This window comes from Planococcus sp. ISL-110 (assembly GCF_018613575.1).
Classification (GTDB): domain Bacteria; phylum Bacillota; class Bacilli; order Bacillales_A; family Planococcaceae; genus Planococcus.
This window is the reverse complement of sequence record NZ_JAGGPX010000006.1, coordinates 1-57,671: the sequence shown is the minus strand read 5'-3', so window position 1 is coordinate 57,671 and position 57,671 is coordinate 1. Positions and strand designations below refer to the sequence as shown.

51 protein-coding genes (1 of these 51 running past the window's edge) are annotated in these 57,671 nt (G+C 45.5%); 18 read left to right on the top strand and 33 right to left on the bottom strand.

What is annotated here, in order from left to right:
- From J7I83_RS03290 to J7I83_RS03280, 4 genes are all read left to right on the top strand, one after another.
- Nucleotides 1-1,127, top strand: partial view of a protein adenylyltransferase SelO gene (locus J7I83_RS03290; protein WP_215099257.1) — the 3' portion only. 337 nt of this gene lie to the left of the window's left edge; only the last 1,127 of its 1,464 coding nucleotides appear in the window; its start codon lies off the left edge, out of view; it ends in the stop codon at nt 1,125-1,127.
- A 42-nt stretch (nt 1,128-1,169) separates the two neighbouring features.
- Nucleotides 1,170-1,379, top strand: coding sequence for a transposase (locus J7I83_RS18185; RefSeq protein ID WP_483313427.1), 210 nt, complete (start codon nt 1,170-1,172; stop codon nt 1,377-1,379).
- Nucleotides 1,376-1,561 carry a hypothetical protein gene (locus J7I83_RS17710; protein WP_251047423.1) on the top strand — a complete coding sequence of 62 codons (186 nt, stop codon included), beginning with the start codon at nt 1,376-1,378 and terminating at the stop codon, nt 1,559-1,561. Before J7I83_RS18185 ends, J7I83_RS17710 begins: the two co-directional genes overlap by 4 nt.
- A gap of 346 nt (nt 1,562-1,907) precedes the next feature.
- Nucleotides 1,908-2,795, top strand: coding sequence for a fructose bisphosphate aldolase (locus J7I83_RS03280; protein WP_215099256.1), 888 nt, complete (start codon nt 1,908-1,910; stop codon nt 2,793-2,795).
- A 61-nt stretch (nt 2,796-2,856) separates the two neighbouring features.
- Here J7I83_RS03280 and J7I83_RS03275 read toward each other — a convergent pair whose 3' ends face one another.
- A complete protein-coding gene (locus tag J7I83_RS03275; RefSeq protein ID WP_285228667.1) occupies nt 2,857-4,419 on the bottom strand; it encodes a class I adenylate-forming enzyme family protein in 1,563 nt (520 codons plus the stop codon).
- A gap of 330 nt (nt 4,420-4,749) precedes the next feature.
- Nucleotides 4,750-5,961: an aminotransferase-like domain-containing protein gene (locus tag J7I83_RS03270; RefSeq protein ID WP_215099254.1), complete on the bottom strand. Its 1,212-nt coding sequence runs from the start codon at nt 5,959-5,961 to the stop codon at nt 4,750-4,752.
- Between the two features lie 207 nt (nt 5,962-6,168).
- On the opposite strand from J7I83_RS03270, the gene J7I83_RS03265 reads away from it, so the two are divergent.
- A complete protein-coding gene (locus J7I83_RS03265; RefSeq protein ID WP_215099253.1) occupies nt 6,169-6,669 on the top strand; it encodes a BsuPI-related putative proteinase inhibitor in 501 nt (166 codons plus the stop codon).
- A gap of 86 nt (nt 6,670-6,755) precedes the next feature.
- On the opposite strand, the gene J7I83_RS03260 is transcribed toward J7I83_RS03265, so the two are convergent.
- From J7I83_RS03260 to J7I83_RS03250, 3 genes are all read right to left on the bottom strand, one after another.
- A complete protein-coding gene (locus J7I83_RS03260) occupies nt 6,756-9,494 on the bottom strand; it encodes a M14 family metallopeptidase (protein ID WP_215099252.1) in 2,739 nt (912 codons plus the stop codon).
- Nucleotides 9,495-9,964: 470 nt separating this feature from the next.
- Nucleotides 9,965-10,642: a protein kinase family protein gene (locus J7I83_RS03255; RefSeq protein WP_215099251.1), complete on the bottom strand. Its 678-nt coding sequence runs from the start codon at nt 10,640-10,642 to the stop codon at nt 9,965-9,967.
- A gap of 621 nt (nt 10,643-11,263) precedes the next feature.
- The gene (locus J7I83_RS03250; RefSeq protein WP_215099250.1) at nt 11,264-12,877 is read right to left on the bottom strand and encodes a glycoside hydrolase family 13 protein; all 1,614 of its coding nucleotides are present in this window, start codon (nt 12,875-12,877) and stop codon (nt 11,264-11,266) included.
- A 628-nt stretch (nt 12,878-13,505) separates the two neighbouring features.
- On the opposite strand from J7I83_RS03250, the gene J7I83_RS03245 reads away from it, so the two are divergent.
- Both J7I83_RS03245 and mug read left to right on the top strand, forming a co-directional pair.
- The gene (locus J7I83_RS03245; protein ID WP_215099249.1) at nt 13,506-13,718 is read left to right on the top strand and encodes a TM2 domain-containing protein; all 213 of its coding nucleotides are present in this window, start codon (nt 13,506-13,508) and stop codon (nt 13,716-13,718) included.
- Between the two features lie 39 nt (nt 13,719-13,757).
- Nucleotides 13,758-14,267: a G/U mismatch-specific DNA glycosylase gene (gene mug, locus J7I83_RS03240; RefSeq protein ID WP_215099356.1), complete on the top strand. Its 510-nt coding sequence runs from the start codon at nt 13,758-13,760 to the stop codon at nt 14,265-14,267.
- 47 nt (nt 14,268-14,314) lie between these two features.
- Here mug and J7I83_RS03235 read toward each other — a convergent pair whose 3' ends face one another.
- The 4 genes from J7I83_RS03235 to J7I83_RS03220 form a co-directional block, all read right to left on the bottom strand.
- The gene (locus tag J7I83_RS03235; protein WP_215099248.1) at nt 14,315-14,848 is read right to left on the bottom strand and encodes a DUF1697 domain-containing protein; all 534 of its coding nucleotides are present in this window, start codon (nt 14,846-14,848) and stop codon (nt 14,315-14,317) included.
- A gap of 33 nt (nt 14,849-14,881) precedes the next feature.
- Nucleotides 14,882-15,847 carry an Abi family protein gene (locus J7I83_RS03230; protein WP_215099247.1) on the bottom strand — a complete coding sequence of 322 codons (966 nt, stop codon included), beginning with the start codon at nt 15,845-15,847 and terminating at the stop codon, nt 14,882-14,884.
- 153 nt (nt 15,848-16,000) lie between these two features.
- A complete protein-coding gene (gdhA, locus tag J7I83_RS03225) occupies nt 16,001-17,383 on the bottom strand; it encodes an NADP-specific glutamate dehydrogenase (protein ID WP_215099246.1) in 1,383 nt (460 codons plus the stop codon).
- A 513-nt stretch (nt 17,384-17,896) separates the two neighbouring features.
- Nucleotides 17,897-18,397, bottom strand: coding sequence for a pyridoxamine 5'-phosphate oxidase family protein (locus J7I83_RS03220; RefSeq protein WP_251047421.1), 501 nt, complete (start codon nt 18,395-18,397; stop codon nt 17,897-17,899).
- 178 nt (nt 18,398-18,575) lie between these two features.
- On the opposite strand from J7I83_RS03220, the gene J7I83_RS03215 reads away from it, so the two are divergent.
- From J7I83_RS03215 to J7I83_RS03195, 5 genes are all read left to right on the top strand, one after another.
- Entirely contained in the window at nt 18,576-19,325 is a 750-nt protein-coding gene (locus J7I83_RS03215; RefSeq protein ID WP_215099245.1) for an SDR family NAD(P)-dependent oxidoreductase, read from the top strand.
- A gap of 302 nt (nt 19,326-19,627) precedes the next feature.
- Complete coding sequence (locus tag J7I83_RS03210; protein ID WP_215099244.1) at nt 19,628-20,959, top strand: sigma 54-interacting transcriptional regulator; 1,332 nt, start codon at nt 19,628-19,630, stop codon at nt 20,957-20,959.
- Nucleotides 20,956-22,320, top strand: a complete 1,365-nt coding sequence (locus J7I83_RS03205) for a YjiH family protein (RefSeq protein WP_215099243.1) — start codon at nt 20,956-20,958, stop codon at nt 22,318-22,320. Before J7I83_RS03210 ends, J7I83_RS03205 begins: the two co-directional genes overlap by 4 nt.
- Before the next feature lie 849 nt (nt 22,321-23,169).
- The gene (locus tag J7I83_RS03200) at nt 23,170-23,592 is read left to right on the top strand and encodes a DUF2975 domain-containing protein (RefSeq protein ID WP_251047420.1); all 423 of its coding nucleotides are present in this window, start codon (nt 23,170-23,172) and stop codon (nt 23,590-23,592) included.
- Nucleotides 23,593-23,602: 10 nt separating this feature from the next.
- A complete protein-coding gene (locus J7I83_RS03195; protein WP_215099241.1) occupies nt 23,603-23,824 on the top strand; it encodes a helix-turn-helix domain-containing protein in 222 nt (73 codons plus the stop codon).
- Nucleotides 23,825-23,976: 152 nt separating this feature from the next.
- On the opposite strand, the gene J7I83_RS03190 is transcribed toward J7I83_RS03195, so the two are convergent.
- From J7I83_RS03190 to J7I83_RS18180, 16 genes are all read right to left on the bottom strand, one after another.
- Nucleotides 23,977-25,287: a 2-hydroxycarboxylate transporter family protein gene (locus J7I83_RS03190; RefSeq protein WP_251047419.1), complete on the bottom strand. Its 1,311-nt coding sequence runs from the start codon at nt 25,285-25,287 to the stop codon at nt 23,977-23,979.
- Between the two features lie 204 nt (nt 25,288-25,491).
- Entirely contained in the window at nt 25,492-26,208 is a 717-nt protein-coding gene (locus J7I83_RS03185; protein ID WP_215099240.1) for a response regulator, read from the bottom strand.
- Nucleotides 26,205-27,836 (bottom strand): DcuS/MalK family sensor histidine kinase, encoded by a 1,632-nt coding sequence (gene dcuS / locus J7I83_RS03180; RefSeq protein WP_251047418.1) that lies wholly within the window; start codon nt 27,834-27,836, stop codon nt 26,205-26,207. The genes J7I83_RS03185 and dcuS overlap by 4 nt, the downstream gene beginning before the upstream one ends.
- Nucleotides 27,837-28,091: 255 nt before the next feature.
- The gene (locus tag J7I83_RS03175) at nt 28,092-29,090 is read right to left on the bottom strand and encodes an SPFH domain-containing protein (RefSeq protein WP_215099239.1); all 999 of its coding nucleotides are present in this window, start codon (nt 29,088-29,090) and stop codon (nt 28,092-28,094) included.
- Nucleotides 29,091-29,122: 32 nt separating this feature from the next.
- Nucleotides 29,123-29,905 carry a TPM domain-containing protein gene (locus J7I83_RS03170; RefSeq protein ID WP_215099238.1) on the bottom strand — a complete coding sequence of 261 codons (783 nt, stop codon included), beginning with the start codon at nt 29,903-29,905 and terminating at the stop codon, nt 29,123-29,125.
- Nucleotides 29,902-30,930, bottom strand: coding sequence for a TFIIB-type zinc ribbon-containing protein (locus tag J7I83_RS03165; protein ID WP_215099237.1), 1,029 nt, complete (start codon nt 30,928-30,930; stop codon nt 29,902-29,904). Before J7I83_RS03165 ends, J7I83_RS03170 begins: the two co-directional genes overlap by 4 nt.
- Before the next feature lie 48 nt (nt 30,931-30,978).
- Complete coding sequence (locus tag J7I83_RS03160; RefSeq protein WP_215099236.1) at nt 30,979-31,695, bottom strand: PspA/IM30 family protein; 717 nt, start codon at nt 31,693-31,695, stop codon at nt 30,979-30,981.
- 298 nt (nt 31,696-31,993) lie between these two features.
- Nucleotides 31,994-33,208: an acyl-CoA dehydrogenase family protein gene (locus tag J7I83_RS03155; protein WP_215099235.1), complete on the bottom strand. Its 1,215-nt coding sequence runs from the start codon at nt 33,206-33,208 to the stop codon at nt 31,994-31,996.
- A gap of 272 nt (nt 33,209-33,480) precedes the next feature.
- Nucleotides 33,481-34,314 (bottom strand): EAL domain-containing protein, encoded by an 834-nt coding sequence (locus tag J7I83_RS03150; protein ID WP_251047416.1) that lies wholly within the window; start codon nt 34,312-34,314, stop codon nt 33,481-33,483.
- Between the two features lie 220 nt (nt 34,315-34,534).
- Nucleotides 34,535-35,236, bottom strand: coding sequence for a LutC/YkgG family protein (locus J7I83_RS03145; protein ID WP_215099234.1), 702 nt, complete (start codon nt 35,234-35,236; stop codon nt 34,535-34,537).
- Entirely contained in the window at nt 35,229-36,665 is a 1,437-nt protein-coding gene (locus J7I83_RS03140) for a LutB/LldF family L-lactate oxidation iron-sulfur protein (RefSeq protein ID WP_215099233.1), read from the bottom strand. Before J7I83_RS03140 ends, J7I83_RS03145 begins: the two co-directional genes overlap by 8 nt.
- Before the next feature lie 2 nt (nt 36,666-36,667).
- Nucleotides 36,668-37,399 (bottom strand): (Fe-S)-binding protein, encoded by a 732-nt coding sequence (locus J7I83_RS03135; RefSeq protein WP_215099232.1) that lies wholly within the window; start codon nt 37,397-37,399, stop codon nt 36,668-36,670.
- Between the two features lie 121 nt (nt 37,400-37,520).
- Entirely contained in the window at nt 37,521-38,228 is a 708-nt protein-coding gene (locus J7I83_RS03130; RefSeq protein ID WP_215099231.1) for a FadR/GntR family transcriptional regulator, read from the bottom strand.
- A gap of 76 nt (nt 38,229-38,304) precedes the next feature.
- Entirely contained in the window at nt 38,305-39,891 is a 1,587-nt protein-coding gene (locus J7I83_RS03125) for an L-lactate permease (RefSeq protein ID WP_215099230.1), read from the bottom strand.
- A gap of 239 nt (nt 39,892-40,130) precedes the next feature.
- Nucleotides 40,131-40,808, bottom strand: a complete 678-nt coding sequence (locus J7I83_RS03120; protein WP_483313420.1) for a YitT family protein — start codon at nt 40,806-40,808, stop codon at nt 40,131-40,133.
- Nucleotides 40,805-40,975 carry a YitT family protein gene (locus tag J7I83_RS18180; RefSeq protein ID WP_483313419.1) on the bottom strand — a complete coding sequence of 57 codons (171 nt, stop codon included), beginning with the start codon at nt 40,973-40,975 and terminating at the stop codon, nt 40,805-40,807. The genes J7I83_RS03120 and J7I83_RS18180 overlap by 4 nt, the downstream gene beginning before the upstream one ends.
- A 334-nt stretch (nt 40,976-41,309) precedes the next feature.
- Between J7I83_RS18180 and J7I83_RS03115 the strand changes: the two genes are divergently transcribed.
- The 3 genes from J7I83_RS03115 to J7I83_RS03105 all read left to right on the top strand — a co-directional run bounded on the left by J7I83_RS03115 (nt 41,310) and on the right by J7I83_RS03105 (nt 43,442).
- On the top strand, nt 41,310-42,476 hold the full coding sequence (locus tag J7I83_RS03115; RefSeq protein ID WP_215099229.1) for a hypothetical protein: 1,167 nt from the start codon (nt 41,310-41,312) through the stop codon (nt 42,474-42,476).
- 305 nt (nt 42,477-42,781) lie between these two features.
- Entirely contained in the window at nt 42,782-43,048 is a 267-nt protein-coding gene (locus tag J7I83_RS03110; RefSeq protein WP_215099228.1) for a hypothetical protein, read from the top strand.
- 4 nt (nt 43,049-43,052) lie between these two features.
- Nucleotides 43,053-43,442 carry a hypothetical protein gene (locus J7I83_RS03105; RefSeq protein ID WP_215099227.1) on the top strand — a complete coding sequence of 130 codons (390 nt, stop codon included), beginning with the start codon at nt 43,053-43,055 and terminating at the stop codon, nt 43,440-43,442.
- Between the two features lie 154 nt (nt 43,443-43,596).
- Here the strand turns inward: J7I83_RS03105 and J7I83_RS03100 are convergent, their stop codons facing one another.
- The 8 genes from J7I83_RS03100 to J7I83_RS03065 all read right to left on the bottom strand — a co-directional run bounded on the left by J7I83_RS03100 (nt 43,597) and on the right by J7I83_RS03065 (nt 53,238).
- Nucleotides 43,597-44,658, bottom strand: coding sequence for an aldose epimerase family protein (locus tag J7I83_RS03100; protein WP_215099226.1), 1,062 nt, complete (start codon nt 44,656-44,658; stop codon nt 43,597-43,599).
- 65 nt (nt 44,659-44,723) lie between these two features.
- Nucleotides 44,724-45,872 (bottom strand): ROK family transcriptional regulator, encoded by a 1,149-nt coding sequence (locus J7I83_RS03095; RefSeq protein WP_215099225.1) that lies wholly within the window; start codon nt 45,870-45,872, stop codon nt 44,724-44,726.
- A 257-nt stretch (nt 45,873-46,129) separates the two neighbouring features.
- Complete coding sequence (locus J7I83_RS03090) at nt 46,130-47,896, bottom strand: glycoside hydrolase family 2 protein (RefSeq protein ID WP_215099224.1); 1,767 nt, start codon at nt 47,894-47,896, stop codon at nt 46,130-46,132.
- A gap of 22 nt (nt 47,897-47,918) precedes the next feature.
- Nucleotides 47,919-48,752: a carbohydrate ABC transporter permease gene (locus tag J7I83_RS03085; RefSeq protein ID WP_215099223.1), complete on the bottom strand. Its 834-nt coding sequence runs from the start codon at nt 48,750-48,752 to the stop codon at nt 47,919-47,921.
- The gene (locus J7I83_RS03080) at nt 48,752-49,681 is read right to left on the bottom strand and encodes a carbohydrate ABC transporter permease (protein ID WP_215099222.1); all 930 of its coding nucleotides are present in this window, start codon (nt 49,679-49,681) and stop codon (nt 48,752-48,754) included. Before J7I83_RS03080 ends, J7I83_RS03085 begins: the two co-directional genes overlap by 1 nt.
- A gap of 90 nt (nt 49,682-49,771) precedes the next feature.
- Nucleotides 49,772-51,046 carry an ABC transporter substrate-binding protein gene (locus tag J7I83_RS03075; RefSeq protein ID WP_215099221.1) on the bottom strand — a complete coding sequence of 425 codons (1,275 nt, stop codon included), beginning with the start codon at nt 51,044-51,046 and terminating at the stop codon, nt 49,772-49,774.
- Between the two features lie 48 nt (nt 51,047-51,094).
- Nucleotides 51,095-52,081 carry a family 43 glycosylhydrolase gene (locus J7I83_RS03070; protein WP_215099220.1) on the bottom strand — a complete coding sequence of 329 codons (987 nt, stop codon included), beginning with the start codon at nt 52,079-52,081 and terminating at the stop codon, nt 51,095-51,097.
- Between the two features lie 236 nt (nt 52,082-52,317).
- Nucleotides 52,318-53,238: an ArsR/SmtB family transcription factor gene (locus tag J7I83_RS03065; RefSeq protein WP_215099219.1), complete on the bottom strand. Its 921-nt coding sequence runs from the start codon at nt 53,236-53,238 to the stop codon at nt 52,318-52,320.
- 345 nt (nt 53,239-53,583) lie between these two features.
- Here J7I83_RS03065 and J7I83_RS03060 point away from each other — a divergent pair, with 345 nt between their 5' ends.
- From J7I83_RS03060 to galT, 3 genes are read left to right on the top strand one after another with little or no spacing between them, the layout of a single operon-like run.
- Nucleotides 53,584-54,762, top strand: a complete 1,179-nt coding sequence (locus J7I83_RS03060; RefSeq protein ID WP_215099218.1) for a galactokinase — start codon at nt 53,584-53,586, stop codon at nt 54,760-54,762.
- A 2-nt stretch (nt 54,763-54,764) separates the two neighbouring features.
- Entirely contained in the window at nt 54,765-55,760 is a 996-nt protein-coding gene (gene galE, locus J7I83_RS03055) for a UDP-glucose 4-epimerase GalE (protein ID WP_215099217.1), read from the top strand.
- Between the two features lie 2 nt (nt 55,761-55,762).
- The gene (gene galT, locus J7I83_RS03050) at nt 55,763-57,241 is read left to right on the top strand and encodes a UDP-glucose--hexose-1-phosphate uridylyltransferase (protein ID WP_215099216.1); all 1,479 of its coding nucleotides are present in this window, start codon (nt 55,763-55,765) and stop codon (nt 57,239-57,241) included.
- Nucleotides 57,242-57,671: the final 430 nt, after the last annotated feature.

Sequence of the window (57,671 nt, the reverse complement as noted above, 5' to 3'; positions counted from 1 at the left end):
TCCAATTGAAAGGCTCCGGCAAAACGCCTTATTCACGCGGCGGCGATGGCCGTGCAGCGCTTCGGCCCATGCTTCGCGAATACCTCATCAGTGAAGCGATGCACGGACTTGGTATCCCGACTACCCGCAGCCTCGCTGTTGTTGAAACTGGTGAAAAGGTCCGCCGTGAAACTGCGCTTCCGGGTGCCGTCATGGCTCGCGTTGCCGACAGCCATTTACGTGTCGGCACGTTCCAGTACGCAGCGCGTTTCGGAACGAAAGAAGATTTAAAAGCATTGGCTGACTATGCCTTGGAACGCCATTTCCCACATGTCCAAAACGCTTCAAATCGTTACCTGGAACTGTTTCAGGAAGTCGTCAAGCGGCAGGCCGCATTGATTGCGAAATGGCAGTTGGCCGGTTTTATTCACGGTGTCATGAATACTGACAACATGGCCATCAGTGGCGAGACGATCGACTACGGACCTTGCGCATTCATGGACAGCTTTGACCCGAAGACGGTGTTCAGCTCGATTGACGCTCAGGGCCGCTACGCTTATGGCAATCAACCGATGATCGCCGGCTGGAATCTGGCACGCTTTGCCGAAAGCCTGCTGTCTTTGTTGCACGATATACCAGAAAAAGCGGTCAGCATGGCACAAGAAGAGCTCACTAAATATATCGAGCAGTTCCAAAGCCACTGGCTTGCCGGCATGCGCAAAAAACTTGGGCTTTTTAATGAAGAAGCCGAAGATTTGGCGTTAGCAGAAGAGCTGTTGAATCTGATGCATGCGCACACGGCCGATTACACCAATACATTCCGGGCGCTGACCTTCAATAAGCTGCATGGCGGCGAACTATTCGATGCATCGGAATTCCAGGAATGGCATAGCTCCTGGCAGTCACGTCTGCAGCGTCAGGAACAATCGCCGGAAGAGAGCCATCAATTGATGCGCGACAGCAATCCGGCAGTCATCCCCCGCAACCATCGGGTGGAGGAAGCCCTGGCAGCGGCTGAATTCCAAGGAGATTACAGTGTCCTGCACCGGCTGCTCGCAGTCTTGGCCAATCCCTATGCCCATTCACCCGAACAAGAAGCCTATACAGAACCGTCAAGCGGACCGTACAAGACTTTTTGCGGGACATGAATGATAACAGCTTGAATTGGTTGGTTATTTATTAAGAGTTGAATACTCCTCAGAAGAAAGAGCGAGAGGCGGCGATTCCTGCCGCATAAGCCCGCGGAAACTGCTGTCCAGATCATCGCAGAACTTGGTGACATCCGCCGGTTTCAGAATGCCAAGCAACTTAACGCGTATATCGGCATCGACATCCGTCGGACAAACTCCAGTATCAGGACAAAATCAATAAACGGGGGAACAAGCGGCTGCGGACCATGATTTCCCTCCGCAAAAAAACGCACAACACCATTGTCGACCATTACGACCAATTAAAAAAGCAACCCAATGGAAAGCCCCATCAGGTTGCAGTGATCGCCTGTGTGAATAAGTTCGTGAAAGTTGCATTTCACCTTATTCGCCACGGGCTTCTTTACCAGTACGAATCTGGCAAGGCTTCGTAAACACAATTCCCTTTCACTATAGCACAGACAACCTGGTGAAAAAAACAGGAATCGCCAGGTTTTTTTGGCATGCCCTTTTTGGCACGATCAGATAGCTTGTAGTGCAGGTGCATGACTCCTGCGAGCCCGCGGAAAGCGTCCGCCTAGAGCGATTTCTTCTACCCTAAAAATTTAAACAGCTATTCTTGTCGTGAAACATATCCAAAATCATCTCAATCAGGAAAAAAATTCTTTTTGTAGTTTCTCTTTTATATTGTTACAATATTCAGTGAAAGAGTTTCTTTGCAGTAAATTTTTTAAGCTGAAGGAATTACCTGTCAAAAAATTTATCTAAGGAGCTGGGACGATGAATCAGGAACAAATGGAATTCGTAAAGAACGGAAAAGGTTTTATCGCTGCGCTTGACCAAAGCGGTGGCAGCACACCAAAAGCATTGGCGCTTTACGGCGTATCGGAAGACCAATACTCAACAGAAGAAGAAATGTATGACTTGATCCACGAAATGCGGACTCGTGTCATGACGGCCCCTTCTTTCAATTCCGATTCGATTATCGGCGCAATCCTTTTCGAACAAACGATGGACCGCAAAGTGGAAGGGCATTATACGCCTGACTACTTATGGCAGAAAAAAGGGGTCGTGCCTTTCCTGAAAGTCGACAAAGGGCTTGCAGATGAAGAACATGGCGTTCAGGTCATGAAGTTGATTTCAGACTTGGACAGCGTGCTGAAGCGCGCCAATGAACGCAATATCTTCGGGACGAAAATGCGTTCTGTGATCAAGGAAGCCAATCCTGAAGGCATCAAAAAAGTGGTCGAGCAGCAATTTGAAATCGGCAAGCAGATTCTTGCAGCCGGCCTGGTTCCGATTCTGGAACCCGAAGTAGACATCAACAGCAAAGACAAAGAGCAATCCGAAAAAATCCTTAAAGAGGAAATGCTGAAGCATTTGGATCAGTTGAGTGAAGATCAGAACGTCATGATCAAAATCACCATTCCGGCAGTCGATAATTACTACAAGGAATTGATCGACCATCCGCGTGTAGTTCGTGTAGTCGCGCTTTCCGGCGGCTATAAGCGAGAGGACGCCAACCAAAAATTGGCGGCCAACGAAGGACTGATCGCCAGCTTCTCCCGTGCACTATCCGAAGGCGTCAGCGCGAGCCAATCGGATGAAGAATTCAACGCCATGCTGGAAAATTCCATCAAAGGCATTTACGAAGCTTCCATTACGTGAAAATATAAAAATATGCCCCGCAGCCTTAATTGGCGGCGGGGCATATTTTTATATGGAAAGCTTAATACCGGCTCTCCGGAATTTTTCGGAACCACTCGAATTCACTGATATGCAGTTCACGCAATTGATATTTCATGATTTTTCCGGAGGAGTTTCGCGGCAAAGAATCAGCAATCATATATTTCCGCGGAATTTTATAGCCTGGCAGATGCTCCAGGAAATAATCCATCAATTGTTCTTCATCAATGGTCTCTCCGTCTTTCGGGACAATGATTACACCGACGATTTCTCCCCATTCCTCTTCCGGTATACCGACCGTCGCAGCTTCAGCAACTTGTGGATGGCCATTGATGATCTGTTCCACTTCAATCGCATAAATATTTTCTCCGGCTGAAATGATGCGATCTGCTTTACGGTCCACAAGCGAGATAAATCCATCTTCGTCGATTGTCGCTAAATCTCCAGTCAACAGCCAGCCGTTTCGGAAAGCTTCTTCCGTTTCCTCTGGTTTGTTGTAATATTCCTTCATGACCAAATCGCCTTTGATGACAAACTCTCCGATGGTGCCAGGCCGGACATCCAAAAATTCCTCATCTACCACCCGCACTTCCGTGAAATACATCGGCTTTCCGCCTGAGCCCAATTTATTTTCGTGCTGCTCCGGCAATAGGAAGACACCGCCCGGACCACCCTCAGTCAGCAGGCAAAGGTTGTAGAATTGCTGATGGCCGAAAAAGTCCATGGCCTTTCTGACAAGATTCGGATCGATTGGATCGGCACCGTACATGCATTTAGTGACAGAAGACAAATCGGTTTCATCTGCATTCGGCACCTGCAGCAAGGCGCTGTACATATCCGGCAACCCGAAGAAAACCGTAACCTGGAATTCATTGATGGCCTGGATCGCTTTTTCCGGATGGAAGTCACGCAAGATGACATTCGATGTTCCGAGCAGAATGCCGGTCACCAGAAACAGGTTTAATTGAACAGAGTGGAAAAGTGGCACTGCATGCAGAAGGCGGTCTTTGGCACCGATTTCGACTCCAAAAACAAAAGAAGTACTGACGTTTGCAAGACGCTGGTGATCGAATACTGCACCCTTCGGTTTTCCTGTGGTGCCGGAAGTATACAGGATTTCAGCATCATCGGTGCTCAACACCTCTACTGATGGCTCCAGCGCATTTTCACTCAATACGCTTTCCCAGCTGAGATATTCGGCGTTGTCAGGGGCTGGATGGACAATGACCTGCTCAAGCGAAGCTGCCTGTTTTATCGCTTCGGCAATCACACGCTCGAATTCTGTATCGCAAAAGATGAACTTGCTTTCGGATTGGCCGAAAATATAGCCGCTTTCATCCGGACTCAGCTGACAGTTGACCGGTACCGCTACACCACCGGCCTTCAGCACTGCAAAAAATGCCAAGGCGTAATAATCCGAGTTTTTCATAAAAAGCGAAACCTTATCGCCTTTTTGCAGTCCTGTTTCGACAAGTCCATTTGCCAACCGGTTTACTTCTTCATTCAACTCCTGATATGAATACGTTCGTTCATCGCAGGTGATCGCCATCTTATCCGAAAAGCGTTTTGCGTTCTGTCTGAGTGATGCCGTAATGTTCATTTTCATCTCCTCCTTTTGTGTGGTCAATTGGTTGCGCAGCTATCCTCCTATTTTAGAAACTTCACGAGCCAAAAAAGAAGGCCATTAGAAATTTCCATATTCCCTTTAATAGTATGTTTAACTTTACAGTATTCTGAAAATATAGTCAATTTGTCGTGTGTACTATTTATGCTTAACAGCAATAAACGTCAAAACCGCGCTCCATCTTAACTTCGATGGGCGCGGTTCAAGATATTTTTATTTGATTGCTCTCAGTGAAATCTTCTGCACTATGTATAGAATCATACGGATGTCCTTTTTCAGCCTCTGCGATGCAAAGGCTGAAAACAAGTAGCTTTACTCCCCGTTCTTAGCCGCTGGGATGTTGACGCCTGCCACCTGCCCGAGCAATTCCACACCTTTGACAATCTCTTCTTCATTAGCGTAGCTGAATGACAGCCGGAGGTATTCGAGTCCTTCCTCCTGATCCAAGAAAAAGTATTTGCCGGGTACAAACGAAACACCTGCGGCCAATGCTTCCGGAAGCAATTTCGACGTATCGACACCTGGAATTTTGACCCAAACGAAATACCCACCTTTTGGCACGAACCATGAAACCGCAGGCGGCAGGAATTCTTCCAACGCCGACAACATAGATGTGCATTTAGACTCATAAGCGCCTGTAAGGAATTTCAGGTGCTCATCAAAATCAGTGGCTTCAAGAAACGATGCCATAGTTGCCTGGTCAAACGGATGGCTCAGGTCTTTCTTGAACCAATTTAATGGATCGATTATTTGGCTGTCCGCCACCACCCAGCCGATTCTCATGCCGGGAGCCACCACTTTTGATAATGACCCTGCATAAAGCACGCGGTTATTGGCGTCCATTGCTTTCAGCAGGCGCGGACTGTCGTGAAAGCCAAGTTCGCCATATGCGTCGTCTTCCAAAATAAGAAAATCATATTGCTCTGCAAGTTCCAGCACATGCTGTCGGCGTTCGGCCGACAAGGTGGTGCCGGTCGGATTCTGATAGGTCGGAATAGTATACAGCAATCGCGGAAGCGGCTGCCCTTTTTCTTTGCGTTCTGCCAGCATATCCGCCAACAGTTCTGTCTGCAGCCCATTTTCATCGATTGGAATGGTCATGTAATGCTCTGTGTAGTTTTGGAAAATTTCCAGCGCTTCCATATAGGTTGGTGATTCAACAGCGACTACTGCTTCGTCGTCCAATAGAACACGGGCAATCAAGTCAATCGCCTGGCAGGCACCGGAAGTCACCAGCAGTTCGTCATCAGATGCCTGCACACCGCGCCGTGCCATCCGTTCCCGGAGAAAGCCCTTTAGCTGTGGAACGCGTGGACTGCCGAGATAATGAAGCGGCAAGTCCCGTTCTTCATCCAGCAACCGGGCTACTGCTCTTTTTATTTCTTCAGAGGGGACCAAGGCCGGCGCCGGGTAGCCTGAACTGAGGCGCAGACAGCCGGGAGGCAAAGTGGAAAGCCACTGGCCAGGCGGGTCGTTTTTAAAAGCCATTTCAATGTCTTTCGAAAAATGGAAATCTGTTTTCATGTAGATCTTTCCCCTTTCTTCTAGCTGGTGGAATAATGTGAAATCTCTTAGTCTTTATTCTACAGGGTGTGGCCTTCAATGTGTAGGCTGTTGTCAAAATCCTTCCTGATTGCATGCCTCTTGAAATTGGAACTGTAACTTTTCGGGTGCCTCAACGTTCTTATGCTAAAGCGATTCACATATCTCTTTACACGAGGAGGCATATCCATGAAAAATAAATTTTGGCTGGGCGCCTTTTTAATCTTTTTGGCTGCCCTGCTTCTCACAGCTTGCGGAACCCAACAAAGAGACGATGCCGAAAACCAGCCTGAAGAGCCGGAGACAGAAGAAAATGGTACAGCGGATGAATCCACAGGAGACAGCACAGAAGGTGAAATGGAACCTGATATCGAGCATGTAAATGACGATGTCTATCGCTACACCTTAGTGAATCAGACAGGAGAACCGCATACATTCGAATTTACCAGCAGCCAGCGCTACGATTTTTCCCTGGCAAATGAAAGCGGAGAAGAGGTTTTCCTCTTCTCATCCGTCAGCGTCTACCTGCAGGTTTTAGGTGAAGAAACCCTGGATCAAGGGGACAAGCTGAGTTACGAATTTGAAATTCCACAGCTTGAACTGGAACCCGGCACCTACGAACTGACCGCCTGGCTAACACCAAGACAAGGCGGAACCTACGAAGTGACGACTGAGCACGTCGTGGAATGAAAATAGGCTGCTCCACAGAAAAAAGCATTCCGGCAAGCCCTATTTGGGTAACCGGAATGCTTTTCTTCGATTTCTCCCGCAGCTACTTACTTAGTTTTCGCTTTGCCGGTTTTAACCGGTTCGGCCACGCGGACTGCATCGTAAATTGAGTTGGCCAATAAACGATACGAATGCTCCGTATGAGCACGGAAAGCCAGGTCATTGGCAAACAGCGTGTACGTAGTGTCGTTGCTGTCTACTGTAAATGCCATTGTTTGAGCTCTGGCTTTTTCGTAGCCAGGCCACCAGCCTGCAAGATAGAAATCATCGCTGTCCTGGAAACTCGCCAATACTTCTGCGCTTTCTGGAAGACTTGACATCCATGAACCGGTCGTTACATACAGGTTTTCCTGCTGTTCGTAGCCAGCCGTCAATGGATGTTGAGCGACTGTTGCTTTGACGAGGCCTTCATGCCTTGCGCCAGTGTTGCCAAACGCAAACCCTGGAAGCACGCCACTCTTACTGACAGCGTTCAGTGCCGGTGCCCCTATTCCAACAAAGGTTTTTCCGGTTGCCTGCTGGGCATTGAAGGAATTTGTATCACTGACAATAACATCCGCATCTGCCGGCTCTACCAATTCAAAACCAAGCTGGCGCAAAGAGAAGTTGAGTTGAGCAGATCCTGTAGCAGCGACTTCCGGCTGCTCCAGAACTTCAACTGCAGCATTTTTGCCATTGCCAAAAGAGTGGGCTTCAAAATAATAATCATCTGCATATGCGCGCAAATCATTAGTGGCTACTACATAATCGCCAGCTTCTGCTTGTTCGCCGCTGTCGTCGGTCAGCACTTCGACCGTTTTGCCTTCAGCCAGCAAGGCGTTAACGACACGGACAGCATCATTGGTTGAGTTTTTTAGAATCTGTTTTGGTGGGTTTCCTTGAATAGAGCTTGTCGGAATGACCACTTCGGATACTTTTTTCGTATTGCCTTCAAATGCCCCTGCCTCACGAATTTCTGTGAGGTCGAAGCCTCTTAAATCAGGGAAATTGACGACGATCGGATCATACATCGCATCCCAATCCGAAACATTGTCCCCCTGATAAAGCATCGCATTCGCCAAGCCGCGTTTTGCCTGATGCATCGGTACGACAAAAGTGCCTTTCGCATACTTTACGCCATCGATGGTCGATGGCTTGACTGTCTGCTCGACTTTAACACCATTGCGGATCAGGTAATCTGCCATCTTATAGGCTTCAAGCACGTTTTTCTGTGTTTTTGACTCTGCCGGGATCACGTAATAATCCGGGAAGAAGTTTTCATTGCCATCACGGACGCGGCCAATCGCTTCACCCGAAGCGTTAACCAAATGCTCATCGACAGCACGGTTATCTTCACCATTGACTCCGCGTTTGAAAATCTCCAGCTGTTCTTTGTAAAGTTCATCTTTATTTTCGTGAACGTATTTTGCCGCACCCAGCCCGCTTCCCACCAATGCATTATAGGAATCCTGGCTAAGCGTCGGTACTTCGATCGTGTGGCTGAGCGCCCCATGGAGCATCCCATACATCGCCGTATAGGCCGGTGTCATATCATCCCACCCAGAACCATAACCTTCTTTGGCAATGAAGTAAGAAGTCAAATCTGAATTGGCGATTCCAGCATTCCCCAAAGCATGTGCCTGCTCCATCATATTTCCGATCAACAAGTCATATTCGAAATTCGGGTTATGCGGAGGTGTCGCTGGTTCAATCAAAAATCCATCGACATAGCCATGGAAATCCACAAAAGACAGCGGTGTCCATTGCGATACCACTTCATTCACTTGCTGTGTTTCAACTTGTGTTTGGTAGGCATTATCACGATTCAAATCAAAGCCTTCGCCGTTTGCACGGGTATTGGCGACTCTGCCGTCCGGGTTGCTTGTGAACATATACAAGAAAATCGCATCATCAAGAACATCATCCACATTTAAGGTTTCTTCAACTTCCTCTGTACCTTCGACATTATTGAAGGTGATTTCTTCTTCCAACGCAAATTTCTCCAGTAATTCAACTTGAACATCTACGCCTTCCACTTCATCCGGATGAATATTATTGAACCAGATGGGTACCTGATAATCTTCCAGTTCTCCAGCCTCCAGCTTTTCAATGAGACTTCCCGGATCATCAAGGGCCGTTGGCAAGGTTTCATTCAGGTATGTATCGACTGCCTCTTCGTCTCTCGCCAGGATGACAAAATGGATATCATGCCCATTGGAGGATTCACCCACTTTTTGGTATTCAAGGTAACGGTCATTGTCTTCATCATCTTCAGCCGCTTCAAAAATTTGATCAATTGCCGGCTTTAACTCATCGTATACTTTAAATTCGTCGTACACATTCCACTCAACAACTGCAGCCGCTTTTTGGCCACTTTCCGAATCAATGACAGCCAGCTCATAGTCACCGATAAATTGCTGGTATTGGGTGCGGATTGTGCGATTCGATAAATCCCCCGTTCCATATGGCAAACCGAATTCCAAAGTTGCCTGGATCTCGGTCGTACCTTCGATAAATTCAGGACCTTTAACGACTTTAATAAATGGGTCTCCATCGTAATTAGTGCCCGAAGTCCAGGTTTGCCAGTCAGATAATGGTTTGCCTCCAAACTGAAACTCGATATTCTGCAAATCCACGCCTTCCCCTAAATCAGCATTGACTTCCACGGTACGTACTTCTGTCATCGAAAATACCGATTGGCTAAGCTCCAGTTCCGCTGCCTGATCTTTCTCAATAGCTGCACTTGATGGCACGAACAATGACAGCGTCAAGACGGCTGCCATCACACTCGAAAACATCTTTTTCATTTATCCACCCATCCCTTCAATTTTGTTTGCTGCGTACACTTTTAAATATAACAGAATATTTCGCATCCCGAAGAGGATAACCTATTTTTTTAAAAGTCAGTACTTTCTTCCAGTTTTCCACTTGATTCCTGGTATGAAAAATAGTTTTAAAGTCACTGAGATAAGCCATTTAAATAGGACCATTCATTCACAACCAAGCAACTTTATCTTATCTCCGATTGAAAATTTTTCCATAAAAAAACTGCACCTCCGTTGTTAGACCCAACTAACAACGGAGGTGCAGTTCATGGCTGCGGAAAACGGCTTGAAGTTACTCAGATAAAAAATACTCTCCGATACAATTATGTGGCAGTACTAGCCAAATATTGTGTCGGAGAGCATCTTGTCGTGGATTTTATACTTTACACAGATTTCGTAGTCCAGAAATAACGGCACTTTCAACAACTCGGCTTTGGCGGACAGCAACCAAGCTATTTCCAATAGCTCATCTGCTTTGATACGATCTGCATGAATTCATCAAAGGAAGACGAATAGCGATTCCAGTGATGGTACCATTTTCTGACAGTATCTAGCAGCCAAAATGGCATCGGTTTGCCGTCGATGATCGCGTAATATTCCGCATGCGCTTTTTTTAGATGTTCCCATCTAAAGTCATTTCCGGTCTTTATATATTCCGAAACATCAAGCAGCTTTGCGCGTCCATTCTGCAATAAAATATTCTTCAAATGGATATCCCGAGGGTTCAACCCGATTTGACGAATAAAGTCTCTAGCCTCTTCAACATCTTGAATAACCTGATCAGGAACATGGACTCCCTGAAGAAGACAATCAAATAAAGTTAGGCCTTCTTCATACTTGATCACCAACAACCGGTCATTCACGCCATAGCAATTGGAAAAATAAGGGGAATCACCGATTTCCTTATAGACTTTCGCCTCTGCTTCGAGTTTGTCCTTTTTATTTTCCGCATAGACTTTGAATGCATATTCCGGTGCCTCCAAAAATTGAAACACTGCCGCGTCTGTCCCTACTCCTATGCAGCGAAATCCAGCCGCGATTCCTTCTATACTCACGGGCTCATTGTTTGGGTTGGCTACGATTTTAACCGCTGCCAGTGATTCTGCTATCTCCTGCCATGATTGCTCCATAATCCACTCTCCTTTATTCTTCATAACTTCGTTACTAAAAGTAGTTATTATGTGACGAACTATTCGCGGCGAAGATCCCATTTTCAGGAATGCGTGTATGCATGAAAACTGTTGCTATACCAGTGCTCCCAGGCTTATCCACTATAAAACATTGACAGATTTGCAACTATCGTCTAATGTTAACTACGCGATGAGCTCGTTTGCATAAGACGGACAAGCACTCTTTCGGGAAACACGTTGTGGAGCGTGGCTTGATACGCCGCAAACTATCGAAACCATCTTGCCCTCGGGCAAGGTGGTTTTTTCTGTTTATGGTCAAAAAAGTCTAGACGTCTGCCTAGAATAACTAGCTTAGAGACGAATATACAGGTCTACTATAACTATTATCAGGTGAAAATCCAATATTTCATCTGGCTAGCAAATTTTACTCATATCAAGGTGAAAAAAGTCGGCTTACTTTACACTTTACACTTTACATACCTGGCGAAGGGTTTGTTTGCGGGATACCCGAGTTTATTTGCGCAAAAGCGAATTTCTAGACGCTGATGAAAATCCGCCGCTCTTCTCAACACAAAAGACCCTGCCCCCAAGCAAACCGCTCGGGGGCAGGGTCTTACAACTTTACAATTCGTAAACTCGCGCTTCAAACGGCAGCAATTGCTTTGGATCCTGCTGCTGGTAATTGTTCAACAGGCAGCGTGCACTTTCTGGCTCATCCCAGTAGCAGGCATACTCCGTCAAATTGGTGATGACCAAGAGCGTTTTTTCTTCATTCGTGCGGGTGTAAGCATAAATCGATTCGTGGCCGACATCCTCAAGCTCGTAGCTTCCATAGACGAGAACATTCTGTTGCTTGCGCAGCCAAATCATTTTCCGGTAAAACCAGAGGACTGAATGCGGATCGCGCAGCTGAGCTGCCACATTAATTTCTTCATAGTTCGGATTGACGCGGAGCCAGGGCTTGCTATTTGAAAATCCGGCATTCGGGCTGGCATCCCATTGCATCGGCGTGCGTGAATGGTCACGGCTTTGTGCCTTGATGATCGTCATTACGGCGTCATGCTCCATGCCTTCCGAACGGTTGAAATGGTAAAGGTTATGCGTTTGGATATCGTTGTAATGCGCCAGTTCTTCAAACGGCGCATTGGTCATGCCGATTTCCTGTCCTTGGTAGATGAACGGCGTACCCTGCATGAAGAAATACATGCAGGCGATAGCCGTTGCACTTTCACGCCAATATTCCTGATCATTCCCCCAGGAAGATACGATGCGCGGCTTGTCGTGATTTTCGATGAACAGCGCGTTCCAGCCGTGGCCTTCCACAGCTTTTTGCCATTTGGTCAGCACTTCTTTTAGTTTTGGTACGTCGATGCCCGTTACCGAATCGGTATCCCATAAGCCCATGCTTTCAAATTGGAACACCATATCGAATTTCCCGTCGTCCTCGGAAATCCATTCCTTGATATCACTTGCCTGAACGCCATTCGCTTCGCCGACTGTCATAATATCGCGTTTCGCAAATGTCTCATCACGCAGTTCCGCGAGCAACGGCTGTATCCCTTTAACGTTCATCATTTTGTCCCAGGCCTGTACGTACAGATTCTGTTCCGGATCCTCGATGTCGCTTATTTCTTTTTTGATATGGCTGATGGCATCTACACGGAAGCCATCGATTCCTTTATCCAGCCACCAATTGACCATGTCATACAAAGCCTGCCTTACTTCTGGATTTTCCCAGTTCAGATCCGGCTGCTTTTTGGAGAATAAATGCAAAAAATACTGTTTCGTTTCCTGATCATATTCCCAGGCCGAACCGCCAAAAATACTTTCCCAGTTGGTCGGCTCATCACTCCAAATATACCAATCGCGCTTGTCGTTATCGCGCGAAGCACGTGATTCCATGAACCATGGATGTTCATCACTTGTATGATTGATCACCAAATCGATGATCAATTTCATATCCCGCGCATGCACTTCTTCGAGCAGGCGATCAAAATCCGCCATCGTACCGAACTCTTCCATAATCTCCTGATAGTCGCTGATATCGTAGCCGTTGTCATCATTGGGTGATTTGTACATCGGACAAATCCAAATAACATCAATGCCAAGGTCTTTCAAATAATCCAGCTTGCTGGTCACCCCGTTAATATCGCCTACGCCGTCATCGTTTGAATCCTTAAAACTCCTCGGATACACCTGATACGCAACTGCTTCTTTCCACCATTTCTTGTTCATAACTGATCCCTCACAAAGACCTTGGCCACTCTTCCAATCAATCAATCGGCCTTAACCCCTGATTTAGTCCGAAGATGTCCGAATGTCTATTTCAACTTTTATTCACTTCCATTATCCAGCAACATTTTTCTAGAAAAACTATTTACAAGTTGATAGTGTAGCAGAATTCGCAAAAAATTACCAAGGCATCATACCGAATTTTTCAATAGATTTTAGCCGGCGCAGTCACCCTCTTCCATTTTTATATCTTTTTATATAACCGCTCTACCAATAAAAAAACCTCTTTTGTGAAGTTTTCTGACATTAATTCAATGATACCGTTTCCATTTGAAGATATTTATGATTTCTGACAATTCTCTTCCTGAAATCGGTTAATTTACTCTTTGTGAATGACACTTGAATACTATTGTTTTTATAATTTTCAGCTTTACAGGTTGATTAAAGAACTAACCTGTAAATTGTGTATATTGAGAAAAGTTCTGAAGAATTTGCAGCAGCCGATGTGGCGTGAAAAAAACTGCTTTCCTTCAGCATCATTAAAAAAATCAAAAACTAATCTTTTTTCTTATTCCACTGTTAACTTTCTGGAATTCGGGAATAGTAGTGTATCTGGAAAGGATGATACACAATGAAAAGCAAAAGCAAATTAGCATCCGCCTTGCTCGCTATTTTCCTTGGCGACTTTGGCGCACACAAGTTTTACCTTGGGCGTCCAGGCATGGGGATTCTTTATCTATTATTCTTTTGGACTGGCATTCCCGCAGTCATCGGAATCATCGAAGGAATCTTATACCTTCTGCAATCTGAAGAAACTTTTCAGGAAAAGCATGGCCGACGCTAAAAACAGCCGACTGCTTCTACAGGGTTAAGGAGGGAATCTATTTTGCAGCTTGAACCGATTCCTGACCATCTGCAGGAAGATTTGAAAATTTTATTCGTCGGCTTTAATCCAAGCATCCGTTCTTCTGAAACCGGCTTTCATTACGCCAATCCGAACAACCGGTTTTGGAAGATCCTTGACGAAGCTGGGTTGACGCCACGAAAATACCGGCCCGAAGAAAACTGTGGCCTGCTCACCCTTGGCTACGGCCTGACGAATATCGTCGCGCGGCCGACCAAAGAAGCTGCGGAGATTTCCAAAGAGGAATATATGGAAGGCGCCAAACTGCTGGAGCAAAAAATCAGGAAGTTCCGGCCAAAAGCCGTCTGCTTTGTCGGAAAAGGCGTCTACCAACAGTTCAGCAAAAGAAAAGCCGTTTCCTGGGGTCTTCAAAAAGACCCGGTCATCCCGGGCGCCGTTGAATATGTTGCGCCCTCCTCAAGCGGATTGGTGCGCATGAAGCTGGATGACATTGTTGAGATTTACAGCGGTTTAAACAACTACAATTGAAAAAGGCCGTCCTCTTAGCACAAGAGGACGGCCTTTTTGTTTGTCATTTACTGCAGCAATGCCGCGATTTTTCGAACCGTATTGACGTTGCGGACCGTAACGCGCCGGTAAAGGGCTGACCCAATAATCTTCACCGTGCCGCTTTTGGTGACTTGCTCCCTATCCACCGACCAAAGGATAGCACCGGGCACATAGCTGACACGGTCGATTCCCGGCTTGGTCACCAATCCATCCAGCACATCTTCGCCGTCTACATCCTGCCACAAAAACAATACACCACTTTTCATCTGCGAGTCGTTTGACCAATTTTCAGGAATGGCCTCTGTGATTTCCCGAACCTCTTCTGAACTGTAAATCAGCACATTGATCTGCTGTCCAAACTGGCTGTGGATTGCTTTTTCCAAAATTGGCGCCAATTGTTCTTTCGGATGAACATCGTCAGCAAAAAAAATATTGCCAGAATTGATATACGTAACGACAGACGACATTCCAGCCTCTTCAAAGGCCTGCTTCAGCTTCTTCATGTCCACTTTGTTATTGTCGCCTACATTGATGCCATGCAGCAAGGCCACATACATCATCGCAACCAACTCCTCGGTTAACAGGATTCTCTTCTAATAGCGCCCATTAAATCCAGCATCATCCATGATTTTTCTAAAGGCCCGATTTTGAACCGATGCTTGAAGATTGCCGATCAATTGCTCCAGTTCTCTGGAAAACAACTCATAATCTTCTTTTGCCAGCACCAGCTTCAGCAGGCACAGCACAGAAAACACCGTTGCTCCACCAAGGTTCCCTTTTTCCATTTCAAGCATGGACTCGACATCTCCAAGTTCCACCGGATGAGCAAGATGAAAACAGTACAGCACTTCCTCGTGGGCGGATTTATTGCGGTACGGAAACACGATGCGCAAGATGGCATCCAGATCGCTCGCTTTCAAGCGGACGGGTGCGTATTCTTTGCTGTATTCCTCCGCAAAGTCAGCGGCAATGCGATCCCGCAGTTCTTCGTCAATAACGGCATAGAAATGCGTGATCTGGCCAAGCGACAGAAAATTGACCAGCACCCAAAGCGGCACGTTTTTGTGCTTGTCGTAAAACTCGCGGATGGCCGGATATCTCACTTTGTCCCGTTTCTTATGGCTTTTGATCAGATTAGCAAGTGTTGACATGATGCGGTCACGTTCATGGTGATGCTGGCTGTCCACACTATAATTATCCGGATTCAGAAAGCTTTCCGTTTCCTTGAACTTTTCGGAAAAGCGGTATGCCACCTTGGACTTGATGTTTTTCTCGAACTTCAGCAATTCATTCAGCAACAGCAGCCGCAGCTTCCGGTCAAAGCTGTGCAGCGCATACAAATGGCTGAACTCTGTTCCTTTCTGATAGCGTTCAAAGCCATACGGATTAAGCCGTTCATCGTGCTCCAGGAAAGGCTCCTTATAGCCATCGATCAATGCGTAATAATTCTCGCGCGACAAAATCCGTTTCGCAGTCTCTTTATCCGCTACTTTCAGACCCCGCTCCTCGAGAATCTCCAGCTGTTCGTCGTGGGAGGCAAATTCCTTCACATGTCTCATCCTTTGCGTCTTCTTCTTCTTTTACTGTAAGCGAAACTCCTCCATTAATAAACCATATACCCCGTGTAACAAAAAAAGGCCGCTCCCTGGAAGTCCTATGCCAGGGTCGGCCAAACTGCATCCTTCAATTGTATTGCTACATACTTGCATCATTTAGTTCAAGCCATGGCTCACCATGGCGTCGGCCACTTTTTTGAAGCCTGCAATATTGGCGCCGATAATCAGGTTGCCGGGTGAACCGTATTGCGCTGCAGTTTCTGTGCACGTTTTGTAGATGGTTTTCATAACCTGCAGCAGTTTTTCATCCACTTCTTCGGCTGACCACGAATAGCGCATGCTGTTCTGGGACATTTCCATCGCAGAAACCGCAACGCCGCCTGCATTGGCGGCTTTCGCCGGCGCAAACAATACTTTATTATGCGTCAGCACACGCACCGCTTCTTCCGTGCAAGGCATATTGGCGCCTTCTCCCACGGCCTTCACCAAATTCTCGACCATGACCTGAGCGCTTTCTCCATCGATTTCGTTTTGTGTCGCACAAGGCAAGGCAATATCACATGGAATTTTCCAGATTTCCGATTTATTTTTGCCATACTCGGCATTCGGATGGCTTTCAAGATAATCGAAAATCCGTTTTCTATCGACTTCCTTCAGCTGTTTGACGGTTTCAACATCAATGCCGTCCGGATCGTAGATAAAGCCCTCCGAGTCACTGCAGGCAACCACCGTTGCACCAAACTCAATGGCTTTTTCCATGGCATAAATCGAGACGTTGCCCGAACCTGAAACGATGACTTTACTGCCTTTGAATGAATGCCCCTGATCCTTCAGCATTTCTTCAACAAAATAAACAGTTCCATAACCGGTTGCTTCTTTCCGGATTAGGCTTCCGCCATTTTCCGGATTTTTCCCGGTAAAGACGCCTGCTTCAGATGCATTCCGAAGACGTTTGTATTGGCCGAACATATAGCCGATTTCCCGTTTGCCGACACCGATATCTCCTGCTGGAACGTCGATGTCCGGACCGATGTGCCGGGTCAGTTCCGTCATAAAGCTTTGGCAGAAACGCATAATTTCACGGTCCGACTTCCCTTTCGGATCAAAGTCAGAGCCGCCTTTTCCGCCACCGATCGGCAGGCCAGTCAACGCGTTTTTGAAAATTTGTTCAAACCCGAGAAACTTCACCACACTGGCTGTCAGAGAGGGATGAAAACGCAAGCCACCTTTGAAAGGTCCGAGCGTGCTATTGAACTGCACACGGTGCCCCCGGTTGACATGAACATTTCCGGCATCGTCTTCCCATGTTACCCGAAAAGCAATCAACCTTTCCGGCTCAGAAATACGTTCCAAAATGCCTTGTTCCACATATTCCGGATGCTGTTCAAATACCGGCTGTAAAGAATCGAATACTTCCCAAGTCGCCTGAAGAAATTCTGCTTCTCCTGGATTGCGCTCTCTGATTTTTTTATGTACGGCTTGTATATATTCATAAGATGATTGCTGCTTGATTGGATTTTCCTGTTGGACAGTTGTCAATTGCGTTCAATCCTCTCTTGAAAAAACTATTTACGAATAATTATTCACATAAACTAATATTTATCTCTCATTATACAAACTGAACCCAGCTGTTGCAAACTAATATTCACCTATCAGAGTCCTGCTGATTTCCTACCGCCTCTTTTCTACACAGAAGAGAGCGCTATCATTGTCTAGTTCGCAGTGTTTTCAATATTTTTTGACAAATAAAGTTTTTTATAATAATAAATGCATTTTAAACAAACGCCTTCTCTTTTCTCTGTTCTTCCCGCCTGCTTAGCCGAATTCGAAACGCAAGAGCATTTTACATTCGGACTTCCCAATTCGGAATCCTATACCGAATTGGGATAGCCGGCCGAAATGATAGTTGTCGCCAATACCGCATGAAGCTCAGGATAGAAAAGCAAGAATCACACCGGAAAAAAAGCCAGTGTTAGAAGCAGAAGTTCTTTAAATCCAAAAAGCTCGCAGACAACTACTGGCCTGCGAGCTTTTCTGTATCAGGTGGGTTCTTTAGTTAAAGTCCACTGTGTCGTTGATCTCTTTATGGTCTTTTTCTGTATCTTTGTTGGTCAATTTCTTGACGAAAGTCTTGACTGACTTCAAGGTGTTTCCTGAATCCCAGTATTCAGCTGAATCGGCATCCACTTTGATCAGCACTACATTCGGATCATCCATAGGGAGTGTCCAGCATTTTGTCGAAGATCTGATTCCAGTATTCTTTTTCTTCGCTTCATCTTCGATAAATTCAGCAGTCCCGCTGATGGATACATATGAGTTTCCCGCATAAGCCAGGTCAACGTTCGGGTTGCTGGTGATTTCCTGGTACTTCTCCGTGTCTTTCATCGTCAGGTACCACAGCTCTCCATCAAACTCCACTTTCTGTGTTTGCATGGGACGTGAAATGATTTTATTGTTGGAAGAAACGGTCGTGAACATGGCCACTTTAATGTCCTTGATCAAACCATTGACCGTTTTGATTGACTCAAGATTATTTGTTGGATTGTTTACCATATTATTTCCCCCCCTAATAGATATTGGATTAAGTAAAGCGGATATGCTCCATAGAATTCCCGTTTTTGATTCTGAAAACGTCATTTCCACTTTTTTTGTTCTGATTAGCTTTCCGCTGTTCCGGGTAAATAATTACAACAGATGGAGAAACAAATACCAATTGGAGGTCGATTTTTTTATGGCTAAAACAGCAATCATCACAGGTGGCGGAAGCGGGCTCGGGCAGTCTGCAGCAGTTCGTTTAGCTGAAGAAGGCGTCAATATCGCAGTAGTCGATATTAGTGAAAAAGGCGGAAACGAAACCGTCGAGATGGTAAAGCAGCTCGGACGAGACGCCATTTTCATCAAGGCCGATGTAGCCAAAGCAGAAGAAGTAAAAAACTACGTGGAAAAGACCGTGGAACATTTCGGTACTATCGATTATTTCTTCAACAACGCGGGGATTTCAGGCAGCGGAAAACTCTTTCTCGATACTGAAATCAGTGAAATCGAAAGCATTGTCGGCATTAATCTATTAGGTGCTTTGTATGGCATGCGGTATGTAGCTGAAGTTATGATGAAAAACGGCGGTGGATCCATCGTCAATACCGCTTCTAGCGCAGGCGTCATCGGACAGGGTTCCGTGGTCACGTATTCCGCTACGAAGCATGGCATCGTCGGCATGACGAAAAGCCTGGTGGCAGAATACGCCAAAGATGGCTTGCGTGTCAATTCCATTGCACCAGGTCCGACTGAAACACCCATGGTTGAAGCTTTTTACCGCGACAATCCGGAAATGAAAGAAAATGCCACCTCCGGCATCCCGCAAAAACGACTGGGTACGCCGGAGGAAGTGGCAGAGTTGGTCACTTTCCTGCTGACATCAAAAGCCACTTATATCAATGGGGAAGTTATTCGCATCGATGGCGGCTTTACCAATACAAAATAGGCACAAACCAATCAAATAAAAAGGCAAACTCCATTTCGGGGTTTGCCTTTTTATTTGACTCAGTCGAAATCCTCTTTCACCGCTATTTTCTCTATGCCCTGATCAAAAATCAACTTATAAAAATACCCTAAAACTCATAAGAATTACATAAACCGCTCTCTCTACCCCACAAATACCTATGAAAAAAATCCTGACAAATCCAATATTTACATAAAGTTATTTGAAAATAATAAAATATTTCCTTGTAAAGTGATTATTCAATAATGTATAGTCTATACAAGAATGAATAACGGAGGCCAATCATGAATACTTTATTTCTGCTTCCCAATACTGACGAGGAAATTATTGATGCCTATGATGAAGATATTATTGTCACCACCCGGGAAGGCCGAATCATTAAAGTTTCCCCGCACAGTGGCGAGCCTTATGGAGTGGCCCCTGAAGAGCTGCTTGGAAAATCGGTTTATGACCTGGAAGCAGCAGGAATCTTTTCCCCCGCCATCACGCCGCTGGTGCTGGAGCAAAAGAAAAAGGTTGTGCTGCGTCAGGATACGCCTTCTGGAAGAAAAGTCCTGATCACCGGAATTCCGCTGTTCAACGACAAAGGCAACGTCGACTTTGTCGTCAGCTATTCCTATGATATGTCACAGCTGATGGTCATGAAAGAATATTTGGAGAACCTGGAATCGGAGATGTCCAAAGTTAAAAGCGAGCTGGCCCACCTGCGCAAACAGCAACTCCACGTCGAAGGCTGCGTCATGGAAAGCCCGTCTTCCAGCCGGGCACTTCAAACGGCCATTAAAATGGCGCAGCTGCAAACACCTGTCGTTATTCAGGGAGAGCCCGGCACGGGGAAAACGGCACTCGCTAAATTTATCCATTCACAGAGCAGCCGCCGCGACGCCGCTTTTATCGAAGTCCATTGCAGTGCCATCCCGGAATCGGTATTCGAAATCAGCTTTACGGGATTGGATGGAGAAGGCTATATGGGCCTGGCTGCTGGCGGGACCTTGGTGCTCAATGAAATTGACCAGCTCTCTCCGGCTTCTCAGGCAGCGCTGTTCAATATTTTGCAGCAACCGCACACTGCGCGGATTATCGCCATCAGCAACGCTTCGGTTGAAAAAGCTGTCAGCGATGGCCGTTTCCGGCAAGACTTGTTTTATTCGCTGCACCTGGCATCGATCGAATTGAAACCGCTGAGAGAGCGGCCGGACGACTTGGACCAGTCCATCAGCCTTTTTCTCGAAGAGCTCAACAATAACTACCAGCAGCAGAAATCACTCTCTGATGACCTGTACTTCCATTTGCTGCAATTGCCCTGGAAAAGCAACTTCCGTGAGCTGCGCAATGTGCTCGAACGCAGCTTTATCGAAAGCGATTCGGCTCTGGTCACACTCGATGACCTGCCCATCACCTATCAGCCAGATTCGGATGAACGCATCGGTTTTGAACTTGATGGCCAGACGCTCCCGCATATTCTGGAAGCCGTCGAAAAGAAAGTCCTGCTGAACGCACAAAAACGCTACCGGACCACCACTGAGATGGCCAACATCCTGGGCATCAGCCAGCCATCCGTCGTCCGCAAACTAAAAAAATACACCAACACACCATCTGGGGGGGAAATCACATGACCATACTTCAAAGCGAAAAAAAGACAATCCGACCGGCCGATACCTGGAAGTTTCTGATTCCTTCCATCATCGGCGCGCTGTTATTCCTCTTCCCAATCTCCTATAATGGCGAAGTGACCATCGGCGTCGGCATTCTGGCATCATTCCTGTTGACGACGTTCGGTGATGTGATCCCGCCATTTATTGTTATCCTGCTCGGCTTCTCAGCAATCGCCAGCTTAGCGGCGACTGCCTTAAAGCCTGCTTTTGTCCAAAAATCGCCTTTTTTACGCTCTATCTTCATTAATGGACCATTCGGCCTGATCGTCCGCGTACTCGCTTTTGCATTTGGCATCATGGCCTATTATGAAATCGGGCCCGAAGCGATCGCTTCACGGAATACTGGCGGCGTTGTTCTCTATGACCTGGCGCCAGTCCTGCTGACATGGTTCCTGTTCGCCGGGATCCTGCTGCCCTTATTGGTGGAATTCGGCTTGATGGAATTTGTCGGTACCTTGCTGAACAAAATCATGCGTCCTGTCTTCACCCTGCCTGGCCGCTCATCGATCGATGCCATGGCATCGTGGATGGGTGCAGCGCCAGTTGGCGTTTTGGTGACCATGAAACAATACGATGAAGGCAATTACACAGAGCGTGAGGCGTCCGTCATTGCAACGACATTTTCAATCGCTTCCATCGCTTTCAGCCTTATTGTCGCAAACGTCGTCGGCATCGGCCATTTGTTCCTGCCGTTCTATCTGGCTGTATCAGTTGCTTGTCTGGTAGCCGCTGTCATCATGCCGCGCATTCCGCCGCTGTCCCGTAAAAAGGATACATATTACGCACCGATTGGAAAACAGATTGATGATACTGTTCCTGAAGGTGTTTCCCTATTCAAATGGGGATTTGACGAAGCCCGCCGCAAAGCAAACGGCGCCGCAAGCCCTAAAAAACTTGCACAAGTCGGCATTGAGACAGTGCTTGATATCTGGTTGGCGTTGATTCCGCTGGTTATGGCTCTCGGTACAGTCGCCTTGATTGTTGCAGAATATACACCACTTTTCCAAATCGTTTCCTACCCGCTGATTCCGGTACTGACCCTGATGGGATTGCCTGAAGCAGCTGCAGCTGCACCTACATTCCTTGTCGGGTTCGCAGATATGTTCCTGCCTGCTGTACTCGGCAGCGGCATCGAAAGCGAATTGACCCGCTTTGTTCTGGCCGGTGTATCTTTGACGCAAATCATTTATATGTCTGAAATCGGCATTTTGATCCTGCGTTCGAACATACCAGTGAAATTCTGGGAACTGGCTGTAATCTTCGTTTTGCGCACCATTATCACATTGCCGATTCTTGTGTTGTTCGGCCATTTGTTCGTATAAAAAACTCCACTTCCAGAATTTTGAATCTGGAAGTGGAGTTTTTCTGTCGTTTTCGATCCATATAAAAAGCCGCATGTCGGTATGCGGCTCCTCTCTTTACAGCACTCATTATACCCAGCGATGGAAGATAAAATAAGATACGATGAGCACAAGCATAATGACGGAAATAATGAGCATGGGCATAAGCCCAAAGGTGGCTTCCATTTGAACTCCTCCTCCTTTTTCCCTTATCATACTCCGCTTTATCAAAAAAACAAAATATTCAGATTTTAATATTAAAGAGCCAGAAATAACCCCCATAAGTAAAATTTATCTATCCAGAATCCTGAAAAAAATGTAAAAAGCTTTGCCGTTAACCTTAATGGTTAGCGGCAAAGCCTTTTTTGTGTGTCTCTGATTTGACTAAATCAGATTATTTCTGATGCAGGATTTATTGCGAATTAGCCAATACAACGCTGAATAGAACCAGGCCGAAGCGGTTGAATTTTTAAAATAAAACCAATTATTAAATTGATTCAACTGACCAACCTTATCATTGTTTCGGGAGTCTAACAACCTAAGTTTAAAAATCGCCGCTTACAATACTTTCGCATGGCTCGTTCCAGAAAAAAGTGACCTGATTTAGGAACTCAATTGCTGTTAAATACTACTAATGAAAAAAATCAGTCTCGCCTAAAGCTGTTTTCTGGAATAGAAAGCGAAATTTATCCCTTTAATCAATATATATTTATTGTAATTCGATAAACACCATTTTATACTGTAAGCAATCTTATACAAGCGAGGTGCTTTAAAGTAAAACGGGAAACCCTGTTTTTAAAAATCGTTCTTTTTTTGATGGCCCTGCCAGTAATGGCTGCATGCATCTTTGTGGTGCCCCCGCTGTCGCAGTTTGTCGGAGAAGTCATACCGCAGTGGGCATTTTTGCAATACTTCTTTTTAATTGCCCTGTACGGTACTGCGATCGCTTATTTTGTGGCCTTGTATCAGGCAATGAAGCTTTTGGGCTATATTGACCGGAACACCGCCTTCTCGGAAAGATCCGTTGCGGCACTGAAGAATATCAAATACTGCGCCCTCACTATCACTGTGCTGTACATTCTGTGCCTGCCGATTATCCTCTACACAGCAGAAGTCGATGACGCGCCTGGCCTTGGCGGACTCGGAATGGTCATCACATTCGGTGCCATTGTCATTGCGGTCTTTGCAGCGGTTCTTCAAAAACTATTGGAAAACGCAATAGAAATAAAATCAGAAAACGATCTGACAGTCTGAGGTGAATGATATGGCAATTATAATCAATATCGACGTGATGCTGGCCAAACGGAAAATGAGTGTTACCGAGTTATCGGAGAAGGTCGGCATCACCATGGCCAACTTGTCCATCCTGAAAAACGGCAAAGCAAAAGCCGTTCGGCTATCCACTCTGGAGGCAATCTGCAAAGCACTGGATTGTCAGCCTGGGGATTTACTGGAGTATCGGCCTGAAGATGAGCCGTCCGTATAGGCAGCGCCTATTCAGCCTGTTTACATTGTCTTATCCCAGACCTTCAAGCTGCTGGGCTATATCGGCCAAAATCGCGCATTTCCAGCAGCAAGAAAAGAAAGTAAAAAAAATCCACTCACAGCGAATACTGTGAGTGGATTTTTTTCTTCTTGCTAAATGAAGAACGGAATGAATATGCTGGCCAGCAGCAAAATCAGCGCACCGCCAAGACGGGAGGAAATCTGCGCAAATGGCATCAATTCCATCCGCCGTGCTGCAGACAGCACAGCAACGTCGCCTGTTCCGCCCATGTTTGCCATGCAAAGCCCGGCTGTAATGGCCGCTTCGATCGGGTAGAAGCCCATGAACTTTCCGACGATGCCTGAACCGATGACCGCGCCTAGAACCACAGCAAGAACAATTAGGACATATTCAATGCTTAATGCATTCAAGACAGCAGCCAAATCTGTGTAAGCGACACCGATGCCGATCAACAGGGCATTGGTCCAGTTTCTCGCGACAAATTCATACCACTGGCTTGCGCCTTCCACAATAATCTCCGGCATGATATTCGCCACTTTCAGGCCCGCCACCAGGATGATCATGATTGCGTATGGATGCAGCGGAATCAAATCACCCAACAGGTTCCCTAAGACATAAAACGATACGGCAGCCAAGACACCAATGCCCATTTTAGCCAGGTTGTATTCCGGCGATTCTTTTTTCTCGTAATGGAAGCCTTTGATCAACTGCCCGTTGCCTGTCAAACTCGGATACTTCTTGCCGACAATGTTCAATACACTGGCAAGAATTATAGCAAACACGTTTCCGAGCGCCAGTGCAGGCACCAGGATCGACAAATAATAACCAGGCTCGTTTCCAAGCATCTCGGAATAGACTTGTGACATCGGCACTGCACCAGCACCCATGCCTCCGCCCATAATTGGCATTGCGATGACCAAAACAGCATCCTGAACACTGAATCCAAGCACCAGACCGACCAATGCTGCCAGCGCCACTGCTCCCGCAACCGCTGCCAGTAAAGGCAAAGCATAGCGAACGCCAGCTTTGACCAGTACTTTCGACTCCATCCCCAAAATACTGCCGGTGATCAACGCGGCAATATAGAAGTTCAGGAAGTCTCCATCTTTCATGAATTCTGTAATGAGCGTTGATGTCGTTTCAGGCATCAAACCGCTGTAGACCATATAGGCTGAACCAAATATAGCTACAATCGCACCGCCGCCTAAAAATGTACGGACGATCGGGGTATGGTCTCCGATCCAACCAAGCAGTTCACCGAGGACCATAATGATCAACAAAGCTCCAATCATGCCTGCCGGCAGGTTATCTGTATACATGGCATAAAGGGCGATCGCCGCAAAAATGCCAAACCATAGAACGGGGATATTAAATACTGAAAGCGTCCCTAAGTTTTTTTTCATCGGCAGATCTGCCGGTATTTTTCGTTTTGTTTCTTCCATTTTTATCAACTCCATCCTGTTTTCTTCTGGTCCAGGCAGCCTGTCAGCCCAACCCTTTTCCATATTTTTTTGATGATTGACAGCCGTTCAAGGAAAGCGCTTTCAATCGATTAATACCAATCATAGTTAAATAGTCAGAAAACGAATACCTTATGAAAGTATTGAACTTATTGTAATTAAAAAAAGCAGCCGGGTTGGCTGCTTCTACAAATAAGATGTTATGCGTGATCGACTTGATTCTTTTACCAGGTAGCGGTAGATTGGCCGGCCGATTCCGTAAACGAGGTTTTCTTCGAGGTAGCCGATTTCGGTCAGGAATTTTAAATACTTTCTCACTGATACCCTTGAAATATGGCTGATTTCCGCGATATCTTCCGTCGAAAACGTATCCTTTTCTGCCTGCAGCGTCACTTCAATGATTTTTTTCAAGGTCGTTTTCGTCAACCCTTTCGGCACTTTGCCGACGCTCGAAGTTTCTTGAACTGGCTCGCTCTTTTTTTGAAGCATCCGGTCAAGCTCCTGCTGGTCCACTTTACTCTTGTCACCAAGCCCATCATAATGATTTTTATATTGCATCAGCGCGTCTTGGAAGCGGCTGAACTCGAAGGGTTTGATCAAGTAATCGACTGCCCCGAGCCTCAACGCCTGTTGAATCTGACTGATTTTAGAAGCGGCTGTAATGAGGATGACATCCAGGTCCTGTTTTTCTTCCCGGAGCTGCCTCAAAAAGTCCAGGCCGTTCATTCCGGGCATATGGATATCAAGCAACAGCAAGTCCACTTCTGCCACAGCCAATAATTCGAACGCTTTCTTCGTATCGGCTGCATGGCCGATCACCGTAAAACCATCCACCCTCGCAACAAATTGGCGGTTCAATTCCGCCACCATCGGATCATCTTCTACAATCAGTACATTGATCATTCTTTTTCGCCTCCTGCTTCATATGGAACGATGATGGAAAACACGGTTCCATCCTGTTCCGGCATAAGGTCAATTGAACCTTCCAGTTTTTCCGCACTGTTTTTCGCCAAGTAAAGGCCGAAGCCTCGATCTTTCCCTTTTTTAGAAGAAACGCCTTTTGAAAAAATAGACTCTTGGATGCCTTCAGCAATGCCAGGACCCGAATCTGCTATGGTCATTTCCAACAATTCATCGATATAGGAAAAACTTACGGAGATGACCTGCTTTTCACTGTCCTGGATACTGTCAATCGCGTTGTCGATGACATTGCCAAGGATTGTGATGAGCTCATGTGTAACAGCCGGATCTTTCGGCTGTGGAATTTCCGTTTCACATTGGAATGCGAGTTCGACGTGCGCTTCCCTCGCATAACTGATCTTTCCAATAATAAAACCCGACAGAACGGGGTCTTTGATATACTGCGTGACCACACCGACTTCATGGACTTGATGATCAACCAGCTTGGCAATAAATTGCTGTACTTGGCCGTACTCTTCGAGCTTGATCATGCCGAGCAACACATGTAGCTGATTCATGAATTCGTGGGATTGTGCTCGAAGCGTATCCGCATACAGCTGGACGCCTGTAAGCTGTTCCGCCAGCAGATTCACTTCTGTTTTATCCCGAAATGTGGCAATTGCCCCAATCACATGATTGTTGACCACAAGCGGAACCCGGTTTGAAATTACAGAAACCCCGTTGAAATTCTGCTCTTCGTCCAAAATCGGCTGTTTTTGATTCAACATCTGTTCCAGCTTGGCCCCTGGCAGAAACACACTGATGTCGATCCCAACCGGTTCTTTGTTCATTAAGCCGGCCTGATGAAAAATTTGTCTCGCCGATTTATTGACCAAAACAATCTTTGAATCTGCATCAATCGCAATAATTCCTTCATGGACAGACTGGAGCATTTGGTTCCGCTCTTCATGAATGCGTGCGATTGCGTACGGTTCCAAACCAAACAGGCTTTTCTTGATATACCAGGCCAGCCAGAAGGCGCCGATGATACCCACCAATAGGCCAATAGCAGAACCCATCAAGATTTTACTTTGGCTCTGCTGAATAGCTGACTCTACTCTGTCCAGTGAAATTCCGACTGCTACGGCGCCGATCTGGTTTTCCTCATTATCCATGATGGGTGTGAATGAACGCAGCGATTTCCCAAGCGTCCCTTCTGCCAGAGACGTATAGTCTTTTCCTACAAGTACCTGCTTTTCATCCCCACCGATAAATGGTTTCCCGATCAGTTCAGGAACTGGATGAGATTTCCGCAGTCCTTCCATATCCATAACGACGATAAACAGCACATTCGTCGCTTCCTGGATGGTCATCGTGTAATCCTGGATTCCCGCTTCCAGCTCTGGGGACAGCAACCCGTCACGTACTACTTGAGACTCCGCGACAGTCCGTGAAATATTAACAGCTTTTTCTTCTATTTGATTTTCTATATTTGCGCTTGTCGCGTCAGTGATGAGAAGGATGGTGATCGACAGCGAAATCAGGACCACCAGACAAATAAAGAAGATGATGATGGAGCTCAGTTTAAAGCGTGGTGAATTCATTGGTTGCCGCTCCGTTTCTTTTATCATTTGCCGGCCACTTTTCCCGAGGGCAAAATTGCCATCAACATAAAGCGGAGCCGAACCCTTCTGCTATTCTACTATATAAGCGGAACGGAAGAATCAGTATTTTATACGGTTTATAAAGAAGAAACTATTTAAAGAGGAAGCTTTCGGAATACCACTGTCAGAGCAACACATGCAAAAACTAACTAGCCCAACTTATAAAAACCCAAAAAACCGCTGCCGGGATTTCTTATCCCGGCAGCGGTTTTTTGCACTTAGTTAACCCAGCTTTTGCCCACAATTCGGGCAGAACTTGGCGCCTTCGTTTTTCTGGCCGCAGTTTGGACAGAAGTTCGGCACCGTCTTTTCGCCGCCGTCTGACTGTGAGGCTGACCCGCTCGAAGCTGCACCGGCTGTGTTCTGCTGCTTGCCGGCATCCGATTCTTTCTGGCCGTCCATCATTTCTTTGGCGATGTTCATGCCCATCATCATACCAGCCATGTCAGAAGCCGTATTGGATCCGGACGATTTGCCCATGGCGTCAGCCACTGAAATCTGCTGGTATTTCGCGACGTCTCCGACCATGCCGTGCGACGCGTTTTTATTGATCATGTCCTGGATTTCTTTTGGATAGTTAAAGCTCATGATCTGGAATCCGGTAACTTTCATGCCGTCATCCATGAGCTGCATGTTCAAATCGTCCTGGATGCCCTGGCCGATTTCATGCGCATTGGCCTGCAGGTTGAACATATCCTTGCCTTCTTTGGTGATCCATCTCATCAAGAGCTGATCCAGAATCGCAGTGATGCGGATTTTCACATCGTCGACGACGTAGCTGTTCCGGACACCCGCAATCTTATCAATCAAGCCAACATAGTCGCTGACCTTGAATTGAAACGTGCCGTTTGCGCGAATCGGCATGCCGCCTGGCAGCTGCGGCGCCGGGATGTTGATCGGATTTTGCGTGCCCCATTTGACTGTGAACTCTTTAGTGTTCACAAACAGCACTTCCACACGCATACCGCTGTTAAAACCGAAGCGGTAACCTTTCAAGGTCGACAGGAACGGCACAATTTCCGATTCGATATCGTATTCCCCTTCGTCTTCAAAGATCCCTTCAACCTTGCCGTTATTGATAAAAATAGCATCCTGGCCCGGACGAATGATCAGCCGGCTGCCTTTTTTGACTTCGTTGTTGGTCCATTTCCAGAAAATCATATCTTCCCTGAATTCTTCCCATTCCACCACATCTGAAAATTGATTGCTGAAAAAACCCATTCTGTCTATTCCCTCCTTTGGTTCCATCCGTTTTAGAACTTGCGTCCACCACCGCTGAATGAGCGGCCGCCGCCTGTGACTCCGCCTCCACCAAAGCCGCCTCCGCCTCCGCTGCTTTTCTTTGGAACCTTGCGGCGTGATATGGTTTTATTGCGGAATTGGTCAAGCTTGCTGGTCACTCTTGTATTGTTGTCATCAAAATAAGTTGTCGGAGTTGTCGTCACGCGGCCGCCTGAATTATAGAGCATAAAGCCGACAACGCCTCCAGCCAGCAGCAATGCAATCGCCAGATGAAGCCAGGTTTTCAAGAAGATGCTTTCCGGATTGACGCCGGGCCGGAATTCCATATAGCGGCTTGAAGTAGTCACCGTCTCATGGAAAGCGTCCGCGTAGTCGCCCCTTTGCATTTCCGGGAGGATGCGGTCCAACACCAAATCCACACGCTGATTGTCCAACGTCGTTTCCGCCGTTCCGAATCCCGCCAGATAGACATCACGCGTCGCGATGTTCATCGACAGCAGCACGGCATTTTCCTGGCCGTTCTCCACTGCCCACGCGTCAAAGAAATCACCCATATAATCCTGGATGTCAAACACTTCCTCATCTGAAATCGTCAGAAAAAGAAAGTCCGTCCCATGCTTTTCGCTATGTTCCGCTGCGACAACCTCCAACTCTGCGATTTCCGATTCGTTCAGCAAGTTGGCGTTATCGTAAACACGCTGATCCACTGCAGCTGACACCGTAACCCCATCGACGCCAATAAAAATAAACAGGACACAAAGTGCCAACAGCCATTTCACTTGAAGTTCTCTCACCAAAAAACACCTCCCACAGCGAACGAAATCACTTTCATCACTGCAAAAGCAGAAGCTGCAATGCCGGTGAACCAAGCCGCAACTTTGAACAGACTGATCGGCGGCTTGCCCACCACTTTCCCGGTTTGGCCATTCATCGCAAAGGTGTGTTCCTTGTTTTCGAAATCGTAATAAACCATCCACACTGGGAACAAGGTATAGTAGACATTTTTTTTATTCGCCTGAATTTGTTTATTGGTGTAGCTGACGGTTGAGTAACCGGAAATGGTGCTGCCTATGTACGAATCAATGTAGGGCACAATCTTCGATTCGACCCGGGAAAACAGCGCCTCATCGTCATAATCGTATTTCTCGGCCAGATACCCCGACAAATAAGGCATTCTGAAATCCTTGAGCTCCTGGTAATTATAGGGCTCAAGCTTGTCCATCAATTCGTCGTCCATTTTCTCTGAGGCATCTGCCGGCACTTTCAGGTAGCTGAGGTCCATTTCCCGGCGGACATCATAGAAATCCGTCTCCGTGTAAATCGTGTCGCCTCGCGTATAGCTGCGCACCCTGGTCGCAAGTGCCGCCACATCCGCCTTGCCGTCAATGTCGTAAAGCCAAAATGGCACATACATACCGGTCATTTTTTTGATCCGGTCGCCGCTCGTGAATCCCCTTGGCGTCAGCCGGCCGTTCTTCGTCCATTTCCGGAAAGCGGCGACAGCTTCTTCCTTGCTGATGGTGAAAGGAATCACTTTGGCTGGAGCCAGGTCACCCGTCAGCCGGTCGGCCAGCAGCACCGCCGCTCCGCAGAAGCTGCAATGGGTCGCAGTGGTTTCAGCTTCGGTCAAAATGATAGCCCCGCAGTTTTCACAATGGTATTCTTTTGCTTCACCCGGATCGAATTTCCGCAGAATATTGTCTTCGGGGAATGTTTCAATGTCATCCTGCCTGCCGCAGCTCGGACAGGACAGGTGGCCCGATTCGCTGTCGAACGACATGTCCGCACCGCAGTTTGGACATTTATACTGAATGACCATTCCATCCGCCTCCCTTCAGCTTAAAGGAAACTGTCCGTACCGCTGCCATCATTCATTTTTGCCCAATTGGCTTTTCAAAGCTTCCAGTTCGTCGTCCACGTTGATGCCGGCTTTCAGCGATTTCAACTCGTCATCAACAGAGGTATCACTGTCATATTTTGAAGCCAAATCTTTGAGGTCTGCCTCCGAGCCTTTGTTCAACTCCGTCATGGCGATGGCCTCATCCAACTCCTGGTTTATTTTCTGCTCCATCTTGTCGAAAGCAGAAATGCGCTCTCCTGCACCGTCCACTGAAGAAGCGAAATCGTTCATGCGTTTTTGTGTCTTTGCCACAGACGCCTTGCCCTTCAGCTCCGAGCGTCGGGATTCCAACTCACCGATATCCGACTCCAGCTTGTCGTGCATCTGGCGCATCTGCTGGGTGTTCGCAGCCGCAAGCTCTACAGCCGTCTGCTTGTCTGTCACTTTTTCGGAAAGCTCTGCTTTGCGTTGCAGGAATTTTCGGGCGTCCTCTTCATTGCCCGCTTCCAATGCTTTTACTGCATAGCGCTGCATGTCACCGATTTCTTTTTCTAACTCTTCCAGCTCCCGGCGCTCCCGTTTTTCAGCAGCCATGATCGCTGCCGTCTCCGCCTTTACTTTCCCCAAATCGCTGTTCAAATCACGCAAATACTGGTCGATCATCTTTTCCGGATCTTCTGCTTTGTCCAATAGGGCGTTGATATTGCTCGTCATAATGTCTTTGAACCGTCTTAAAATTTCCATCATCATTCTCCTCTTTTTGTGGTTTTGTGGGACTGCCAAGCAGCACTCTTTCTTAATGAAAGATTACCCTATACCTGTAAAGATTAAGCCTGCAAACAGCCAGAACTGCCTGCTTGTTTCGCGTAAGAGATGAAAAGATTTCTCCCTAACAGTATATCGCATTGTATTTTTAGGGAATATTTGGAAAAAGAAGATTCAATCAAGTGAACTTCTTCATTTCGGTAGTGAACAATAAAAGAATCTCTACTCTGCATATTCTGGAAACCAGTTCTCCCTTTTGACTCAAATCCCTTATCCCTTAACGGCTGGCCGTTGGATCAGTTTGTCGCTCCCATGCCGGCAGTGTTTTCGACAAGGTCTTGTCTTCCTTGTAGCCGAGAACATATTCTGCCTGCATGATTGTGTGGATTTCACGCGTCCCTTCGTAGATGACCGGCGCTTTGGAATTTCGCAGGTAACGGCTGACCGGGTATTCATCCGAATAGCCATAGGCACCATGGATTTGGAAGGCATCATCTGCTGCCTGATTGGCAAAATCACAGGCCTGCCATTTCGCCAGGGAGGTTTCCCGCGTATTGCGTTTCCCTTGATTTTTCAGTTCCCCGGCGCGGTAGACGAGCAGTCGGCTCATCTGAAAGCCCGCTTCCATTTTCGCAATCATCTGTTGGACAAGCTGGTGCCGGCCGATCTCCTTGCCGAATGTCTGGCGCTCGTGGCAATAGCTGACGCTGGCTTCGAGACATGCCATAATCTGCCCAACCGCTCCGGCAGCAACCGTGAATCGGCCGTTATCCAGTGCCGACATGGCAATTTTGAATCCTTCGCCTTCCTGCCCCAGCAAGTTTTCTTGCGGCACCTTGACGTCTTCAAAAAACAGCTCCCCGGTATTGCCCGCCCGAATGCCGTGCTTGCCTTTGATCGCCTTGGAAGAAAAGCCTGGCCATGAGCGCTCCACGATAAAAGCGGAAATTGCTCCGTGCTTTTGCGACTGCTCACCGGTATAGGCAAAGACCAGGAAATGATCTGCCACATCACTCAGAGAGATCCAGGTTTTCTGCCCGTTCAGTACGTAATGGTCGTCTCTTTTCACAGCGGTCGTTTTCATCGCCGCCACATCCGATCCTGCACCCGGTTCGGTCAATCCGAAAGCCCCGATTTTCTCGCCTTTCGCCTGTGGAATCAGGTACTGCTGCTTTTGTTCCTCTGTTCCCCATTGGAGAATAGTCAGGCTGTTCAATCCTGTGTGGACAGAAACAGCGGTACGAAATGCCGTATCTCCCCGTTCCAATTCCTCGCAGACAATTGCCAGGGAATTATAATCCATGCCGCTGCCGCCGTATGCCTCTGGAATGCAGACGCCCATCAGCCCAAGGTCGCTCAGCTTGCCGTAAATCGCTGGATCCGATTTGCCGGCACGGTCCCATTCCTCGATAAACGGCATGATTTCCTTATCGACAAAACTCCGAGTTGTGCGGCGCAGCATATCCTGTTCTTGTGTGAATGAAAAGTCCATCTTGAATCGCCCCTTTCAATTTTCTTGCTAGGCAAAAAAAGCCAGTCCAAAAAGACAACAGCAAGACTGCTTGTCTGGATGAACTGGCTTCCATCTACATCTAGAATTTCCGCGAAGAAATTTCTGCAGACTCGGCAGTAAGGTTTTGTGTGCTTGCTGATGGTGCAAGGAAAAAATCTCAAAATTCCCACACCTTGCTTACTGCCACTTTAATATAGAAAATAGGGTTTGTAAACAAAATTATGTGGGTGTCAGCCACCCACATAATCCAACTAACAAGAAGGCACTTGCCCTCTGATCAATTCCGGTTTGGGCCGGCCAAGCGCATAGCCTTGTCCGAAATGGATGCCCAAATTCTTTAAAAACCTTAACTCCAAAGAATTTTCAATTCCTTCTGCAATAATCTTAGTATTTGATTGTGTAGCAAAGTCCAATAAAAGCTCCACCAATTGCTGCTGAGCCGGCTGGACATGGATATCCCGTATCAAGGAGTTATCGAGCTTGATGAATTCGGGTTTTAACGAAATGATTGTCTTAAGGCTATTGTATCCGGTGCCTGCATCATCAACTGCAATCCGGAAGCCTTGCTGCCGATAATTATCAATCGTTTTTTCGAACTCCTTGTAATCTGTAACCGCTTCTTTTTCCGTCAACTCCAGGACAACCTGATCTGGAGACAAATTGTATTTCTTCAGCAAATCCAGTGTCGTTCCACTTCGATAAGAGCGGTCGGTCAGGACTTGCGGCTGGATGTTCAGGAATATCAACCCACTTTCATGGCTGCTTGTCTGTTTCAGCTGCTCCGCATATTTTTTTAGTGATAAGTTGCGGAGAAATCCTTCTATCCGAAAGACATTATTGCTTTTTCCTATGTAAGTGTAAAACGCTTCAGTAGTTGGAAAAACGGGTGTACTGTCAGGCCTGTTAAGCACTTCGAATCCGATTGTTTCACCTTCTGCTAAGGTTAAAATCGGCTGAAAGGCTGTTTGGAAATTTTCATGAAGCATCAGCGCTTCCACTTCCCTGTCTTTTTTGCTTTCCTCAAACAAGGCACGTTGATTTTTCTTCAGGTAGCTAATGAATTCCACTATGCTGCTCAATCTCATGATGTTCGGCCTCCTATGCACTCGCTTCAACATTCTTGCCAGCTTACAGTATACTTGAAGGCTTGCGAATGAATTGTTAAATTTTAGTAAATATTTTCATCAAGCAATTCTTGAACCTTAATAAAAAACCGCTACTCCCCGAAATAGCAATTCGCTGGGAGTAGCGGTTTTAGTAATGTGAAATGTCATGCACCAAACTTTCCGGAAAAAGTCTGGGATTTTAATGATCCGTTACTATAATATGCACGGCTTCAATCGGTCCATGCACACCAATGACAATATTCATCTCAATATCCGCACTATTGCTCGGCCCTGAGATAAAATTGATGCATGTGGAAAGTCTTTTACCTTCCTCAACCGACTTATGGATGGCATATGAGGCTTGCGTCATGCGCGGCACAATGGTCGATTTCGGAACAATAGCGACATAGGTCAATGGCAACAGGCTGACAGATCGGGCAATATCCTTGTCATTGAATTGCACAACTGTACCCGACTCCGCTAAACTGACATCACTGAAAAACACACCGATGGCCGCTTGTTTTGCTATTTCGATATTTTCTTTTCCCAACTCTGGATTCCAAACATGAGCACCGCTTTCAGCTAATACAGAATCCAGCCCGTACTCACCGAAACGGTTATCTTTTGTAGCCACAACCCGGCCGCCGCCATACTTACTGAAAGTTTCCAGCAGGACTTTTGCAAGATGTGTACTATCGGTTTCTATCACGGTGGTTGTTTTTTCGACGCTGTTCCTGCTAAATACAGCTGCTAATTCTTCAGGGGAAGCTTTTTTCAGAATTTCCAATTGCGGACGGTGCTTCCAATCGGGCCGCGTTACCTGCTTACTTTGTTCTCTTCCGAGCCTTGCCGAAATATTTGCCAAAAAATCGTTTTTATTATGAATCATCCCTTCAGCCATCTGTTCCTCCTCCTTTTTTATGATTGTCAAACCAATGCCTGAAATTGCCGTTTCCTGGTGCTGGGAAGTCCCGGACAGCTGTCCAGAGTTTCATTGGTCCTGGACCACTAGAGATACTGTCATCTTTAACTAACGGTTTCATCATGGTCGGCATTCCCTTTACTGCCAGGCGGAAAAGCGAAGGAGAACTCGCGCCGATCCCAAATGTTTTCATCGCCAATTTCTCAGTGGTTTTCGCTTTTTCCTTCACATAAATTTCCCGATGTCGGATCAATTGCTCGTGAAGCGGAATTTTCACCGGACAGGCTTCGCTGCAGGCCGCGCAGAGGCTCGAAGCGAAAGGAAGTTCACCATACTCTTCATAGCCGCCAAGAATAGGAGACAGCACAGCGCCTATCGGTCCCTGATAAATGGAACCATACGCATGGCCCCCTATATGGCGATAGACCGGACAAACATTGACACAGGCCGCACATCGGATGCAATGAAGGGCTGATTGAAACTCCGTACCCAGTGCCTTCGAACGTCCTGCATCCAAAATCACCAAATGAAATTCTTTAGGCGCATCGATACTGTCTTCTGTTACTTGAGGAGTTAGGTTGGTTACATACGTTGTTATTTTTTGTCCGACTGCACTTCTGCTCAGTAAATTAATCATGACATCGAGCTCTTCCCACGTCGGCACTAGGCGTTCCATTCCCATAATGCTTATTTGTGTTTCCGGGAACGTAGTGACCATGTTGGCATTTCCTTCATTGGTCACGAGAGAAATCGAACCCGATTCTGCTACTGCAAAGTTGCAGCCTGTAACTCCAATATCTGCTTGCATAAAGGTCTCACGCAATTGGCTCCGTGCAAATGCAGCCAACTGCTTTGGCTCCTCGGTTCCAGTATAATTTGCCTTATCCCGAAACGTATCCCGAATTTGTTCCTTGTTTTTGTGCAAAGAAGGAACAACAATGTGAGATGGCCGGTCATGGTCGTCAATCTGCAAAATGTATTCTGCCAAGTCCGTCTCGTACACTTCACAGCCAACTTCTTCCAGCGCTTCGTTGAGGCCGATTTCTTCTGTCACCATGGATTTTGCTTTCGTCACTTTTTTGGCATTTTTCTTCTTGGCAACTTCTTGGATATAGCGGGTGGCATCTTCTGCTGTAGCCGCAAAATATACATGGCCGCCCCGCTTCGAGAAGTTTTCACTTAATTGGTCCAAGTAAAAATCCAGATTTTCCAGCGTATGGCGACGAATCTCCTCGCCGGCGCTTCGCCACTCTTCCCAATCCCCTACCAGTTCATCTTCCACAGTCGCACTTATTTTCTTTCCTCGCAGCCGATCTTGCGCAGAACTCATGGCCTGTCTCATAAAGTCATCTTTTAGGGCATCATCAACCCGACCAAAAAATGGTTTGTCTCCAATTTTCATAGCCATTGTTATACACTCCCTTCTACACGCGAATTAAGGATTTGTGCAATATGCTTTACTTCGATGGCTTTTCCTTTTCGATCAATTCGGCCTTTGATGTTCATCATGCAGCCATTATCAGCCGCTATCAAAAGAGTCGCTGTTGATTCCTCCACATGCCGGACTTTTTCATCTACCATCTGTTCTGAGATCGGTGCCATCTTAACTGCGAAGGTCCCTCCGAACCCGCAGCAATCATAATTATTCGCAAGGGGCAACAGTTCAAGCCCTTTGACGTTTGCAAGCAGCTTAAAAGGAGCTTCTGTCTCTTTCAATAGCCGCATCATGTGGCAGGACGTGTGATAGGTTGCACGTGCTGAATATGCCGCTCCCAGGTCTTCGACTTTCAGGACATTGACGATGAATTGTGTAAATTCATAGGTTTTATCCGCCACGGTTATTGCCCGCTCATGCCACTCTTTGTCTTCTTTGAAAAGCTCAGGGTACTCTTTGAACATAGCCGCACAAGATCCGGATGGGGTGACGATAAATTCCGAGTTTTCGAAACTCGAAATCATTTGCTTTGCCGCTTTTTGGGCATCTTCTCGATATCCGCTGTTGTAAGCAGGCTGACCACAACAAATTTGTCCTTTGGGGAAGTCGATATCGCATCCGAGCCGCTCCAAAACTTCAACTACATCTTTTGCAACGTTTTGATAAAACATCTCCGATAGGCACGTGACAAATAAGGATACTTTCACAATCAACCACCCTTTATCTAGTTTTTTAGTTTAAAAGAAAACGTTCAACTTTAGTCAGCAAATAAAGCAGGTCATCATATGACTAGTCAAAAAAGGTTCAATCTTTCTTAGAATGAGTTATTTAATCAATGTATTTTGACAGGATCTTTTCCACTCCAATTAAATGATTAAGCATATTTTCTTGAGCTTCCTCAGTCCTCCGCGCTTTTATTGATTCGTAGATTGACTGATGCTCTTCATATAAAGAACCCATCATTTCCTGTGAGTACAAAAGAAGCATTCGTGTTTCTCTCATCGATTCAACCATAATTTCAGAGACACTGGTCATTAAATTGATCAACATCTTATTGTGCGTAGCGTGTGCGATTGCTAAATGGAAATCCAAATCTGCTTTTTCTCCCACCTTGCCTTGCCCCTTAGCTTCTTTCATGGCTTTTAAAGCTTTTTCCATGGGCACTAAATCTTCATCTTTATGATTAATTGAAGCCGATGCTGCCGCTCCAACTTCCAGGATTTTACGTACTTCTGAAAGTTCCTTGATGTCTTCCCGCTTCATTAGAAGTGCAGAAGATAAAGGCAGAGAAAATGTTGAAGCATCGAATGATGTGATGTAAGTCCCTTCGCCCTGTCGCATTTCCACTAAGCCCATGGCTCGCAAGCCACTTAAGGCTTCTCTGATTGCCGAGCGTCCCACATTGAAATTTCTCGCCAGTTGTTCGACAGAATCCAGTTTGTCGCCCGTCTTAAATTGGCCGGTCTTAATCATTTCCAAAATAGAATCGGTTACTTCTTCGTATATCTTTCTCGTTCGAATTGGTTTAAATTCCATATATTTTCTCTCCCGACTTGTATGATCCTATCTTTACTTTAATAGAAACCGAAAGAATTTAAAAGACAGAGTCAAACTACATGAAAGAAATCAAGACGAATCCGCCAATTCCGGCTAGTATGCCGTACAGCACAGCTGGAATCAGTGTCTTTCTTATAATGGTCCCTTCTTTCCCCGACAACCCCACAACTGCGGAAGCCGCAACAACATTATGGACACAGATTATATTCCCTGCTGCTGCACCAATGATTTGCAGAGATAAAATAATATTCGTGTCGAGCCCAGTCTGATTTGCGATACTGTATTGGATTGGAGAAAATGTCAGTGTCGAAACTGTCGCACTGCCGGTTATAAATGCCCCCAATTCCCCTAAGAATGGAGCCGCAAATAGCCATGCTGGACCGATTGATACTGCTAAAGCCTGTGCTATGTAATTCGGCATGCTGACTAAATCATTGACGTTTATATTGGAATTTGTAAAAACCTGTACTAAAGCCAGTGTAGAAATCAACGCTAACCCAGCATTTCTAATGGAAAACAGAGATTCTTTTGCAGCCTTTGTAAAATTAGAGAATGGTTGGCGCTGAAAAAAGACAGCAAGTACAGCAGCTAAAATAAGCACAGTCCCCGGAGAATATAAAATCTCCCACTTAGAGGTAATGCCCTCGATACCCAGTATGTTGTTCCAGGTAAGATCGATTGCAGTCAACGTAAATTCTTTTACTTCAGGTATCACGCGCGTGATAAGCAATAATCCGACTACCACGAAATAAGGCGACCATGCTGTCAACAGTCCCATATCCGACTTTTCTGTTTCTACTTTGAAACAATCCTGTAAAGCGTCTTTCCAGTGTTCTTTCGGCAGCAGCCAGCCTTTTTTTGCTGTAAAGGAGGCTACGCCCAACCCTGTCAATGAAGCCAAAATCGCCACAAACTCATGACCGAATAACGTTGCATAAAGCAGGGCGGATGATGTATAGGTCAGACCGACAAGTAATGTCCATGGCAGTATTTCAAAAATATCCGATAACCCTTTTCTTTCACCGAAAATAAGCGTTAGCATAATCACCAGAATCGAAGGAACAAAAGTACCTGCAAACATATCAATCGTGGCAATTGTCACTCCGATTTCCTGAAAAAAAGACAGATCCGCATTCGGAATATTGCTCAATCCGACTTGTATAGGTGTCCCTACCGCTCCATAGGAAACAGCAGAACTGTCAGCAACCAATGCCAGTACCGCAGCGGCCAGCGGATTAAAACCCAATGCCAACATCAATGGTCCAGTTACAGCAGCAGGTGTTCCAAACCCAGCTGCTCCTTCAATTAAAGAACCAAATAAGAATGCCACAATGACAACCTGGACACGCATGTCTCCAGAAATACTTTGAAACCCTTGATTGATTCGCTTTACTGCCCCGTTATGCTGCAAGGTATTCAATAAAGCAATTGCACCAAATAAGATCAATAAAATGGTGAACGCTTTATGTGTCCCTTGCAGAATGGAAGCCAAAATCACATTTCCTTCCATCCCCCATGTTGTGAAAGCAAATACAATTACGATAATGGCACTGAAAAACATTCCTTTTAACGCAGACATTCTGAGCATCACCACAAATATAAACGGTGCAATAATCGCGCTCAGGGAAGCAAGTAATAGCATAAAATCAACCCCCTTCCCATTGTAAAACTATATTTCGCCATTTTAATAGAACGCTTACATTTTCTTATATCGAATCAAATCAGGTCATCAGATGACCTGTTGTTACTTTATCTAATATTTAGAATTTAGTCAATACTTTTTCATTTACTTCAACTGCTATTGCACAGGTGCCAGGCACGCAAACAACTTACACAAAGAAAGAGAACTCTGTCAGGCAGTAATGCCTGACAGAGTTCTCTTTAAACTGCGGGTTTTTTCTGGAAATTGCTGTCTCTCCTGAAATCCCCCATGACTTCCATCCTTTCACTGACACTGACAAATGCATTCGGATCGATATTTTTAATCAAGGGGCGTACATACGCCAGTTCATACCGGCTGATGACGGTATACAGCACTTTGACCTTCGCTGCTGAATATGCGTCCTCTCCATCCACTACCATAATGCCTCGGTACAGATTATCAAGCAACTCTCTTTTGACCACCTCGCCTTGATTGGTCACGACCATCAGGGGCAACTTGATATGGCGTGTGTGGATCCGGTCAACAAGCAATCCGGAAATATAGATTGAAGCCATTGTGTACATCGCCAGCTCCCTGGAAAAGATGAACCCGGAGACGAATACCACACCGCTGTTAAGTACGAAAACCAGCGAGCCGAGCGGCAGATCCCGTTTGATGGTCAGCAACCGGCCAAGGAGGTCAAAGCCGCCTGTCGAACCGTAAAAACGGATGATGACTCCAGCCCCTGCCCCGACAAGCACACCGCCGAAGACTGCTGACAATAAGGCGTCATCCGTTATCCGGACAATGGGAATATACAGCATGGCGATGGACGTTACAGCTACCGAAAAAACACTGTTGATAACAAAGGTTCTGCCCAGCTTCATCCAGCCGACAATGAGGATTGGAATATTCAAGACAACGAGCCAAATCCCTCCGTTGACGGTGTCAGCAAACTGAAGATCATCGCGATGCCGTTGACACCGCTCGCCAAAATTTCATGCGGCAATAAAAACAAGTTGAATGCTACCCCAAGAACCAGGGAGGCCGCGAAGTTGATCGCTAGGTTGTAGAATCTGTTCATAAGATTGCTTCTTTCTCAGATACATATTTTATGCATCCATTCCATAAGTATATTTTTAGTTGTTTGTTTCCTTATGAGCCAATAACGTAAAAAACCGCTTCTGGAGAAACAAAATCTCTTAAAGAGGTGATATACAAATATATGTTTTTTTGCATACTGAGTCATGTTAGCAATAAATTCGGTATGCTGACACCCCAACTTACTTCCTTCAATTTGGAACGGAGGTTCCGAGACATCATTCTTAAGACTATTATCTCATTATTCATTCCAATATAAACTAATAAATGATACTATTTACTAAGTTTGCAATTTAAATTCGGAGAGGAAGTAGTAAATGATGATGAAAAGAAAGCTGTTGACTGCTTTATTATTTAGCACTATAACCTTAAGCCTTCTATCTGCATGTGGAGCAGAAAACCCTACTTCAACAGTGGATGGATTTTTAACCTCAATTCAAAAGAATGATTTTGAAAAGGCAGGTACATTTGTTGAAGGGGGAACGGAAAGCCTGACAACTGATCAGGAAGAAACAACTGAAGAACAAGAAGAACTTGCAATGACGATGATTGAGAATATCTCCAAGAAGTATGAGTTTGAAAATCCTGAGGAAATTTCGGCAGATGGCGATAAGGCTGTTGTGAAAGCTGAAATAACTTCTCTTGATATGGGTGTTGTCATGACAAGTACAATGGCTGAAATTATGCCACTCGCATTTGCTAGTGCATTCGAAGAAGAAACTCCGGAAACCGAAAAGGCATTTGAAGAAATGACCGAAAAAACGATGCTAAAGTATATTACAGCTGAAGATGCTGAACTTGCTACACGTACAGTTGAATTCAACTTAGAAAAAGATGAAGATGGCGAATTCAAAATTGTCGATGATGACAATCTGACAGAAGCAATTTTCGCTAATATTTCACAATTGGAAGATATGTTTGGTGAAGAAGATGCTGAATCAGACTCAGCAAATGGAGAAACTGCAGAAACTCAGGAAGAACAACCCGAGCAAACTTCTGAAGTAATCTCAGTTGTTGCCGAGAATAAAACATACGATGCAAATCCAATAAACGTTACCCTCGAAGAGTTGTCTTTCAAAAAAGCTATGAATGTTTCGGAGGATCAACAATTCGATATAAATAATATGTACACAGACGAGCCGATAGGCGAAGAATTCAACTACTTCTATATTAAATATAATGCAGAAAACACCGCTGACCAAGATATTACTTTTCGTGGGATTAATGAAATTGTCTTATTCTCAGAAGGCAAACAAGAGAAAATTGATATTGCCTACGACTGGAAAGACTTTATCGATTATGACGAAGCCCAAGATGCTGACTATTATGGAGCCGTCAGCAAAGAAGGAGAAGTTGGTGCTGTAATTCAAACCGATCCTGCCAAAGTAGAAAAAGTCCGGATTGTCTTAAGTGAATCTATGGCAACCGATAGTTACGAAACACTTACAGAAGAACAGGTTATTGAATTCGACATCACGAAGTAAGCTTCAGAAGTTGCTTTCAAACTAATGATGGCCTCTCTTGAGCTTCTGCCTTATGCAATGAACTGTATGAAATTTCAACAAAGAGCTTAAGTGCGTTCACCATCAAACTAAAAAGGGACAGAAGAAAATCACTGATTTTCTTCTGTCCCTTTTATTTGGTTATAGGAAACCATTCTTTCGCTCTGCATGTATTTTAACTCCTGAATTATCCCATGCTGTTGAATCATACCATCCTCACTACTGCTCTGTTCAAAGACCAGTAAACCCTGCATAATGGAAAGTGTTGAAAGCTCGGCTATCAGATTGTGCTCGTCGACAGTTCAGGAAACACGCAGTTTTTCGGTAAACTGCTTGACGACAAGACCTTTCCCGAATCCGCTAACCGCGGCCTGATGGAAAGTGAAACCTATGCCGGACTGGACAGCATCACAAATGAAATGTTCATGAACGGCTACTTTACCAATAAACTACATAACACAGTCGGCATTCCGGTTGAAAGAGGCGGTGGACATTATGGCCTATTTATCCGTCCCGATACCAAGCTCAGGCAAATAATTATAATTTGGAGGTAACATCATGGAAAAAACTTGGAGTCTTCGTTTAATACGCTTTTCAGCAATATTCGGCTTGTTCGGAACCTTTCTCGGTTCGCAAATGGCCGGGGAAATGGACTATGCCCTGCGTCCGATTCATGCCCATATCCTGCTCGTCGGCTGGCTTTCGGTGTTTGCCTGGGGCATTTTCTACCGGGTCTACACCATCAAATACAAAAAACTTGTCGCTGTCCACGGCGCGCTCGCTATGGTCGGTGCCTTTTCGCTGACAGGCGGCATGTGGCTGTATAACCTGAACCCGTTCAATTGGAATGAAACCCTCGTCATGATCCTGTTCATCGTAGGCGGCAGCTTGCTGCTGATAGCATTCCTGCTGTTTGCCGTCATCACGTTTTTGACGGAGAAAGAATAGAAACTGAAAAATCCACTGAAAAGAGAAAGGCTCTTTTCCAGTGGATTTTTTCTATTACCTGCATAGAGTGAACTAAAGAATTAAGTTCTCAAATGGTTTAAGATTTCAAGAAACCGCTGCAGGCGGACGCTTTTAGACTGTATACTAGAATCTTTTAGCTGTTGCGGACACTGGAGAACGTATAAGCCGTTTCCGACTTGAACTCCTCATCTGCTTTTAGGACTGCGGATTGGAAGTGCGGGTGGCGCAACGAATCCGGCGGACTTTGCGTTTCAAGGCAAAGCCCCAAGTAGTCCTGCGCTTCTACTCCTCGGATTGAATAAGAGCCTCCGATATCGTTTCCCGTATACAACACCACTGCAGGTTCTGTTGTTTCAACAACCAGTTTCCGGCCACTTTCTGAATCAGTTAGTTTAATCCCTGGTTGTTCTGCATGATCCAACAAAAATGGATGGTCATAACCGTTTCCAGCCAGTTTGGCTTGCGGGTGTTCAGTGGACATTGCTTCCTTGATGCTTCTACCGTTTCGGAAATCGAACAGCGTGTCTTCTGCAACCGGAACCAAATTGCCTGTCGGCAGCAGTTCTTTATCCAGTTCCAAATAGTGATCACTTTTCAGCGTCAATTCATGGTCCTGGATCGTCCGCTTGAAGTTTCCGCTCAAATTGAAGTAAGAGTGGTTGGTCACATTCAACAAAGTGGTCTTGTCGGATTTTCCTGAATAGGAAATGACAAGCTGGTTGCTGCTATTCTTAAGGGTGTAGCGGACCGTCATGGATAAGTTGCCAGGAAACCCTTCCTCACCATCCGGACTGACATACGTAAATTCGACTGTTGCTTCATTTTTTGTTTGGACCACTTTTGAATCCCAAAGCGCGGAGTGAAATCCTTGGGAGCCTCCATGCAGATGATGGCCATTGGCATTTCTGGGTACTTGATAGTCTGTTCCCCCGATTGCAAACTCCCCGTCTTTGATCCGTCCGGCAAAGCGCCCGACCAATGCACCGAAAAAATACGGGTTGCTCTCGTACTCTTCGAGCGTATCAAAGCCCAATACAACGTTCTCCAGGTTTCCGTTGCGGTCTGGCGCTATAATTTCGGTGATCACACATCCATAATCGATGCAGGACACTTGAAAACCTTGATCATTTTTCAATGTATATAATTTGATTGGCCGATTGTCTTTGTAATCAAATACCTTTTCGCTGACTTCCATTTCTTCTTTCACCCTTTCTGTCTATCTGGCAACCCGACTTACTGCTAAAAACCACTAAACGCTATTTACTTTACCTCAAAGATATCCACCAGCAGCAGCGTAATCGCACCAATCAACGTGGCATCGTCTCCCAATTTGGAGACTTCCACTTTTGTTTGGCTTGCCGCAGGAGTTAGTGCAGAAGCTCGAATGGTTTCACGTATGGCAGGCAAAATGAATGTCTCTGCTTTGGAAACCCCACCGCCCAGCACAATTTTTTCCGGGTTGACGATGTGGATGAGGTTTGTCAGGCCGACGCCCATCGCTCTTCCAGTTTCTTTCAGAATAGCCGCAAATTCTTCATTGCCACTGATAGCCTGTTCAAATACATTTTCTGCTGTAAGTGGATTTCCCGGTGCCGTCCCAGTCACTTTTCTTGCGATGGCTGGGCCGGTGACAAAGGTCTGCAAACATCCCCGGTTCCCGCATTCACAAATCTCGCCATGCAAATCGATTGTCATATGGCCGATTTCCCCTGCAATATCAGAAGCACCGTGATAAAGCTTTCCATCGATGATAAGCCCCGCACCCACGCCGCTGCCTATATTCACCGCCAGCATGCTCTCCAGTTCTCCATGATTCCCAAACCAGTATTCACCCAATGCCATTGCCCGCGCATCGTTTTCCACTTTCACTTCCAGACCAAATGCCCGTTCCAACTCTTCTTTGATTGGGATATTGCTCAAGCCGAGATTCGGCGCATATAAAGAAGTGCCTGTCTCAACTTCCACCACGCCATGCATGGCCACACCGATGCCGATAGCTTGATCTGCTGTTTCCAGAACTCCTTCAATCCCTTTTTTTAATGCGGCCATAAACTGCTGGTTGTTGATCGGCAGCTGCAACGTTGTTTTCGACCTATTCAGCACCTTACCCGCGAGATCTGCCACAATGCATTCAATGCTTTCCGGACCTGCATCCACACCTATTATGGAAAATGCCTGGTTGTTGATCATCAGCATGGTCGGCTTCCGGCCGCCTTGTGACTGCCCGATGTCGCTTTCTTCAACTATTTTTTCTTCTATTAATTCTTTTACATTGCTGCTGACAGTCGGCGGCGTCAAACTTGTTTCTCTCGCAATTTGGGCTCGCGATATCGGGCCGTCTTTTCTTATTTTATTGAGGATAATCGATTTGTTCATCGACTTCATCCATTTAAAGGTGCCTTGACGCATACTAGATCCCCCCGTTTGTCAGATTCCTGCAGTTTGTAACTGCTTCGAACCTCATTAGTTAATAGTTTAACAAAATCTACTATATCTTTGTTAATTAAATTAACTTATGATTTTTTGGCGACACGGGGACAATCGAATGACGAACTCTTACAGCCATAGAAAAACACCTTTTTGCTGATATGGGTATTTTCATACTCACTCTTCAACGAAAGGTGTTTTTCATTTTATTGCGTTACGTTAAATCTTTTTCAAAAGGCTTACTTGCCATCGTTGATTTTTTTAATCTCGGATAAATCACATTTCGGCTTGCGGTGATAAGTCAAAAGTCCATTAATTTCTTGTTCCACATCGGTCAGCTGCGTATAGCAAAAACCTTGGACTACCGAAGAATCGAGCAAAGCTTTTGTATTTGCACGATAGGCTTCAATTAATTCTTCGCCGCCCTGAACCGCTGAATAACCCCATCCATTTTCCTGGTCGATCTCTTTCGTGTCATAGGCGATTCCACCATACTCCGTTATTAGAATAGGTTCTCCTCTGTATCCAAAGCCTTCCGCATAAATAGGACGATCTGCAGGCGTCGCAGCAATTGAACTTTCGACAGTTTGGTAGGCTTCTGCCATCTTCTCGGGAGACTGGTAATTATGGATGCCGCACAAATCAGAAACCGTGTGTTCCCATCCTTCATTTGAACAAACTGGCCGAGTTGGATCAAGGGATTTTGTTAAATAATACATAGCGAGTGAATGATGCTGCTGCTGTTTCTCCCTGGCTACGCGGGAAATTCCCCAACTTTCGTTCAACGGCACCCAGACAACCAAACTCGGGTGGCTGTAATCACGTTTAACCGCTTCTATCCATTCAGCAGAAATCCGTTCAACTGCTTCTTCGCTGTATTCCGAGCAGTTCGCCATCTCACCCCATAAAAGGTAACCCAGCTGATCTGCCCAATATAAAAATCGCGGATCTTCCACTTTCTGATGTTTGCGTGCCCCGTTGAATCCCATTTCCTTGGCAAGCACGATGTCCTGTTTTAACGCATCGTCTGATTCTGCAGTCAAAAGCCCACCCGGAAAATAGCCTTGATCAAGAACGAGCTTTTGGTAATAGGGCTTGTTATTCAGCATAAACTTGCCATCTTCAATGGATACTTTCCGCATCCCAAAATAGCTGGTTATCAGATCAACCACTTTTCCATCTGCAATAAGCTCCACTTTTGCATCGAACAAGTTCGGATGCTCCGGACTCCAATACCACCCAGGCCCATGAATATTACTTCTATCTGGAAAACGGCCGCGGATGTTGATGCTTCGCTTAATATGCGACTGAAAAACGGTAACTTCTTCACTAAAAACGGGTTCGCCTTTGAACGATACACTTATGCGCAACTTCGTATTTCCGAGAACCCTCCCAGCAATTTCTGTTTCAAATTCAATGTCGCCACGATCTACTTCTGGCGTCCAACGCAAACTTTTAATCGAGGTTTCTGCCACTGGCTCCAGCCAAACCGTCTGCCAGATTCCTGTTGTCCTCGTATAAAAGATCGAAGCCGATTCTTCATGCCAATACTGTTTGCCTCGTGGTATGGTCGTATCTTCGGAAGGATCTTCAACTCTTACAGTTAGATTGTTCTCTCCCGCTATAAGCAAGTCGGTAATATCGGCAGAAAAAGGAACATTTCCGCCTTGATGATAGGTCGCTTTCTCTCCATTTACATAGACCCATGCACGATAATCAACGGCACCGAAATTCAACTGAATTCTTTTGTCTTGCCAGTCTTCCGGCACTGAAAATGTCCGGTTATACCAGACTACTTCGTGAAAAGAAGGATCTCCAATGCCGCTGTTTTCGGTTTGATAGGCAAATGGAACTTTTATGGTCTGTCCTGAAGGAAAGCTCTGGTACCACTTGTCCTTTAACCCACGTTCTGTATCGTCAAAGGAAAAATTCCATTCCCCATTCAGGTTCAACCAGTTATTTCGTTGAAATTGCGGTCTCGGATATTCTGTTTGTAAATTTGCCATATGTTTACGCTACCTCCATCACTTATTTAATGCCTGACTGTGTAATGCCTTTGATCAACTGTTTCTGTCCAATCAAGAAGACAATTAAAATTGGAATGGTGGCAATCGTCGTTAATGCCATCAGTTTCCCATAAGAAGATGTAAAACTTCCTTGCTGCATAATGGCTATACCGGTAGTGATTGTTCTCATATCCGGCGAGTTTGTAGCCACCAGCGGCCATAAGAAATCATTGTAGATTCCCATGAAAGAGAAAATCGCCAATGTCCATATGATTGGTTTTGCAGAAGGAATTACGATTTTAATGAAAATTTGCCACTTGTTCGCTCCGTCCAATTTTGCTGCTTCTTCCAATTCTTTCGGGAACGATCTAAAAAATTGATAAAGCAAAAATACACCGAATGCATTGGCTGTATAAGGGAAAATCAATACAGCATACGTATTCAATAACCCAAAGTTGCTGAATTGCATATACATGGGAAGAAACGTGATGACAAAAGGAATCATCAGTGTACTAATGAACATTGGAAACAAGAATTTTTTGAAAGGAACATCCAACCGTGCCAAGCCATAGGCAGCCAACGCATCAATTGTTACGATGATTGCTGTTCCGGTCAGTCCTGCAAATAACGAGTTGAACATCCACCTGAATATCGGAACATCCACTCCTTCACCCGTCAGCGTGTATAAATAGTTTTCAAAAGTAAAGTTTTCCGGTATCCAGTTTAGTCCTCCGGCGATAGCTTCAAAATCATTTTTAAAGGAAGTGGAAATCATCCAAGCAAGAGGAATGAGAAATAAAAGCCCTATTACCGAAGCAAGCACGATCAGTCCAATCTGCTTTCCATTCTTTTTCATCAGCTTTCCCCTCCTTGTTTGCGATTGGCGATTTTAAATTGGATGACGGAAATGACAATCATGATCAGCGACATGAGCAAGGCCATTGCCGATGCCACACCTAATTCCCGCTCTTCAAAAGCAAGGTTAACAATTCCCATTAACAGCACTTCCGTCGAATCTCCAGGGCCGCCTCGTGTCATCAAATAAGGTTGTCCAAAGACGTTGAACGAAGCGATGGTTGAAGTGATAATCACGAATAACATAATGGGACGGATAGTCGGCAAAGTGATATGAATAAATTTCTGCCAAGCGCTCGCACCGTCAATGGCACCGGCTTCATATAATTCTTCCGATACTTCATTCAAAGCGTTGATAAAAATAATCATATTAAAGCCCAGCGTCCACCAAATCGTGGCACCGACAAGAGAAATCCATGCAAACGGCTGCTTTGTCAGCCAGGGAATAGCATCAAAGCCTAAATCCATTAAATACATATTAAGCAACCCGGAGTTCGTATCGAGTATCCAAAGGAAAATAATGGAGACTACTGAAACCGATATGGCATAAGGGATAAAATAGATCGTACGGAAAAATGTTCTGAGTTTTCCGGGTAAGCTATTTAACAACAACGCCAGCCCCAACCCGATTGATACTAGTAAAGGCACTGAAAAAATGACAAACTTGAGGGTGTTTCCTAGTCCGTCAAAGAACAACGAATTCATCGCAGAATCCGGATTGAAAATAGTAGCGTAGTTTTCAAAGCCGATAAAAGGCTGCACACTCGACAGTAAATTATAATCGTGCAAACTAATGTATATTCCATATACAAGCGGGATAAAAAGAAAAGCTAAAAACAGCAGTAAATACGGCAACACAAATAGGAAGGATGTGAATTTGGAAAGTCTTTCTCTTTTTGCTTTGCTCGCAGGCAATTTTGCTTCTTTCATTGCTTTCTCACCTCATTTTGAATAACTTAGTGCTTCTGATAAAAAGAAAAAGTAAGCAGTGCAGACTCCACCTGCTTACTTTTTAATTTGTTATTCTAAAGCATTGGCAGCTTTTTGTTGCGCTTCCTCCAATGCTTCTGTTGTATCTTTTTGTCCTAACAGCACTTCATTGACTGCTTCCATCAAAGGACCGGTTGCCTGTCCCCAGTTTTCCACATCTGGACCAAATTTAACATAATCAAATTGCTTCGCTACTTGTGAAGATTGGGTATTTACATCCTGGAACTCGTCACTTTCGTACACAGCTTTTGAAGCTGGTGCCTGGCCCGATTCTGCCCAAGCCAATGCGTTGTCTCCTACATAGCTAAAGAAGTTGGTAATCGCATCCAGTTTTTCTTCGTCTACACTTTCCGGAACAACAAAGTTATGCGAGTTTGCATAAACGCCTTCTTGTTCTGTTCCTAATTGAGGTACTGGTGCTACGCCGTAATTAAGGCCTGAATCTTCCCATTGTTTCATCATCCATGGGCCATTCATGTGCATGCCGCTTCTTCCTTGCAAGAACATCGTTACTTCTCCATCTTGCTGTACATCGCTAGGAGAAACAGCATATTCATCAATTAACGACCGCTCAAATTCCAAAGCTTCTACAACTGCATCCGAAGTAAATTGAACTTCTCCGTCCGCATATAACTCCCCGCCATTTTGGAAAACGATTGTTGGGAAGATAAACTCTTGCGGCCACAACGTCGGAACAACATAGCCATATTGGTTTTCGTCCTCATTTGTCAGCGCCTGCGCATACTCGATAAATTCTTCACGATTAGTCGGCGGCTGTTCTGGATCTAAGCCTGCTGCTTCAAACATATCTTTATTCCAATAGAAAAGAAGCGGATGAATATCCAAAGGTACACCATATAATTCGTCCTCTACTGACGCACCTTCAATCGCATTCGGATGATATTCATCAACCGAAATCTCATCACCCATTAAATCACCAAGATCTCTTATAATATCTTTTTCAGCATACGTAAATATTTGATCGCCGTGCATTACCATCACATCTGGCATATTCGACTCTCCATTAACAGCCAAATCTACAGTTTTGTAATATTCACTTTGCGGAACTATTTGGAAGTTGACGTTATATTCATCCTGTGACTCGTTATAGCCATCGACAATTTCCTTCATATAAGGACCATCTGGGCCTGAGAAAGGAGCCCAAAGCGTGATTTCAGAGTTGTCTTCAGAACTTCCAGAATTTCCACCCTCTTCAACTACACCACTATTGCCGCTGCATGCTGTCAACAAAACTGCCGAACATGTCACTGCCAAAGCACTCCATCGTTTATTCGTCTTCTTCATTTTCCCACTCCCTTTTCTTAGTTAAAGCGCAGTATTGTATTCAATCCTTTAATCCGTAACTGGAACTTTTAGTTGTTCTTCGCTTGGCTGCCCGCCTTCGATCAATGGCCAGCTATCTTCCCAGACAATAGGATCTATCATCAGTGGCCTTCTTGAAGCACCCGTCCACAGCAATGGATCGGTCTTTTCAATTGCATGATAGACAAGCCAGTCTTCTCCTGCCTCGTCTGTAATAATCGAATTATGTCCAGGGCCAGCAAACTTGCTGTCTTCATCGGAGGATAGGATCGTTGTCCCGCCATTGTCGAGCAATGTCTTTCCTTCGCGGTCAACGTATGGGCCCTTGAAACTCTCTGACCGTGCAATTGCTAGATGATAAGTGCTGTCTTCTCCTTCGCAGCAAGAACCCTTGGAACCAAAAAAGTAATAAAATCCATCCCGCTCGATAATATAGGGTGCTTCATAATCCTCTCCAGCAAGCTGAAACTTTTCACCAACCGTCGTCACTCCATCTTGTGACAGTTCAATTCCATAAATGCCATGGAAACTTCCCCAAACAAGATAAGGGACATCACCTTCAACGTAGAAAAATGGATCAATCGAGTTAGCTACGCCAATTTCCTCGCTTGTGAACATCTTTCCTTTGTCTTGAAAAGGACCTGCCGGAGTGTCGGAAACTGCTACACCGATTCCTGGATTCAGATCTCCCCATAAGGATAAAGAGTAATAAAGCATATATTGATCATTGTAAAATTGAATATCTGGCGCCCAGATGTCTCCCGCTGCTTTCCAGTCGGGCTTTTCTTCGAACGCTTCCCCAACGAACTCCCAATCAATTAAGTTTGTGGATCGAGAAATTGGAACCAATTTTGTTTCAGAATCATCTCCCCAAGCATCTTCTGTACCATAAGCGTAGTAACTGCCGTCCTCGGCTTTGATAATTGAAGGATCTGCTAATACTGGTTCGTACACAGGGTTGTTAAAAGATGTTGTTTCTTTCGTCTGTTCTTCTTCTGGAGAACAGCCTGTCAACATTATTGATAGTAAAAAGACGCCAAAAACCGAAAACTTATATATTGTTCCATCAACTCCTTTACCTTAATTATTGAAAGCACTTACATGAAGCCATTGTAATATATAAGTTTGTTTCATTACAAGTATATTCGTAATAAAAATCAGAAAACTTTTTTTATTCTATCTTTTGCCCTCATAAAAAAAAAAGCAAGATCCACAGTAGCTTTCTGTGGATCTTGCTTTGAAAACGGATTCTATTATTTAGGCTCTGTCAGTAAACGCATCACAATTCCTTGCCTGTAATTCCCGAATTTGTGGCCGAATAAATTTATTCCACCTACATTGAGTGCATCTTCTTTAACACCAATTTTAAAAGAGATATAAGGAGTTTCAGCGATTTTCAATGTATCTATTGTACACTCTCTGCTCACTAGCTTGTCATCCAGGTAACAGCCTTCTTTGGTCACTCGCCAGTTTTTCAGCAAACCGTATTGGGTATGGTTCGTCATCCACCATTTTGGCGTAAGAAACCCCCGCTCCCCACCAAAATCGCTTGGAGACGTCCATGTTGCAACTTCATGTCCATTAATCCAAACGGTTATATCGGAAGGCCAATCCAATTTGAATAACGGAGCTTCCGAACAAACTTCTGCACTAAACTTGATTTGGTCCGCTTTTTCCCCCCGGGGCAGACGGTTTGGAAATCGGTATTCCAAATAACCTGTTTTGAAGAAAATTAACTGCGCTTCGTCCCTGCCCGTTTCATAGAAAGCACGCGGATCATCATGTCCGTTAATATAATCAGATTCCCCCACTAAACCACAGCTTGGTTCGATGCTGCAATCCGTGTATTGGCCAATCGGCATATCATAAATAATCGTTTCTTCTGCTTCTTTTTTTTCTTGGGGTGCAATATCGATGATAATCTGATCGTATTTTTTTGTGTTGATCTTTTGCGTACCTCTGCCAGGCAGCAATTCTGTGGTAATCAGGTCTACATCTTCGAGCTTTTTCACATTTACAGCAGTTGTAGAAAAAGGCAAGCCGAGCCGCTCCGACAATTCGTTGACGTTATGCGGCCGCTCACTTAAAAGACGCAATATCGCCATTCTATGTTTATTGGCCAAGGCTTTACATACTTCAATTGATTCTTCGAAACTTAGCTCTAAAGTTCTCATGGGCATATCCTACTTTTACTCTGATTTTTATTGTAATAAAATTATACCACTACAGAGATTAAGTCAAGCAGAAGGAAATGAATAAAGTTCCATTCTCAGTTATCATTCCATTCGACAATTGGCTTCATCGAGCGAAAAAAGATCCAGGAACTAAATATTTCAATTAAGGATAGCTGGTAGATTCACTAATTTAATTCCATTAAAAACTCTTCGGCGCCCAGTAATAGCATCGCTTGTTCGCCGTCTGCAGCTTATAAGTGCTTCCAATCTCATGATTGAATAGTTCAACAAAATAAATTATACTGATGTTAATTAAATTAATTTATAAAGTATTGGAGGAATAAGATGAACCAGAACGGGTTGGCCCAAACTTTCAACAGCATCTTCAAGACGGATGAAAAACCGCGATTCTTCTTTGCGCCTGGCCGCATCAATTTGATTGGTGAACATACTGATTACAATGGTGGACATGTGTTTCCAGCCGCCATTTCCTTTGGAACTTATGCGGTTGCCCGACAGCGCCCCGATCAAAAACTGCGATTCTACTCGATGAATTTTCCAGAACGGGGAGTAATCGAATGCGACCTTGCCGACTTATCCTTTAACCCGGACCATGACTGGGCAAACTTTCCGAAAGGCATGATCCATCATTTTGTGGAAGATGGGTTTGCAATCTCTTATGGAATGGATATTTTGTTCTATGGAAATATTCCGAACGGTGCCGGATTGTCTTCTTCCGCTTCCATTGAAATGGCCACAGGCGTTGCCGTGGAAGGCCTGTTCGATATAGAAATCGATCGCTTGCGCATGATTCAACTTGGGCAAAACGTTGAAAACCAATATATTGGCGTCAACAGCGGCATTATGGACCAGTTTGCGATTGGAAAAGGAAAAAAAGACTCTGCGATTTTACTGGATTGCCAAACGCTGAAATATAGCTACGCACCCGTTAAATTGATGGATCATGAAATTGTCATTATCAACTCCAATAAACAGCGGACGCTGGCCGGTTCAAAATACAATGAACGCCGCGCCCAATGCGAACAGGCGCTGGCTGATATACGAACCGAACTCGAAGTCAACAGTTTAGGCGAACTGACAGCAGAGGAGTTCGAGCAGTACAAACACCTGATTGAAGATGACACAAACCGCAAACGGGCAAAGCATGCAGTCTATGAAAACGAACGGACCTTGCTGGCGCTCAAAGAACTTGAGCAAGGCAATATTTCAGCGTTTGGAAAATTGATGAACGAGTCCCATGTTTCTCTTCGCGATGATTACGAAGTGACCGGCGCAGAGCTCGATCATATTGCAGAAACGGCTTGGAAACATCCCGGTGTCATCGGTGCACGAATGACCGGAGCCGGATTCGGCGGATGTGCCATTGCCATTGTGCACCAGACACAAATCGAAAGTTTTAAGGAAAACTTAACAAAGAGCTATACCGAAAGATTTGGTTTTTCTCCTTCTTTCTATGAAGCGAAAATTTCGGATGGCGCCAAAGAACTTACAGAGGAGTTTTGAACATGAGTGTCTTAGTGTTAGGCGGAGCTGGATATATTGGTTCACATGCAGTTTATCAACTAATCGATCAAAGAGTAGACGTTGTCGTTGTCGATAATTTAGAGACAGGACATCGGAAAGCCGTGCACCCGAAAGCTGTTTTTTACAAAGGCGATATTCGCAATGCTGACTTTCTGAACTCGGTATTCGAAAAGGAATCGATTGATGAGGTGCTTCATTTTGCCGCTAATTCGCTGGTCGGTGAATCGATGGAAAATCCCCTGAAGTATTTCGATAACAATGTTTACGGTACCCAGGTCTTGTTGAAAGCCATGATCGATCACGATGTGAAGAAAATCGTCTTTTCATCTACCGCTGCAACTTATGGCGAGCCGGAATCCGTACCAATTACCGAAAAGATGCCAACCAATCCGGCCAATACATACGGCGAGACAAAGCTGACCATGGAAAAAATGATGAAGTGGACAGGCGTGGCCCATGGCTTGAAATTTGTTTCCTTGCGCTACTTTAACGTAGCGGGGGCAAGAGAAACAGCCGAAATAGGCGAAGATCACCGCCCTGAATCCCACCTTGTTCCCCTCATCTTGCAGACGGCACTCGGGCAGCGAAAGGAAATCACTGTGTTTGGTGATGATTATGATACGGCTGATGGAACGTGCATCCGCGACTATGTTCATGTCGAAGACTTGATCCGCGCCCACCTCTTAGCATTGGATTATTTGAGAAAAGACGGCGAAAGTGATGTCTTTAATCTTGGAAGCAGCCAAGGGTTTTCTGTGAATGAAATGATTTCCACTGCCCGCTCTGTAACAGGAAAAGACATTCCAGTGAAAGTTGGGCCCCGCAGAGCAGGTGACCCGAGCATCTTGATTGCCAGTTCAGATAAAGCAAGACACGTATTGGGCTGGAATCCTGCCTATACTTCTGTCACCAAAATTATCGAAGATGCATGGCACTGGCATTCTTCGCATCCAAACGGCTATGAAAAGGAAGTGTAGATATGGTTCATGAAAATCTTTCAGGACTCCTTCAAAAGGGCCTCGAATCAGACTTGATAAAAGCAGAGGATGCAGATTACGTCCGCAACCAGGTGATGAATCTTTTGGGCTTGGAATCGTTTCCTGAAGAACCCATCTCCCCTGCAAACGACACCATTCCAAACCTGCTGGAACACTTGATTGCTTATGCCGTGGAACAAGGCGTGATCCTGGATATTTTTGACGACAAGGAAATCTTGTCAGCCAATATTATGAATTGCTTTGTCGCCAGGCCTTCTGTCATTAATGCCGCATTCAATGAAAAATACGCGGAGTCGCCAATCGCCGCAACCGATTACTTTTATGAGTTGAGCAAAAACAGCAACTACATCCAGATGAACCGGATCCGGAAAAACATTTCCTATAAAGCAGATACCCCTTACGGACAGATGGACATTACGATTAATCTGTCGAAACCGGAAAAAGATCCAGAGCAAATCAGAAGAGAACGTGAAATGAAACAAACGCTCAGTTACCCGAAATGCTTGTTGTGCAAGGAAAATGAAGGCTATACCGGACGCATTGGCTATCCGGCACGGGCGAACCACCGGATCGTTAACGTGCCGCTCACCGGAGAAAACTGGTATTTCCAGTATTCGCCCTATGTCTACTACAACGAGCACAGCATTGTGCTTTCTGAAGAACACCGCGACATGAAAATTGATCGAAACGGCTTTGAACGGCTGCTTACATTTACAGACCTGTTTCCCCATTATTTTGTCGGGTCGAACGCCGATTTGCCGATTGTTGGCGGGTCTATTTTAAGCCACGACCATTACCAGGCTGGACGTTATGAGTTTGCCATGACCAAAGCGGAAGACGATTTTCTATTCAGCTTGGACTCCTATCCGGACATCACTGCCTCTGTCGTAAAATGGCCGATGTCGGTGATCCGCTTGAAAGGGCAAAAAATTGACAGCCTGGCAGATGCCGCGGATGAGATTTTGCAGACGTGGAAGAATTACTCCGACGAATCAGCGGATGTTCTGGCTTTTACTGGCGAGACACCGCATAACACCATCACCCCGATTGCAAGAACGCGGAATGGACTATTTGAAATTGATTTGGTGTTGCGAAACAACCGGACAACGGCGGAATACCCGTCCGGAATTTTCCACCCGCATGCGGATGTCCATCACATCAAAAAAGAAAATATCGGCTTGATTGAAGTGATGGGGCTCGCTGTTTTGCCGCCGCGCTTAAAAGAGGAACTCGCTGAAATCCAGGAATTTTTACTCGACAATACAAGCAACGTAGCTCCCTTCCACCTCGAATGGGCTGAACAATTAAAAGCGCAATACGGCACGCTCTCTGTACCGGAAGACGCAGAAGCGATCCTGCAGAAAGAGCTGGGGAAAAAGTTTGTCAGAGTCCTTGAAGACGCCGGCGTATTAAAAGAAAAAGAAGCATTCCAGCGATTTATCAACACGCTGAATAAATAAGTAGGCCGCATTGAGTTTCATGCAATAAAAACAGGAGGAACCTTCTTTTTAAGGTTCCTCCTGTTCAGACTGTAGACAAAGTCTAATCAAAACGAATAGCGGTGTATAACCCCAACAAGCGTAGTAATCCCTTCACTCAAGGATCTGGAGCACAAGGCGGCGACTCCTGCGGTAGAACGGAGTGATGAGACCCCGCAGGAGCTTGCGACGAGGAGGCTCAGCGCTTCGTCCGCGGAAAGCGTCCGCCTGGAGCGCAGGATCCTGTATAAACACGATAAAATAAGTATTCATTCTTTGAATACCATAAATATTCTTTTGTCTACAAGCTCAACAGGAGGAACCTTCTTTTCGAGGTTCCTCCTGTTCAGACTGTAGACAAAGTCTAATCAAAACGAATAGCGGTGTATAACCCCAACAAGCGTAGTAATCC

What these genes read in the sequence shown, in the direction of transcription:
- J7I83_RS17710 (WP_251047423.1), top strand. Translation starts at nt 1,376, where the DNA reads ATGATTTCCCTCCGCAAAAAAACGCACAACACCATTGTCGACCATTAC.
- J7I83_RS03280 (WP_215099256.1), top strand. Translation starts at nt 1,908, where the DNA reads ATGAATCAGGAACAAATGGAATTCGTAAAGAACGGAAAAGGTTTTATC.
- J7I83_RS03275 (WP_285228667.1), bottom strand. Translation starts at nt 4,419, where the DNA reads ATGAAAATGAACATTACGGCATCACTCAGACAGAACGCAAAACGCTTT.
- J7I83_RS03270 (WP_215099254.1), bottom strand. Translation starts at nt 5,961, where the DNA reads ATGAAAACAGATTTCCATTTTTCGAAAGACATTGAAATGGCTTTTAAA.
- J7I83_RS03265 (WP_215099253.1), top strand. Translation starts at nt 6,169, where the DNA reads ATGAAAAATAAATTTTGGCTGGGCGCCTTTTTAATCTTTTTGGCTGCC.
- J7I83_RS03260 (WP_215099252.1), bottom strand. Translation starts at nt 9,494, where the DNA reads ATGAAAAAGATGTTTTCGAGTGTGATGGCAGCCGTCTTGACGCTGTCA.
- J7I83_RS03255 (WP_215099251.1), bottom strand. Translation starts at nt 10,642, where the DNA reads ATGGAGCAATCATGGCAGGAGATAGCAGAATCACTGGCAGCGGTTAAA.
- J7I83_RS03250 (WP_215099250.1), bottom strand. Translation starts at nt 12,877, where the DNA reads ATGAACAAGAAATGGTGGAAAGAAGCAGTTGCGTATCAGGTGTATCCG.
- J7I83_RS03245 (WP_215099249.1), top strand. Translation starts at nt 13,506, where the DNA reads ATGAAAAGCAAAAGCAAATTAGCATCCGCCTTGCTCGCTATTTTCCTT.
- J7I83_RS03235 (WP_215099248.1), bottom strand. Translation starts at nt 14,848, where the DNA reads ATGATGTATGTGGCCTTGCTGCATGGCATCAATGTAGGCGACAATAAC.
- J7I83_RS03230 (WP_215099247.1), bottom strand. Translation starts at nt 15,847, where the DNA reads ATGAGACATGTGAAGGAATTTGCCTCCCACGACGAACAGCTGGAGATT.
- J7I83_RS03220 (WP_251047421.1), bottom strand. Translation starts at nt 18,397, where the DNA reads ATGGTAAACAATCCAACAAATAATCTTGAGTCAATCAAAACGGTCAAT.
- J7I83_RS03215 (WP_215099245.1), top strand. Translation starts at nt 18,576, where the DNA reads ATGGCTAAAACAGCAATCATCACAGGTGGCGGAAGCGGGCTCGGGCAG.
- J7I83_RS03210 (WP_215099244.1), top strand. Translation starts at nt 19,628, where the DNA reads ATGAATACTTTATTTCTGCTTCCCAATACTGACGAGGAAATTATTGAT.
- J7I83_RS03205 (WP_215099243.1), top strand. Translation starts at nt 20,956, where the DNA reads ATGACCATACTTCAAAGCGAAAAAAAGACAATCCGACCGGCCGATACC.
- J7I83_RS03200 (WP_251047420.1), top strand. Translation starts at nt 23,170, where the DNA reads ATGGCTGCATGCATCTTTGTGGTGCCCCCGCTGTCGCAGTTTGTCGGA.
- J7I83_RS03195 (WP_215099241.1), top strand. Translation starts at nt 23,603, where the DNA reads ATGGCAATTATAATCAATATCGACGTGATGCTGGCCAAACGGAAAATG.
- J7I83_RS03190 (WP_251047419.1), bottom strand. Translation starts at nt 25,287, where the DNA reads ATGGAAGAAACAAAACGAAAAATACCGGCAGATCTGCCGATGAAAAAA.
- J7I83_RS03185 (WP_215099240.1), bottom strand. Translation starts at nt 26,208, where the DNA reads ATGATCAATGTACTGATTGTAGAAGATGATCCGATGGTGGCGGAATTG.
- dcuS (WP_251047418.1), bottom strand. Translation starts at nt 27,836, where the DNA reads ATGATAAAAGAAACGGAGCGGCAACCAATGAATTCACCACGCTTTAAA.
- J7I83_RS03175 (WP_215099239.1), bottom strand. Translation starts at nt 29,090, where the DNA reads ATGGGTTTTTTCAGCAATCAATTTTCAGATGTGGTGGAATGGGAAGAA.
- J7I83_RS03165 (WP_215099237.1), bottom strand. Translation starts at nt 30,930, where the DNA reads ATGGTCATTCAGTATAAATGTCCAAACTGCGGTGCGGACATGTCGTTC.
- J7I83_RS03160 (WP_215099236.1), bottom strand. Translation starts at nt 31,695, where the DNA reads ATGGAAATTTTAAGACGGTTCAAAGACATTATGACGAGCAATATCAAC.
- J7I83_RS03155 (WP_215099235.1), bottom strand. Translation starts at nt 33,208, where the DNA reads ATGGACTTTTCATTCACACAAGAACAGGATATGCTGCGCCGCACAACT.
- J7I83_RS03150 (WP_251047416.1), bottom strand. Translation starts at nt 34,314, where the DNA reads ATGAGATTGAGCAGCATAGTGGAATTCATTAGCTACCTGAAGAAAAAT.
- J7I83_RS03145 (WP_215099234.1), bottom strand. Translation starts at nt 35,236, where the DNA reads ATGGCTGAAGGGATGATTCATAATAAAAACGATTTTTTGGCAAATATT.
- J7I83_RS03140 (WP_215099233.1), bottom strand. Translation starts at nt 36,665, where the DNA reads ATGGCTATGAAAATTGGAGACAAACCATTTTTTGGTCGGGTTGATGAT.
- J7I83_RS03130 (WP_215099231.1), bottom strand. Translation starts at nt 38,228, where the DNA reads ATGGAATTTAAACCAATTCGAACGAGAAAGATATACGAAGAAGTAACC.
- J7I83_RS03125 (WP_215099230.1), bottom strand. Translation starts at nt 39,891, where the DNA reads ATGCTATTACTTGCTTCCCTGAGCGCGATTATTGCACCGTTTATATTT.
- J7I83_RS18180 (WP_483313419.1), bottom strand. Translation starts at nt 40,975, where the DNA reads ATGAACAGATTCTACAACCTAGCGATCAACTTCGCGGCCTCCCTGGTT.
- J7I83_RS03115 (WP_215099229.1), top strand. Translation starts at nt 41,310, where the DNA reads ATGATGATGAAAAGAAAGCTGTTGACTGCTTTATTATTTAGCACTATA.
- J7I83_RS03105 (WP_215099227.1), top strand. Translation starts at nt 43,053, where the DNA reads ATGGAAAAAACTTGGAGTCTTCGTTTAATACGCTTTTCAGCAATATTC.
- J7I83_RS03100 (WP_215099226.1), bottom strand. Translation starts at nt 44,658, where the DNA reads ATGGAAGTCAGCGAAAAGGTATTTGATTACAAAGACAATCGGCCAATC.
- J7I83_RS03095 (WP_215099225.1), bottom strand. Translation starts at nt 45,872, where the DNA reads ATGCGTCAAGGCACCTTTAAATGGATGAAGTCGATGAACAAATCGATT.
- J7I83_RS03090 (WP_215099224.1), bottom strand. Translation starts at nt 47,896, where the DNA reads ATGGCAAATTTACAAACAGAATATCCGAGACCGCAATTTCAACGAAAT.
- J7I83_RS03085 (WP_215099223.1), bottom strand. Translation starts at nt 48,752, where the DNA reads ATGAAAAAGAATGGAAAGCAGATTGGACTGATCGTGCTTGCTTCGGTA.
- J7I83_RS03080 (WP_215099222.1), bottom strand. Translation starts at nt 49,681, where the DNA reads ATGAAAGAAGCAAAATTGCCTGCGAGCAAAGCAAAAAGAGAAAGACTT.
- J7I83_RS03075 (WP_215099221.1), bottom strand. Translation starts at nt 51,046, where the DNA reads ATGAAGAAGACGAATAAACGATGGAGTGCTTTGGCAGTGACATGTTCG.
- J7I83_RS03070 (WP_215099220.1), bottom strand. Translation starts at nt 52,081, where the DNA reads ATGTTGACAGGCTGTTCTCCAGAAGAAGAACAGACGAAAGAAACAACA.
- J7I83_RS03065 (WP_215099219.1), bottom strand. Translation starts at nt 53,238, where the DNA reads ATGAGAACTTTAGAGCTAAGTTTCGAAGAATCAATTGAAGTATGTAAA.
- J7I83_RS03060 (WP_215099218.1), top strand. Translation starts at nt 53,584, where the DNA reads ATGAACCAGAACGGGTTGGCCCAAACTTTCAACAGCATCTTCAAGACG.
- galE (WP_215099217.1), top strand. Translation starts at nt 54,765, where the DNA reads ATGAGTGTCTTAGTGTTAGGCGGAGCTGGATATATTGGTTCACATGCA.
- galT (WP_215099216.1), top strand. Translation starts at nt 55,763, where the DNA reads ATGGTTCATGAAAATCTTTCAGGACTCCTTCAAAAGGGCCTCGAATCA.